Here is a 56422-nt window from a genome sequence, read left to right on the forward strand (position 1 = left end):
TAACCCAGCCTGCTCCGCACCCCCGGCCCGGCCCACCCCGGGCCCCGCGTGCCGCCGGCCGCGGGCCGCGGACGGCCGTCCGGGCCCGGCGACGGGCCGGTTACCGGGAACGCTCCCGGGGCCGGGTCAGCCGGTGTAGGCCGCGAGGACGCGGGTGTAGTCCCAGTCGGACTGGGAGACGCCGGAGCAGCTGTCGGCGGGTCCGCCGGTGCACGGGCGGTCGCGGTTGGCGGACCAGAAGGTGAGCCGGGCCAGGTGGTGCGCCTGGGCGTAGGCCAGGATGGTCCGGAAGTCGTTCACCGTGACGGTCTCGTTCTGGTCGGTGACACCGTTCATGGACGAGATGCCCATGTCCCGGTAGGCCTGGTCGTCGCTGTAGTGGTAGGCGTTCTTCAGCGCGTTCTTCAGCCCCTCGGCGGCCTGCGTGGTGAGGCTGCCCATGTTCCGGCCCGCGCCGCCGAAGTCGAACGGCATGATCGTCCAGGCGTCCACGGTCAGTCCGGACGCGGCGGCCCGGTTGATGAGGCTCGTGTCGGGTCCGCTCTGCCCGGTGCCGATGGTGACGTACACCTTCAGGCCGGGGTTGCCGGCCTTCACGGTCCTGAGCGCGTCCACGGTGCGCTGCTGCACGGTCGCGCTGGCGTACGCGTCGGCCTCGAGGTCGATGTCGATGGCCTTCAGGCCGTAGGCGCCGATCACCTTCTGGTAGGCGGCGGCGAGTTCGCCGGCGCTGCCGCAGGAGCTCTCCAGTTTGTTGCCGCTGTAGCCGCCGAACGACGGGACGACGTCGCCGCCGCCCGCGCGCACGGTGCCGATCGTCTGCTGGTCCACCCCGCCGGTCAGCGGGCGGCCGCCGTCCCACTGGGGGTCGCAGTAGCCGTTGCTGAGGACGAACGCCAGCGTGAACCACTTCACGCCGGTGGCCCGGGTGATGGCGGCCGGGCTGGGCGGACTGCCCCAGCCGTTGTAGAGGTACGGCGCGACGGCCATCGGCGCGGAGGTGCCGCCGCCGTCCGCGGCAGGGGCGTTCCACTTCTGGTTGGCGCCGCCGCCACAGCTCCAGATCTGCGCGCGGGTGCCGTTGGCCGGGTTGTCGTCGGTGACGTCCAGGCACTTGTCGGCCTGCGGGTTGACGATGTCGTGGGCGGTGGTGACGGTCCACTTCTGGTTGGCGCCGCCGGTACAGGTCCACAGTTGCGCCTTGGCGCCGTCGGCGGTCGAGTTCCCGGTGACGTCCAGGCACTTGCCGAGGGCGCGGACGGTGCCGTCGCCGCCGACCGTCCACTGCTGGGCCGCGGTGCCGTTGCAGTCGTAGATCTGCACGGGTGTGCCGTCGGCGGTGCCGGCCCCGGCGACGTCGAGGCACTTGCCGGCGAGGCCGGTGATGGTGCCGGTGGCGGCGTGGGCCGGGGCGGCGGTGAGCAGTCCGGTGGCGAGGGACAGCGCGGCGAGGGAGACGAGCGCGGGAAGTGGTCTGGCCATGGAGGGGCGGGCCTTTCACGTGGGGGGTCACCGGATGCGCCCAACACCGCTTCGAGGGAAGGGTGTTGAGCGCATTCGGTGTCTTTGATTAAGGCGTGAAGTTAAAGGTCCGGACCAGTGCCGTCAAGGGGTTGGACATCGGTCATGGATCTGGACGGCAACCGGTGGCCGGCTCCGCGCCGGGGTCCGGCCGCGTCTCCCGCGGCCGGACCCGGGCCCCGCGGCGTCCGGCCGCGGGGCGGTGGCCGTCAGACGGCCGGTACCTCGCCCTGCCGCCGGGCGAACTGGGTGCGGTGCAGCTCGGCGTACCGCCCGTCGACCGCGAGCAGTTCGTCGTGCGTGCCCCGCTCCACGATCCGGCCGGACTCCACGACCAGGATCTGGTCGGCGGCCCGCACGGTGGACAGCCGGTGGGCGATCACCACGGCGGTACGGCCCTCCAGCGCCTCGGTGAGGGCCTCCTGCACGGCCGCCTCCGAGGTGTTGTCCAGGTGGGCGGTGGCCTCGTCGAGGATGACCACGCGCTGGCGGGCCAGCAGCAGCCGGGCGATGGTCATGCGCTGGCGCTCCCCGCCGGAGAGCCGGTAGCCGCGCTCGCCGACGACCGTGTCGAGACCGTCCGGCAGGGAGCGCACGACCTCGGCGAGTCGGGCGCGGCCCAGCGCGTCCCACAGTTCCTCGTCCGTGGCCTGCGGACGGGCCAGCAGCAGGTTGGCCCGGACGGTGTCGTGGAAGAGGTGCCCGTCCTGGGTGACCATGCCGAGGGTGGCCCGCAGCGAGGCGGCGCTCAGGTCGCGCACGTCTGCGCCGCCGATCCGCACGGCGCCGGAGGTGACGTCGTACAGGCGCGGCAGCAGTTGCGCGATGGTGGACTTGCCGGCGCCGGAGGAGCCCACGAGGGCGACGGTCTGACCGGGTTCGGCGCGGAAGGAGACGCCGTGCAGGACCTCGGTGCCGCCGCGGGTGTCCAGGGCCGCGACCTCCTCCAGGGAGGCGAGGGAGACCTGGTCGGCGGACGGGTAGGCGAAGCGGACGTCGTCGAACTCGACCGCGACCGGTCCCTCCGGCACCGCGGCGGCGTCCGGCTTCTCCTCGATGAGCGGCTTCAGGTCGAGCACCTCGAAGACCCGCTCGAAGCTGACCAGGGCGGACATCACCTCGACGCGCGCCCCGGCGAGCGCGGTGAGCGGGGCGTAGAGCCGGGTGAGCAGCAGGGCGAGGGAGACGACCGCGCCCGCGTCCAGGGTGCCGTGCAGCGCGAACCAGCCGCCGAGGCCGTAGACGAGGGCCAGGGCGAGGGCGGAGACCAGGGTGAGGCTGGTGATGAACACGGACTGGGCCGTGGCCGTGCGCACCCCGATGTCACGGACCCGGCGGGCGCGGGCCGCGAACTCCGCCGACTCCTCCTCCGGGCGGCCGAACAGCTTGACCAGGGTGGCGCCGGGCGCGGAGAAGCGCTCGGTCATCCGGGTGCCCATGGCCGCGTTGAGGGCCGCGGCCTCGCGCTGCATCCGGGCCATCCGGCTGCCCATGCGGCGGGCGGGCAGCACGAACACCGGCAGCAGCACCAGCGCGAGCAGCGTGATCTGCCAGGACAGGGTGAGCATCACCGCGAGGGTGAGCAGCAGGGTCACGAGGTTGGTCACCACGCCCGAGAGGGTGTTGGCGAACGCCCGCTGGGCACCGATCACGTCGTTGTTGAGACGGCTGACCAGCGCTCCCGTACGGGTACGTGTGAAGAACGCGACGGGCATGCGCTGCACATGATCGAACACGGCCGTGCGCAGGTCGAGGATGAGCCCCTCCCCGAGCGTCGACGACAGACGCCGGCCGAGGACGCCCAGCCCGGCTTCGGCGAGCGCCACCAGCGCGATCAGCAGCGACAGCCGTACGACGGCCCTGGAGTCGTGGCCCGCCACGATCGCGTCGACGACGTGGCCGGCGAGCACCGGGGTGGCCACGGCCAGCAGCGCCGTCACCACCCCGAGCACGACGAAGCGGATGATGCCCGCGCGGTGCGGGCGGGCGAAGGCGGCGATGCGGCGCAGCGTGGCGGGGTCGAAGGGGCGGCGCTCGGCCTGTGCGTTCATGACGCTGTGCAGCTGCGTCCAGGCGGTGGTCTCCATGCTCATGAGAGAGAACGTAGGACCTCAAGCGTCGTTGAGGTCAATGTCCGCGCCTCCCCGATTCCGCCGGCTTCCCCGCGCCCGAAGGGCTCCATGACTCCTTCCGCCCATCGGCTGCCCGCCCGTAAGCCGCCGTCCGCGCCCGCGCCATCCGCCGTTGGCGCGGCGCGGCGAACCTCTTCCGGTGTGACAGCGCTCCGATTCCCCGACGTCCCCCGGGGACGCCTCCGCCGGCGCTTCCCGGTCCGGCACGCCCTGTGCGCGGTGCCGCTCGTGCTGGTCGCCGTGGCCGCGGTGCGGCACCGCTCGGTGCTCGCCGAGGGCTTCGGCCAGTTGCGCACCGCCTCCTGGCCGTGGCTGCTGGCGGCGGCTGCCGCGACCTGCCTGACCTGGGTGGCGGCCGCGTTCAGCCGGCAGGGCGCGGTGGTGCAGCCGCTGCCGAAGCGGCGGCTGCTGGCCACCCAGTTCGCGGCGGGCGCGGCCAACCATCTGCTCCCCACCGGCCTCGGCGCGAGCGCGGTGAACCTGCGCTTCATGACCGTGTGCGGGGTGCCGCCGGCCCGCTCGTCGGCGGCGCTGGCCCTGTATCTGCTGGCGGAGAGCGTGGGCCGGCTCGGTCTGCTGGCCGGGCTGCTGATCGCCTTCCCCGACGCGCTGCGGCCGGGCACGCTGCTGCCCGCCGGCTCCGCGCTGCCGCTGCTGTCCGGTGCGGGCGCGCTGGTGCTGGTGGCGGCGGCCGCGCTGGCCCTCGTACGGCGGCTGCGCACGGCCGTGTGCGCCTTCCTGCGGGACGCCCTGGGCGAGGCGCGGTCGGTGCACACGCGTCCGGCCCGGGCGCTGGCCCTGTGGGGCGGTTCGCTGGCGTTCCCGGCCTGCCAGGCGGCCGGTCTCGCCGCGGTGGGCCGGGCGCTGGAGCTGCCGGTGCCCCCGGCGCACATGGCGCTCGCCTACCTCGCGGCGACGGTCGCGGTGGCACTGGTGCCGGCACCGGGCGGGATCGGCTCGGTGGAGGGGGCGCTGATCGTGACGCTGGTCGCGGCCGGCGGACCGGCCGCGGTGGCCACGGCGGTGGTGCTGGCCTACCGGGTCATCACCGTGTGGGTGCCGCTGCTGCCGGGTGCGCTGACGCTGGGGGCGCTGGTGCGGCTGAAGGTCATCTGAGGCAGAGTGGCCCTTCGAGCCGCTGGTCGCCGCACCCCGAAGAGGAGCACCGCCGTGCCGGTCCGCGTGGAGCGCAGGGAACACGTCACCACGATCGTGCTGTCCCGCCCTGAGGCCCGCAACGCGGTCGACGGCCCGACGGCCGCCGAACTCGCCTCGGCCTTCCGGGCGTTCGAGGCCGACGACACCGCCCGCGTGGCGGTCCTGTGGGGCGAGGGCGGCACCTTCTGCGCGGGCGCCGACCTCAAGGCCGTCGGCACGGAGCGGGGCAACCGGGTCGCGGAGGACGGCGACGGGCCGATGGGGCCGACCCGGATGCGACTGTCCAAGCCGGTGATCGCGGCCGTCGCGGGGCACGCCGTCGCCGGCGGCCTCGAACTCGCCCTGTGGTGCGATCTCCGGGTCGCCGAGGAGGACGCCGTCTTCGGGGTGTTCTGCCGCCGCTGGGGCGTTCCGCTGATCGACGGCGGCACGGTCCGGCTCCCCCGCCTGATCGGCACCAGCAGGGCCATGGACATGATCCTCACCGGCCGCCCGGTCCCGGCCCGCGAGGCCCGCGACATGGGCCTCGCCAACCGAGTGGTGCCGACGGGCCGCGCCCGCGCCGAGGCGGAGGAACTCGCCGCCGCCATCGCCCGCTTCCCGCAGGCGTGCCTGCGCGGGGACCGGGCCTCGGTACTGGAGCAGGACGGCCTGACCGAGGAGACGGCGATGCGCGGTGAACTCCGGTACGGCGTCGCCGTGCTGGCGGAGGGCCTGGAGGGCGCGGCGCGGTTCGCGGGCGGCGCGGGGCGGCACGGGTCCTTCACGGAGCTGTAGGACTCCGCATCCGGGGACCGGCGGGGCCTGCCGGTCCCGTCAGGGGGCGGGCCAGGCCGCCCCCGCGAGCCAGTGCAGCACCGCGCCGGCCGCCGTCACCCCGGCGCTCGTCGCCGCGGCGGCGCGCTGTCCCGGGTGCAGGAGGCCGCCCGCGGCGAAGACGCCGGGGTGTGAGGTGTACGGGTTCGCGGCCAGGCGGATGCCGGCGGTCCGGGCGAGTTCGTTCTCGGCCACGAAGTCGCCGGTGAAGACGATCGTGTCGCAGGACAGGACCGCCGTGCGGCCGTCGCGGTGGCGCAGGCGGACACCGGACAGGCGGCCGTGGCCGAGGATTTCGTCGACCGTGGTGCGGGTCAGGAGGGGGATGCGGCGGCCCAGGCGGGCCGACTGGGCGCGCACGGGCGGTACTTGCGCGTGGTCCGCTTCGGTGACCAGGGCGGCGACCGCGACACCGGCCGCTCGCAGGGTGGCGGCCGCGGCGTAGGAGACGTATTCGGCGCCGACCACCACCGCGCGGGTGCCGATGGGCTGCCCGAACAGGTTGACCGCCTGCTGGAGTTCGCCGCCGGTGTACACACCGGCGGGCCGGGTGCCGGGGACCAGCCGGGCCGCGCGGGGGCGTTCCCGGGCGCCGGTGGCGAGGACGACCGCTCGTGCCGTGAGCGTCTCCGGTCCGCCGGGGCCGACCACCGTGAGGGTCGGGGCGGGCCGGCGGCCAGAGGCGCCTGCGGCGCTCGCGCGGGCGGCACCGGCAGGCTCCGCCACCCGGGGCGCGCCCGGTGCTGCCGCGCCCCCGGCCGCCCGGCCGCCGCCGGCCCCCGGTGAGCGGGGAACGTCCGCCGATGCCGGGCCCCCGGCCGCGCCTTCTCGTGCCGCGCCGGGGGCCCACGGGCCGTCCGCCGGGTCCGCGGCCACCGCACCGGCTGCTCCGGTGTCGGCCGCCGCGCTCTCCCCCGCCGCACCGGCGGGTACTTCCGGAGGCGGTGGCCCGGTGTCCGCCCACTCCAGGACCGTCACTCCCGTGCGCACCACGGCGCCCGCGCTCGCGGCGGCCTCGGCGAGGAGCCGGGCGTACGCGGGGCCGGTCAGCGGACGCGTCCAGGTGCCGAAGCGGCCCTGCGCGCAGTAGCGGGCCGCTCCCCCGGGTCGTTCCTCCCGCTCGATCACCTCGACCCGGCCGGCGCCGGCGGCGGCCAGGCGGGCCGCGGCGGCGAGTCCGGCGGGGCCGGCGCCGACGACGAGGACGTCGACGGAGCGCACCGGCGGGTTCGCGGTCATGGGCGCGCCTCCTCGAACAGCTCCCGTACCGCCGCCCCGCAGTGGAACCCCTGGCAGCGGCCCGCCCCGGCCCGGGTGCGGCGGCGCAGGCCCTCCAGGGCGCGGGGCGGGACCGTACTGGCGAGCGCGTCGCGGATCTCGCCGCGGGAGACCCGCTCGCAGTGGCAGACGAGCACGCCGTACTCCGGGTCGGCCGCGATCAGTTCGGGCCGCAGGCAGGGACGCGGGGAGGCCTCGCCGATGCCGGGCATCCGTACCGGCTCCGGTTCCCGCCGCGGACCGAGGTCGAGCCCGGTGCCGGCCAGCAGCCCCACGACGTGGTCGGCGATGGCCATGGACGCGGTGAGGCCGGTGGAACGGATGCCGCCGACGGTGACGTACGCCTGCTCGCAGTGCGCGGCGATCCGGTAGTCGTCGTGCTCGGTGGCGGCGCGGAGCCCGGCGTAGACGGCCGTGACCTCCTCGTCGAGCAGCGCGGGGAGGATGCGGCGGCCCTTCTCCCGCAGCAGGGCGAGGCCCTCCGCGGTGGTCCGGGTGGCCCGTCTGTCGTCCAGATCCTCGGCGGTGGGGCCGAGCAGGACGTTGCCGTGCACGGTCGGCGCGATCAGGACGCCCTTGCCGAGAGCGGTCGGGACGGGGAGGAGGATGTGCCGGACCAGGGGGCGGGCGAACCGGTCGTGGACGATGAGCTGGCCGCGGCGCGGGGTGACGGTGAAGTCGTCGTGGCCGAGCGTCCGGTCGAGGGTGTCGGCGTGCAGTCCGGCCGCGTTGACCAGGTACCGGGCGCGCAGGGTGCCCCGGGAGGTGGTCAGCAGATGGACGTCGTCCCGCCGTTCGGACCGGACCACCCGGGTGCCGAGGTGCAGGTGGACGCCCGCGCGGACCGCCTGGGTGGCGTAGGCCAGGGTCGTCGTCCAGGGGCAGATGATGCTCTCGCCGGGCACGTGCAGGGCGCCGAGCGCGCCCGGCCCGAGGTGCGGCTCGCGGGTGTAGAGCTCGTCGGCGCCGAGGAGCCGGGTGTCGGGGCAGCCGTTGCGCCCGGCCTTCTCGGCGAGCCTGGGCAGCGTGGCGAGCTGCTCCTCGTCCCAGGCGACGAGCAGGGCACCGGTCCGTTCGACGGGAATGCCGGACTCGGCGGCGTAGGCGGCGAGCCGCCGGGAGCCCTCGCGGACCAGCGTGGCCTCCAGGGAGCCCGAAGTGGCGTCGAAACCGGTGTGCAGGATGGCGGTGTTGGCCTTGGAGGTGCCCTGGCCGACGTCGTCCTGGGCCTCGACGAGGGCGACCCGCAGGGCGGGGTGGCGGGCGAGTTCGCGGGCGATGGCGCAGCCGACGACCCCGGCGCCGACGATCACGACGTCGTACGGCGGCCCGGGCAGCGGCCCCTCGGCGGTGACCGTCATGAGCCGAGCAGCGCGGCGACCGCGGTGCGGAAGCCGGCCAGGCGTTCGGCGGCCACGTCGGCCGGGACACGGGGCTCGTAGACGGCGGCCGGCCTCCAGTCGGGGAGGGCGTCGGCCACGCTCAGCGCGGGGTCGGCGCCGAGCCGGGCCAGGGCGGCGGCGCCGAGCGCGGTGGCGTCGGGCAGGGCGGAGACCTCGACGGGGCGTTGCAGGAGGTCGGCCTGGGTCTGCATGAGCAGGGCGGAGCGGGTCAGGCCGCCGTCGACGCGCAGGGTGTCCACAGGGGTGCCGAGGTCGGTGGCGGCCGCCCGGGCCAGCTCGGTGACCTGCGCCGCCAGGCCCTCGCACAGGGCGCGCACCAGGTGCCCGGGGCCGGTGTCCAGGCCGAGCCCGGTCAGCGAGCCGCGCAGGTCGCCGCGCCACCAGGGGGCGGCGAGCCCGGCGAGAGCGGGTACGAAGGTGACGCCGCCGCTGTCGGGGACCGAGCCGCCGACCGGGTCGAGGTCGGCGGCCGAGGAGATGACGCCGAGGTCGGTGAGCCAGCGCACGGCGGAGGCGGCCGTGTAGACCTGCCCGTCGAGGCAGTACCCGGTGTCGCCGGCGAGCCGCCAGGCGACGCAGCTCACCAGGCCGGAGTCGCCGCGCCGGGGTGTGCCGCCGGTGTGCGCGAGCAGGAACGCGCCGGTGCCGTAGGTGCACTTGGCGCCGCCGGGCCCGGTGATGCGCTGGGCGAGCAGGGCGGCCTGCTGGTCGACGATCAGGCCGGTGACGGGGATCTCGGGCCCGAACGCCCGTGTCGTGCCGACGGGTTGCGCGTTGTCGGTGATCTCCGGCAGCCGTTCGCCGAGCAGTCCGTACGCCTCCAGCGCCCGGGCCGACCAGTGGGCGCCGTCCAGGTCCAGCAGCTGGGTGCGGCCGGCGGTGGCCGCGTCGGTGACGAAGGCGCCGGTGAGCCGGTGCACCAGCCAGGCGTCGGAGGTGGTGACGACGCCCTCGCGGGTGAGGTGGCGGCGGATCCAGGCCATCTTGGGTGCCGCGAAGTACGGATCCAGGGGCAGTCCGGTGAGCTGCCGCAACTCGTCGGCGGCATCGCCCAGTCCGGCGCACACGGTCTCGGCGCGCCGGTCCTGCCAGACCAGTGCGGCGGTGAGCGGGCGGCCGGTCGCCGGGTCCCAGGCGAGCACGGTCTCGCCCTGGTTGGCCAGGCCCATCGCCGCGACGTCCTCGTCCGCCTCGGCGAGCGCGGCCCGGCCGGCCTCGAGCACGGAGGCGTACAGCTCCTCGGGGTCCGCCTCGACCCGTCCGCCGGGCAGCGGGCGGGGCCGCACGGCGGCGAACCCGGTGCCCAGGACGCCGCGTTCGGGGCAGACCACCAGCGCCTTGGTGCCGGAGGTGCCCTGGTCGACGGCGAGCACCGGCCCCGTCATCGCACCCTCCCGCGCGTCCGTCCCGGCCCTTCGAAGATCGGCGCGAACAGCCTGCCGCCGGGCGGTGTCCGGCGTCAAGGGCGGCCGGCCGATGATCAACTACGCATTGGGGAAGTTGAGTTGACATCGATGGCACAGCGCAAACGACACCCCTATAGTGACCGCCGACCCCGTACATGACCATCAACCACCGCCCCGAGGAGGGCTGTTGTCCGCGCACCGCGTCACCCTGCCCGTCCGCTCGCGGACCGGGGCGGGTGGCTGATGGCCAGAGAGGGAGCCCGCGCCTCCTACGATCCCGCCGGTCACGACGGTGCCCTGCGCGGTGCCCTGCAGGATCTGCGCACCGGCCGCTGGATGGCGATGCGCGCGCTGCTGGCGGACACGACGAGCTGGTGGCAGTGGACCCAGCGCACCCAGATCCTGGCGGCCGCCGCGGCCGGCACCGACGTGGTGCGGGCCTGGCTCGAGGAGGAGCCGGACAGCGTGCCGGCCGCGGTGATGCACGCCCGGGTCGGCGTGGAGCGAGCCCTGCGGGCGCGGCGCGAACGGCACCTGCGGGCACACGAGTTGTGGATCGAGGCCTGGGACGCCGCGCAGTCCGCCGCGCAGTCCGCCCCGGAGGACCCCGTGCCCTGGGTGTGCCTGCTGGCGCTGGCCCAGCTCGACCAGGAGCAGCGCTGGCCGGAGCACCGGACACCGCCGCCGGAACCCCTGCTGCCGCCAGGCCCCTGGGGGCTGCTGGCCGAGGCCGGCAAGCGCGACCCGCACAACCGCGAGGCGCACCACCGCATGCTCCAGTTCCTGTACGCGACCGCCTCCTCCGGCCGGCTCGCCGAGGCCGCCCGCTACACCCGGTGGGCCGCCGCTCCGGCTCCGCCCGGCTCCGCCCTGCACGTGCTGCCGCTGTACGTACGGGTCGAGCGCTACCGGCGGGCCGCCGGCCACGACGCGGCGCTCGACCTGCACTGGGTGGCGGAGGACGCCACCCGCGAGGCGACGCGGGCGCTGCATTCCTGGTTCGAGCACGCGGCCGGGGGCGAGCGCTCCCTGCTGGACCTCAACCACCTGGCCCACGCGCTGTGGGGTGCCCAGCGGTTCGCCGAGGCGGGCCGGGTGTTCGACACGATCGGCCCGTACTTCACGCCGCCGCCCTGGATGTACCGCGCCCCCGACCGCGGCCACGCGGTGGAGGTGTTCCTGCGGGCCAGGGACCGCTGCCGCGCGGCCGGGGAGGATCCCGGCCCCCGCCCCTAGACGCCCCCACCCTCGTTCCCCCCCTTCCCGGAGGTTCCCGCATGTCCCCCGCCCCCGATCCGTCGCCCTCCCCCGCCCGGCCGCAGCACGACGAGGAGCAGCGGCTGCGCGAGCTCGGCTACCGTCCCGTGCTGGCCCGCCGCATGGGCGGCTTCGGCAACTTCGCGATCAGCTTCTCGGTGATCTCGATCCTGTCCGGCTGCATGACCCTGTACGGCTTCGGCCTCGGCACCGGCGGGCCGGCCGTGATGCTGTGGGGCTGGGCGGGCGTCGGCCTGTTCGTGCTCTGCGTCGGTCTGGCGCTCGCCGAGGTCACCAGCGCCTACCCGACCTCCGGCGCCCTGTACTACATGGCGGACCGGCTCGGCGGCCGCCGCTGGGGCTGGTACACGGGCTGGCTGAACCTGCTGGGCCTGCTCGGCGCGATCGCCGGGATCGACTACGGGGCGGCCCTGTTCACCGGCGCGTTCGCCAACCTGCAGTGGGGCTTCGAGCCGACTCCCGGCAGAACCATGCTGATCTTCTGCGCCATCCTGCTGCTGCACGCCGTGCTGAATTTGTTCGGCGTCCGCCTGGTCAGCCTGCTCAACTCGGTCAGCGTATGGTGGCACCTGGCCGGTGTCGCGCTCATCGTCGGTGCGCTGGCGATCGTCCCCGACCACCACCAGTCGCCGTCCTTCGTGTTCACCGAGTTCGTGAACGACACCGGGTGGTCGAGCCCGCTGTACGTGGCTGCGATCGGCCTGCTGCTCGCCCAGTACACCTTCTCCGGCTACGACGCCTCCGCGCACCTTTCCGAGGAGACCTCCAACGCCTCGGTGTCCGCGGCGAAGGGCATCGTGCGGTCCATCTGGGTGTCGTGGATCGCGGGCTTCGTCCTCCTCGCCGGACTGACGTTCGCCATCCAGGACTACGACGCCACGCGTGCCACGGACACCGGGGTGCCGCCCGCGCAGATCCTGCTCGACGGCCTCGGCACCGGCGGGGCGAGCGTGCTGCTGCTCGTCGTGATCGTGGCCCAGTTGTTCTGCGGGAACGCCGAGGTGGCCGCGGCCAGCCGGATGGTGTTCGCGTTCAGCCGGGACGGCGCGCTGCCGGGCTCGCACCTGTGGCGCAAGGTCAGCAGCCGCACCCAGACGCCGGTCGCGGCGGTCTGGCTGTCGGTGATCATCGCCGGTGTGCTCGCCCTGCCGTCCCTGTACTCGGCCACGGCGTACGGCGCCGTCACCGCCATCAACGTCATCGGCATCACCCCGGCCTACGCCATTCCCGTCCTGCTGCGGCTGCGCGCCGGCGACCGGTTCCGGCCGGGTCCGTGGAACCTGGGCCGGTGGAGCCGGCCGGTCGGCTGGATCGCGGTGGTCTGGGTGGCCTGTGTGACGGTCCTGTTCTGCCTGCCGCAGTCCTCGCCGGTCACCGTCGACACGATGAACTACGCGGCCGTGGCCCTGGTGGTCGTGCTGGTGCTGGCCAGCATCTGGTGGTACGTCGCCCGCCGTTCGTACGGCACGCCCACCACCGCGGCCTACGGTGACGACCGCGACCAGGCCGAACTCGCGGAGGGCATCGTCTGATCCGCGCCGTCCCGGTGCGAACCGGGCCGCCGGATAAGGCAGGATGAGCGATCGCGCCGAGCGCCGACGAGGTCGGCGGCGGGGCGATCGCACATGTACGGACATCGAGCAGGTGACAACGTGACGAGACTTCACTCCAGGCTCCGCACCGCCCTTTCCCGCCCCGGAGGTGACCGGTGAACCGCGCCCTGACCCTGCACGACCTGGTCGTCGCCGGCATAGCCGTGGCCGCGGGGCTGCTGCTGGCCTTCCTGTCCCGCACGGTGCTGCGGTGGCTGGGCAAGCACGCCAAGCGGACCCGCTGGAGCGGTGACGACGTCATCGTGGACGCGCTGCGCTCCGTCGTCCCGTGGGCGGCGATCGCGGGCGGCGCGGCGGCGGCCGCCGCGGTACTGCCGCTGACCCGGACCGTCCAGCACCACACCGACCAGTTCCTCGAGGTGTGGCTGATCCTCGTGGTGACGGTGTCCGCGGCCCGGGTGATCGCGGGCCTGGTCCAGTCGGTGACCCAGTCCCGCTCGGGTGTGGCCGGTTCGGCCACGATCTTCGTGAACATCACCCGGGTGCTGGTGCTGGCGATCGGCTTCCTGGTGGTGCTGCAGACGCTCGGCGTGTCCATCGCGCCCCTGCTCACCGCCCTGGGCGTCGGCGGTCTGGCCGTCGCGCTGGCCCTGCAGGACACCCTCGCCAACCTCTTCGCGGGCATCCACATCCTCGCCTCCAAGACCGTGCAGCCGGGCGACTACATCCGGCTCACCAGCGGCGAGGAGGGCTATGTGGTGGACATCAACTGGCGCCAGACGACGGTCCGCCAGCTCTCCAACAACCTGGTGGTCATCCCCAACGGCCAGCTCGCGAAGACCAACATGACCAACTACACGCGTCCCGAGCAGCAGTTGACGATCCTGGTGCAGGTGGGTGTGAGCTACGACAGCGACCTGGACCACGTCGAGCGCGTCACCCACGAGGTCATCGCCGAGACGATGACCGGGGTCACGGGCGCCGTTCCCGACCACGAGCCCGCGATCCGCTTCCACACCTTCGGCGACTCGCGCATCGGCTTCACGGTGATCCTCGGGGTGGGCGAGTTCAGCGACCAGTACCGCATCAAGCACGAGTTCATCAAGAGCCTGCACCGCCGCTACCGGGCGGAGGGCATCCGTATCCCGTCCCCGACCAGGACGGTGGCCCTCCAGCAGGGCGCGGTGGTGATACCGCAGCAGCGCGGCGCCGGGGAGCACGCGCCGGCGGTGGCCGAGTAGGACCCGGGGGCGGCGGGCGGCATACCCTCGAAGGGCCATGGCCTCTCCGCCGCCGGACCCGGCCGCCCGCTTTCTCGACGAACGCCTCGACGCGATCGCGCGTCAGCCGTTCCGGGCGAAGTTCCGTCTGCGCGGGCGGGAGCTGGCCGTCGCCGGCGAGAAGGGACCGGCGGCCGTCCGGTGGCACGCCTACGACCTGGTCGCCGCGCGGCTGGCCCCGGCGCGGCCGCGCAACGACGGCAGGCAGACGCCGTACCGGGGGCATCCGGTGTTCGTCGCCCAGCACGCCACGGCGACCTGCTGCCGGAGCTGCCTCCAGCGCTGGCACGGGATCCCCCGGGGGCGGGAGCTGAGCCGCGCCGAGCACGTGTACGTCGTGGACGTGATCTGCCGGTGGATCGAGCGCGAGGTGGCGGGCGGCGCCGGACCGGACGCCGCCCGCCACCGCTGATCAGAGCGTGGCCGAGTTGTCGTGCCGGTGGCCGCCGCGCTTGCTGTGCGGGGCCGCGAAGGACGAGGCGACCGGGTTCACCGTCCAGTCGGGGTGGCCGGGCATGCGGGGCGTCCTGGTGCCGTAGAGCCAGTCGCGCAGGAAGCCGGACTGGTCCTGGCCGGAGACCTCGGAGGCGACGTCGATGTAGTCGGCGGTGGTCGCCGAGTAGTCGCGGAAGCGCTCCAGGAAGGTGCGCTCGACGGTGTTGAACACCTGCTCGCCGACGAGCTGCCGGAAGGCGTACAGGACGAGGACGCCGCCCAGGTAGCGCTGGCTGTCGAAGAGGTTCACCGCGTTCGGGGACGCCACCGGGCCGGAGTCGTGGCGCCACTGGTCGCCGCGCGCGTAGGTGTCCTTCATCCGGGCTTCCATGGTGGTCAGGCCGAGGGAGTCGGCCCAGCCGCGCTCGTAGCGGTAGAGCAGCCCGTAGTAGTCCGCGTGACCCTCGTTCAGCCACAGGTCGGCCCAGGTGGCGGGGCTGACCAGGTTGCCGAAGTAGGAGTGGACCAGCTCGTGCATCATGTGCGAGCCGATGCTCTTCTCCGGCTGGAGCAGGAAGTTCGGCTTGTACAGGGTGAGGGTCTGGGTCTCCAGGCCGGTGAAGTCGAAGGCCGCGGGGTCGTCCGAGTTGCACGGCAGCAGGCCGTACGTCTCGAACGGGTAGGCGCCCAGCCGGTCCTCCAGCCAGGTCACGAGGCCGGGGGTGAGGGCGAGGGACGGTTCCAGGGCGGCGGCGCGGGCGGCGGGCACGACGTCGCGCAGCGGCAGGCCGTGCGGGCCCTGGCGGTCCTTGACCACGTAGTCGCCGACGGTGATCTGCACGAGTTCGGTGGCCATCGGGGAGGCCGAGCGGTACGAGTACGCCGTGCGGCCGCCGCTGAGCGTCTCGGTGCCGGTGAGCAGGCCGTTCGCCACCGCGCGCAGGCCGCTGGGGACGGTGACGCGGAAGGTGAAGTCCGCCTTGTCCGAGGGGTGGTCGTTGCACGGGAAGACGGTGTGCGCGGAGTTCGGCTGCGGGCAGGTCGCGAAGCCGTCGGGGGTGGGCACCCAGGCGGTGTGGGCGAGGGCGCGGCGCGGGTCGGCGGAGTAGGCGACGGTCACGGTGGCCAGCGCGTCCGGCGGCAGGGCCTTGGCGGGCGTGATCCGCAGCTTCTCGTCCACCTGGGCGAAGGCGGCGGTGGCGCCGTCGACGGTCACGGTGCGTATGTCGAGGCCGAGGGCGTCCAGCGAGAAGCGGCTGAGCGGGCGGTCGGCGCGTATCTTCAGGGTGGCCGTCGCGTCGACCTTCCTGGCCGTGGCGTCCCAGGCCACGTCCAGGTGGTAGGACGTGGCGCGGTAGCCCTTGTTGCCGAGGGTGGGGAAGACGGGGTCGCCGAGGGTCTCGGGGCCGAGGACGGCCGCCCTGCGGGCCGCCTTGTGCGCCGTCGCGCCGGGGCCGGCGGGGCGCGCCTGGGCCGGGGAGCCCGTCGCCAGGGCCGCGGCCGTGCCGATCAGGGCGGCCGCCGGGGCCGTCACTCTGGTGCGATATCTCATGGTCCGCTTTCGGTCGGGCGGCCGGGTGGTCGGATCCGGCCGCCGGTCTGAGTGCGATCACGCGTGGTCAGTGGTGATCGTTTGTCATGACCACAAGAAGGCGGGATCGGTTGCACCGGGGCGGCACGAATTTCCGGCCGGGACCCCTGTCGAGCCCGGCCCGATCACGAGATATCTTGATGTCGAGCAATGTTGCAGACGTGGAGCGGAGCACCCGGTGACTGACTCGACCATCATCTACACCTACACAGACGAGGCCCCGGCCCTCGCGACGCACTCGTTCCTGCCGGTGATCCAGGCGTACGCCTCGCAGGCCGGGGTGCCCGTGGAGACCCGCGACATCTCGCTGGCCGGGCGCATCATCGCCGTCTTCCCGGAGTACCTGGACGAGGACCAGCGCATCCCCGACGCGCTGAGCGAGCTGGGCGAGCTGGCCAAGACGCCCGCCGCGAACATCATCAAGCTGCCGAACATCTCGGCGTCCATCCCGCAGCTCAAGGCCGCCGTCGCCGAGCTGCAGGGCAAGGGCTACGCCCTGCCGGACTACCCGGACGACCCCAAGTCCGACGAGGAGCGCGAGATCCGCGCCCGCTACGACAAGATCAAGGGCTCGGCGGTGAACCCGGTCCTGCGCGAGGGCAACTCCGACCGCCGCGCCCCCGCCTCCGTGAAGAACTACGCCAAGACCCACCCGCACCGCATGGGCGCCTGGAGCTCGGACTCCAGGACCGCCGTGGCGACGATGGGCGTGGACGACTTCCGCTCGACGGAGAAGTCCGTGGTGATCTCCGAGGCCGGTGCGCTGCGCATCGAGCTCAAGGGCGACGACGGCTCGACCACCGTCCTGCGCGAGTCGGTACCGGTCCTCGAGGGCGAGGTCGTCGACGCCTCCGTGATGCGCGTCGGCGCGCTGCGCGAGTTCCTGACCGCGCAGGTCGCCCGGGCCAAGGAGGAGGGCGTCCTGTTCTCCGTGCACCTGAAGGCCACGATGATGAAGGTCTCCGACCCGATCGTCTTCGGCCACGTGGTGCGCGCCTTCTTCCCGAAGACGTTCGCGAAGTACGGCGAGACCTTCGCCGCCGCCGGCCTGACCCCGAACGACGGCCTGGGCGGCATCCTCAAGGGCATCGAGTCGCTGCCCGAGGGCGCCGAGATCAAGGCCTCCTTCGACGCCGAGCTGGCCGAGGGCCCGGCCCTGGCCATGGTCGACTCCGACAAGGGCATCACCAACCTGCACGTGCCGTCCGACGTCATCGTCGACGCCTCGATGCCGGCCATGATCCGCACCTCCGGTCACATGTGGGGCCCGGACGGCCAGGAGGCCGACACCCTCGCGGTGCTGCCGGACTCCTCGTACGCCGGCGTCTACCAGGCCGTGATCGAGGACTGCCGCGCCAACGGCGCCTACGACCCGTCGACCATGGGCTCGGTCCCGAACGTCGGTCTGATGGCGCAGAAGGCCGAGGAGTACGGCAGCCACGACAAGACCTTCGAGATCCCGGTCACCGGCACCGTCCGCCTGGTGGACCAGGCCGGCAACGTCGTGATCGAGCAGACGGTCTCCGCCGGCGACATCTTCCGCGCCTGCCAGACCAAGGACGCGCCGATCAAGGACTGGGTGAAGCTCGCCGTCACCCGCGCCCGCGCCACCGGCGACCCGGCGGTCTTCTGGCTGGACGCCACCCGCGCCCACGACGCCAACCTGATCGCCAAGGTCGAGCAGTACCTGGCGGAGCACGACACCGAGGGCCTGGACATCCGGGTCATGTCGCCGGTCGAGGCCACCAAGCTGTCGGTGGAGCGCATCCGCCGCGGCGAGAACACCATCTCGGTCACCGGCAACGTGCTGCGTGACTACCTGACCGACCTGTTCCCGATCCTGGAGCTGGGCACCAGCGCCAAGATGCTGTCGGTCGTCCCGCTGATGGCGGGCGGCGGTCTGTTCGAGACCGGTGCCGGCGGCTCCGCGCCGAAGCACGTGCAGCAGCTCGTCAAGGAGGACTACCTGCGCTGGGACTCCCTCGGCGAGTTCTTCGCCCTGGTGCCGTCCCTCGAGCAGTACGCGGCGGCCACCGGCAACACCCGTGCCAAGGTCCTCGCCGACACCCTCGACCGCGCCACGGCGACCTTCCTCAACGAGGACAAGTCCCCGACCCGTCGCCTCGGCGGCATCGACAACCGCGGCAGCCACTTCTACCTGTCCCTGTACTGGGCGCAGGAGCTGGCCGGCCAGACCGACGACGCCGACCTGGCGAAGGCGTTCGCCCCGTTCGCCGAGTCCCTCGCGGCCGACGAGCGGAAGATCGTCGACGAGCTGATCGCCGTGCAGGGCAGCCCGGCCGACATCGGCGGCTACTTCCAGCCCGAGAAGGCCAAGGCGGACGCGGTGATGCGCCCGTCGGCCACCTGGAACTCCGCCCTCGCCTCGCTGAGCTGAGGTACGCGGCGGTTCAGCCGCCGCCGTGAGTGAGCCTCCGCCCCGGCCGGTACCCCCGGCCGGGGCGGAGCCGTGCCGGGGGTGCCAGCAGGACGTCAGTCAGTGCCCGGGTCACGACCGCCGGAACCCGAGTATCAGCATCAATGTCAGTGCCGTGTGGCACCTTGAGCGTGCCCCGTCCGTCCGACGCCCGTGGAGCTGCCCGTGTCCCCGTACACCCCCGCGTTCGAACTCCTGCCCGGAGCCGCCGAGTCGCCCGTGCTGCTGCACGTGCCGCACTCGTCGCGGGCGATACCGGGTGACGTCCGCGAGGGGATCGTGCTGGACGACGCCGCGCTCGAACGGGAACTGGACCACATCACGGACGCGCACACCGCCCGGATCGCCGAGCGGGCGGCGGCCCTCGCCGGGACCGCCCCCTGGCGGTTCGTCAACCGGCTGTCCCGGCTGGTCGTGGACCCGGAGCGGTTCCCGGACGAGCGGGAGGAGATGCTCGCCGTGGGCATGGGAGCCGTGTACACCGGGACCACGCACCGCGGTGTGCTGCGGGCCGCGGACACCGACCCCGGACCGCTCGTCGAGCGGTACTTCGGGCCGTACGCGCGCGCGATGACCGACGCGGTGGCCGGACGGCTGGCGGCGACCGGGCGAGCGATCGTGATCGACGTGCACTCCTATCCGCGCGAGGCCCTGCCGTACGAGCTGCACGGTGCGGGACCGCGGCCGCCCGTCTGCCTGGGCACGGACGCCTTCCACACGCCCTCGGGGCTGCGCGAGGCGGCCCTGAAGGCGTTCGCCGGGTGCGGGGAGACGGGACTCGACAGCCCGTTCAGCGGGACCTACGTACCGCTGGAGTACTACGGGCGCGAGGCGCGGGTGAGCGCGCTGATGGTGGAGATCCGCCGGGACACCTACATGACCGAGCCCGGCGGCCCCGCCGGACCGGGCCTCGAGGACCTCGCCGGGGCGCTGGCCGCGCTCGTGGACGCCGTGTAGCGGCGGGTCCGTCGCCGCCGCGGGCCGGGGCCCTCCGGCTGGAGCACTCCCGCAGGACAGCGGGCGGGGCGCGTACGAAGGTGGTGGGCATGACGGAGGAGATCACGCTCACCGGCCGAGCCGCGCCGCCCGAGCGGGACTGGCCGCCGCCGGTGCGCGACTGGCTGCCGCTCGACCTTGACGGGACGGACTTCGACCCGGTCCTCACCGGCCTGATGCGCGAGGGCCCGCTGACCCGTATCCGGCTGCCGTTCGGCGAGGGGTGGGCGTGGCTCGCCACCCGCTACGAGGACGTGAAGCTGGTCACCAACGATCCGCGCTTCAGCCGTGCCGAGGTGGCGCGCCGTCAGGTGACCCGGCTGGCACCGGACTTCGCGCCCCGGCCGGGCTCGCTGGCCTGGGCCGACCAGCCCGAGCACAACCGGCTGCGCAAGCCGGTCGCCGGCGCCTTCACGGTGAGCGCCATGAAGCGGCTGCGGCCCCGCGCTCAGCGGATCCTGGACGAGCTGATGGACGGCGTCGTACGCGACGGGCCGCCCGCCGACCTGGTCGAGCGGGTGCTGGAGCCGTTCCCGATCACGGTCGTCAGCGAGGTGATGGGCGTGCCGCCCGCCGACCGCGAGCAGGTGCACGCGTGGACCCGGCAGATCATCTCCACCTCCGGCGGCGCCGAGGCCGCCCGGACGGCGAAGACCGGCCTGTACGGCTGGATCACCACGGCCGTCCGGTCCCGCGCGCACAGCACGGACGAGGACGTCTACTCGCTCCTGGGGGCCGCCGTGTCCCGGGGCGAGATCAGCGAGGAGGAGGCCGTCGGCCTCGCCGGGCCGCTGCAGATCGGCGGGGAGGCGGTCACCCACAACTGCGGCCAGATGCTGTTCCTGATGCTGACCCGCCCGGAGCTGATGGAACGCGTGCGCACGCGCCCCGAGGAGCGGGGTCCCGTGCTCGACGAACTGCTGCGCCACATCCCGCACCGCAGCACGGTCGGACTCGCCCGGATCGCCCTGGAGGACGTCGAGGTCGGCGGACACCGGATCGCGGCGGGCGAACCGGTGTACGTCTCCTACCTCGCCGCCAACCGCGATCCGGCCGTCTTCCCCGACCCCGACCTCATCGACCCGGACCGGCGCCCCAACCCGCACCTGGCCTTCGGCAACGGACCGCACTACTGCACCGGCGCCGTCCTGGCCCGGCTCCAGACCGAACTGCTCGTCGACACACTCCTGGCCCGCCTGCCCGCCCTGCGCCTCGCCGTCCCGCCGGACCAGGTCCGATGGCGGCACAAGACGATGATCCGCGGTCCCCGGACCCTGCCCGTCACCTGGTGACCCCGGGCGTCGCGGACCCACGAAGATCGGGGAGACGCCCCCTAGGCCCGGAGCCACTCCGTCACGACCACCTGGCCGTCGGTGCGCAGCCGTAGTGCGAACGGGCCGGTGGGCGGGGTGTCGCTGGTGAAGCGGCCGAGGGTGTCGACCGTGACGGGGCGGGCCGCCCGGGGGCCGCCCAGGACCTCGACGCGGGCCGGGCCCGGAGGCAGTACCTGGCCGATCAGGCCCTCCCCGGTGACCTCGATGTCGACGGTCACACCGCCCGCGCGGAAGGTCAGCATCCGCGGCGCGTCCGGTACGCCCCGGACCGGCAGCGCGTCCACCAGCGAGTCGAAGGTCAGCTCGGCGATGTCGGCGTCCAGGTCGTGCAGCGCGTAGGCGCCCAGGGCGATCTGGCGCAGCTCGGCCGGGACCGGGTCCAGCACGGCGGCCGCCTGGCGCAGCTCCTCCTCCAGCGGGGCCTCGTCGAATCCGGCGTCGTCCAAGCCCTCCACGGGGAAGGCGTCGTCGTCGTGGCTGCCGATCATGCCGCCTCCCGGGCGTCCATCCGGGCCCGCAGCCGGCGCAGACAGCGCTGGCGCAGCGGACCGATGCTGCCGACCGCGATGCCGAGGGCGGCCGACACCTCCAGATAGCTCGGCGGCGGCGAGGCCATCAGCACCCGCAGCAACTGCCGGCACCGCTCGCCGAGCGCCTCGAACTCCTGCCAGAGCCGGCGGATCCGCTCGGCCTGCGCGGCCTCCTCCTCGGAGTCGATCAGCGACTGCTCCGGCGTCCGCTCCTCGCTGGCCCGGTCCAGCACCTGCGGATCGTCCGTCAGCGTCAGCCGGGTGAGCCCCTTGAGCACCTTCAGGCACTCGTTACGGGCGGTGCTGGCCAGCCAGGAACCCGCCTTGTCCGGTTCCCGCAGGCGATGGAGGTGCTGGGCGAAACGGAACCACACGGTCTGGTAGACCTCGTGCGCGTCGGCGTCGGAGAGCCGGTGCGCGCGCACCACCGACCACACCAGCGGACTCATTCCCTCCACCAGCGCCTTCCAGGCCGCCGCGTCGCCGTCGACCGCGGACCGGACCAGCGCGCCGACCTCTGTTCGGTCCACGGCTCCACCCCTCGTGTACGGCACGTCATCGTACGCCGTGGAGAGGAGCGTTCCGGCCCTCATACCGGCCGGACCGGGATCGCGACGGGGGTCGGCCGCCAGGTGGACGGACGGAGCACCGGCACGTGCGCCCCCCGCACCTCGGCGGACTCGGTGACCGAGCCGAGCAGTTGGGCCCGCGCCAGGCGCGGATCACGCTCCTTGTGCGCCGTCATGTGGGCGGCGACGAGCCCGGCGACGACCGGGGTGGCGAAGGACGTGCCGCTCCACTGCGCCAGCCCGTCGAACATCACCTGGTCGGGTTTGCCCGCGGTGCTCTCCCGCGCCTCGCTCAACACGCCCGTGTGCCGCGGGTACTGGCATGTGCAGAGGTACCCGGAACCGTACCGGCAGGTGTCGTAGGTGGAGTGCTGGTAGACGTACGGCACGGGTGTGCGGAAGCCGGTGAGGGCGCTGGTGAGGCGCTCGCCGGGGGCGTAGACCCGCACCCAGGGGCCGTGGTTGCTGAAGCAGGCGCCGGACTCGCCGTCACCGCGCAGCGCGCCGACCGACAGCACGCAGTCCTCGTACTCGGGCAGGGCGGCGTAGGCGGCCGGCCAGAACGGGTTGCCGCTGGCGTTGTTGCCGGCGGCGGCGACCAACAGGGTTCCCTGTTCGCGCAGTTCCCGCATGAACCCGTCGAGGCCGAGCAGACCGTCGGTGCGGCCGTTGGACGTGCCGGCCGAGAGGCTGATGATGTCGGGCCAGCCGCCCTGGTCGACGGCGTCGAAGAGCTTGGCGCCGAACTCGGACTCCAGGACGGCGCCCGCGTCGGCGAGCGTGCCGCGCACGGTGACGTCGGTGTTGGGGGCGACGGCGGCGACGATCCCGGCGATGAAGGTGCCGTGCCCGACGTACTGCCGCAGCACGCCGTCGGGGCCGGTCTCGCTGTCCTGCGGGTCGCCGGTGGTGTGGGCGAGCAGCGGGTAGGAGCCGTGGTCGTGCACCAGGCCGGTGTCGATGACGAGGACGCCGACGGCGGTGTCCGGGTCGTACGGGGCGTCCACCGGGGCCGGGTTGGGCGGCTCGCTGCGCGGCGCGGGGACCGGCTCGTCGCCGGGGCAGGCGTTGACCGCGATGTGCACGACGTGGTTGCGGCTGACCAGGCGGCGGCCCTGGCGGCCCTCGGCCTCCCGCAGGGCGCCCAGGGCGTGCGGGACGACGTCCTCGCCCAGGGTGGGGTCGCCGACCCGGATCCGGGTGACGCCGGTGCGGTTGGCCGCCGGGCCCGTCCGGCGCACGTGGTCCGGGACCAGGCCCCGGGTCTCGGTGAAGTGTCCGCGCACGGTGTCCTCGACCAGCCGGGCCTCCTCGCCGTCGCGGGCGAGGACGACGCCCTTCTCGTAGAGGAACTCCGCGGCGTCGTCCGGCCCCATCGCGAGGGCGATGCCCGGCATCGCGCCCTGGATGTGGTCGAACTGTTCGTGGAATCGCTGAGGTGCCATGCTGTGTCCTCCCCCTGAGACGGTGTCCGACAGTCAGAGTCGGCCGACGACCGATTGATACAGCCTGACGCCGCCGCCGCGTGCGGCGGGTACGGCCGCACGTGACGACGGCGCACCCGTGGGGCGGGTTCGCGCAGGCCACTACCATGCGAGGGGTGACAGCGGGAACGGAGTCGGTGCTCGAACTGCTGCCCATGGTGTTCGCCGATCCGGGCGAGGCCCGGGCGCGCGCGGAACACGTGCTGCACACCGGCCCGCCGCCGCTGCACGCCAGCGTCGCGCACCAGGTGCTCGGAATCTGGCAGCGGGACTTCGGCGATCTCCGGATCGCCCTCAGGCATCTGCGCCGGGCCCGGGACCTGGCCGCGCGCGCCGAGTCGGCGGAGCGGGAGGCGGACGTGCTGGCGACCCTGGGGGTCGCACTGGTGCACGCGGGGCGCACCCGGCAGGGGCTGGCGTCGTTCGAGCAGGGGGTCGCACGGGGCAGCGGACACACCAGGGCACGCGTGCGGTACCGGCGGGCCTACGTGTGGTGGGTGCTGGGGCACCACCGGGAGGCGCTGGAGGACGTACGGCGGGCCCTTCCCGCACTGCGTCAGGCCGGTGACGGGATCTGGACGGCGCGGGCGCTGACCCTGCGGGCGACGGTGCATCTGGCGCTGGGCGCGGTGGACCGGGCGGTCGCCGACTTCACGGCGGCGGAGCGGTTGTGGGACACCACCGGCCAGGAGCACGACAAGGCGGACGCGGTGGAGAGCAGGGGCCTGGCCGCGTTCCGCTCCGGGGACATCCCGGCCGCGCTGCGGCTGCTGGACGAGGCGGAGGAGCGGTACGCCAAACTCGGCACGCCCACCTTCATGCTGTCCGTGCGGCGCTGCGAGGTGCTGATGGCCGCCGGTCTCGCCCCCGAGGCGCTCGCCGAGGCGGACACCGCGATCGCGCTGCTGGACCGGATCGGCGGCCAGTCCACCCGTAAGGCGGAGCTGCTGCTGGCCGCCGCGCGTGCCGCCCGCTCGGCCGGCAAGGCGGACGTCGCGACCGATCGCGCCGCCCACGCCGTACGGCTGTTCGCCAGGCAGCGGCGGACCTGGTGGGAGACGCACGCCCGGCTGGTGCTGACCGAGGCGCGGGCGGCCGCGGGGCCCGGGTCGGGGCGGCTGGTCGCGGACGCGGCACGGGTCGCCGGGCGGCTGGCCTCCTTCGGCTCGCCGGCCGCGCCGGAGGCCTCGCTGCTCGCCGGACGGATCGCGCTGACGCTGGGCCGGACGGCGGACGCGGAGCGGCATCTGGCGGCCGCCGCGCGCAGCCGGCACACCGGTCCGCCGCCGGCCAGGGTGACGGGCTGGGTGGCGCAGGCGCTGCGCGCCCGGGCGGCCGGATCCGGGCGCGGTGTGCTGCACGCCTGCCGGCGGGGGCTGGCCGAGCTCGACGACCATCAAATGACTCTCGGTGCTTCCGAGTTGCGCGCCCGGGCCACCGCGCAGGGCGCGGAACTGGCCGCGCTGGCCCAGGAGGTCAGCCTGGCGCACGGCGGCCCGCGGCGGCTCCTGGAGTGGAGCGAGCGCTGGCGGGCGACCGTGCTGGCCGCGCCGCCCGCCCGGCCGCCCGCCGATCCGGCGCTGCTCGGTGGCATCACCGCCTACCGCGAGATAGCGGCCCGCGCGGAGGAGGCGCGGATGGAGGGTCGCGCGGTGCCCGCCCTGGAGCGCGAACAGCGGCGGCTGGAACGGGAGATCCGCTCCCGCACCCACCACATCCGCGGTGACTCGCCCGGCGACGGCGACCGCTTCGACACGACCCGGCTGCTGGACCGTCTCGGGGAGGCGCGACTGGTCGAACTCGCCGTGGTGGACGGCCGGGTGCACATCCTGCTGTGCGGACAGGGCCGGGTCCGGCGGTTCGCGGGCGGGGTGCTCGCGGAGGCTGTGGCCGAGGCGGAGCACGTGCAGGCCGGGCTGCGCAGGCTCGCGCATCCGGGCGGCGAGGCGCGGCTGCCGCTGGTGGAGGCGGCGGGTCTGCGCCTGGAGGAGCTGCTGCTGGGCGGCGCGGCGGCGCATCTCGGGTCCGGCCCCGTGGTGATCGTGCCGCCGGGCGCGCTGCACCGGGTGCCGTGGGCGCTGCTGCCCTCGTTGCGGGAGCGGGTGCTCAGTGTGTCGCCGTCGGCGGGCAGTTGGCTGCGGGCCCGGGAGACCGCCCCGCCGCGCGGCGGCCGGCATCTGCTGGTCCGCGGCCCGGGACTGGCGACGGGCGGCGCGGAGGTGTCCGAGCTGGCCGGCCGGTACGGCGCGGCGACGGTGCTGGAGGGACGGGCGGCGCAGGTGCCCCGGGTGCTGGAGCACCTGGACGGCGCGGCCCTCGCCCATATCGCCGCGCACGGCACGTTCCGCGCGGACAGCCCGCTGTTCTCCGCGCTGCGGATGGCCGACGGGCCGCTGATCGTGCACGACTTCGAACGCCTGGCCCGCAGCCCCTACCGGATCATCCTGTCGAGCTGCGACACCGCCCGGCTCGCCTCGGTCGGCGCGGACGAACTGCTCGGCCTCGTCACCGCGTTGCTCCCGCTGGGCACGGCCGGGGTGGTGGCGAGCAGCGCGCCCGTCAACGACGCGGCCGTGGTGCCGCTGATGCTGGCCCTGCACAAGGGCCTGGACGCGGGCCTCTCCCTCGCCGAGTCCCTCCGCGACGCCCGCGCCACCCAGCCGGCCGACGCGGTGCACCAGGCGACGGGGTGGGCTTTCGCGGCGTTCGGCGCGGCGTGAGACGGGGCCGAAGGCGCTGCGCGGTCGGACGGGTCCACCATCGGAGGCACGGCGCGTGACAGATGCGCGCGTGCGCACCTCGCGGCCGGGCGGCAGGGTCCGCCGGGCGTCCGGAACGGCGTTCACGACCGCACGAGCCAAGGCCCGCTCGTGGTGAACGGTGTCAGGGTTGCGCTGGCCGCGCACGCCAGGCCGGCATGAGGCGGAGTCAACACGCCACACAGGTCCTCGACCGCCGACGAGTCCTCCGTCGACGGGTCAGCGGGTCGGCAGACCCGCGAGCCACAGCGGCACGCCCCGGCCACACGCACCGCAGCGCGCGCACGCGCCACCCGGGCGAGGCGACACATGCCCCGAATTGCGCGACCAGCGGCCCTGGACGGCGTGACACGGAGCCCGCACGCCGTCCGGGCCACGGCCATCAGGCGGGTTCCGCCGCCGGCAGGTCCGGGAGGGCCGGCAGTGCGCCGCGGTCGTTCGCGCCGAGGCGGGCGTAGGCGCCGTACAGGTGGTTGCCGACGGTCCGCACGGAGAGCGTGAGCCGCTCGGCGATCTGCCGGTTGCTGAGACCGGAGGCCGCGAGGGCGACGATCTGCCGTTGCCGGGCGGTGAGTTCGCCGAGGACGAGTCCGGAGAGCGCCGGGGTCCGGGCACCCTGGCAGCGGCGGGCCAGGGCGAGCGCCCGGGTGCGGGAGAGGCGGGCGGCGCGCGGGTCGCGGTGGACCGGTACGGCCTGCGCGTGCGCCTCGGCCGCGAACAGCAGGAAGCCGCGCTCCGCCAGCGCCTCGGCGGCCCGGTCCAGGGCGGGGCCGTCGCCGCGGGCGAGCGCGTCGGCGTGCCGGGCGAACACCCCCTCGCCCGGCAGCCGCCCGGCGACCCGCTCCGGCGCCCCCAGCCGTACGGCGTCGTAGAGCGCCGACGCCTCGTCCCCGGCGATCTGGTCCAGGGCGGCCCCGATGTCGCCCCGTGCCGCCGCCGCCCACACCCCCGTTCCCGCGATGTCGCCGAATTGACATACCGCTAAGTCGAGTTCGGCACCGCATACGCCGTCCTCCGGTTCGGCGCGCAGGCCCTCGCGTGCCCAGGCGGCCGCCTCACGCAGCTCACCTCGCAGCCGGGCGTACCGGGCGCGCACGGCGGCATAGCCGCCCGGGACCGCCAGCCCCTCGGACAGCAGCCAGTCGCCGACCGGGGTCGGCACGGCCCGTACGTCGTGCCGCTCCAGCCGGCGTTCCAGCGCGGCCCGTTCGGCCGAGAGCGCGGGCCCGCACCGGTTCGGGGTGCGGGCCAGCCGGCGCGCCCGCAGCGGGCCCGCGGTGGCGCGCAGGGCCGGGCCGTGCAGGGGGTGGGCGAGGGTGACCGAGCCGTGGTCGTCGACGTCGATCAGCCCGTCCTGCTCCAGGCGTTCGAGGACGTCCAGGTCGAGTCCGTCCAGGTCGAGCGGCAGGGGCTCGGCGAAGGCGAGCCGGTGCAGTGTCTCGCGCTCGTCGGCGTCGGACCGGTCGAGGACGGCGGCCAGGCGCTCACGGACGGTCGCGGTGACCGGGAGCGGCCCGCGCCAGGCCCGTCCGCCGCCGCCCGGGGCGGCGATCAGGGCGCCGGAGCGGTGCAGCGCCGCCAACAGGTCGCGCAGGAGCCTGAGATCGCCCTGGCACAGCAGGTGCAGCCGGCCCATGGTGAGCGGCTCGAGTCCGGCCGTCGCGAGGAGCCGGTCGGTGTCCTCGCGGGGCAGCGGCGGCAGGGCCAGGCGGGGCAGCAGCTCCCCCGTCCAGAGTCTGGAGACGGCGGCGGGCGCGGCGGCGCCATCGGTGGCGGTCACCGCCAGCCGGGTGCCGCCGTGGGCGGCGAGCTGGTGCACGAGCGCCGCGGAGGCCTCGTCGAGCAGGTGGGCGTCGTCGACGACGAGGAGGCGCACTCCGGACAGGAGCCGTACCGCTCCGTGCAGCGAGACGGCGTCGGGCAGCAGGTGCGCGAAGGCGGCGAAGCGCAGGCCCATGGTCTCGGGGGTGCCGGTCACCCGGGCGCAGTCCAGGCCCCGGACCGCCTCCGTCACCAGCCGGGTCTTGCCCCGCCCGGCCGGCCCGGTCACCACGATGCCCGGCCGTCCGGCCGTCAGCGCCCGGCGGACCAGGTCCAGTTCGTCCTCCCGCCCGGTGAACGGCCAGGGCAGTTCCAGCGTCTTCGCGTCCTGTTCGTGAGTCGTCACACGAACAGGAGCGCGCCTACTCAGTTCTGATACAGGGCGACTTGAGTACCCCTCGACTCAGGCGCCCGGCCGGCCGGGTACGGCACCCTGGCGGCCCAGGCCGCATTCGGGCACGGGGGGAGCGCGGTCGGGGGACGTCACCTTCGGGGGAGGGAGACGTCCTCCGGCCCCGCCGTCGCGTCCCCGGCGAGAGCCCGCTTGCCGCGACCGTCCCGATGGCCCCGCTGTCGAGGCGGCGGCACGGTTCACTCGGCCGAGGACACGAACCCGTCGAGGTGTGCGGCGAAGGCGGGGCGGGCGGTCAGCCGCCGGACGTGCCCCCAGAGCACCGGGTGGGCGGCGACACGTCGTACGGCCGAGGCGTCGAGACGACGGCCGTGCACGGTGTCCAACTGGACCAGTGACACCCACAGTTCGACGTCGGCGGCGGTCAGCCGTCCGGCGACCAGGTACTCCTCCCCCGCCAGGTACCGCTCCAGCCGGCCCAGCGTGCCCAGCAGCTGTTCCAGCGCGGCGGCCCGGACGGCCGGATCGGCGCCGGCTTCCACCGCGCGCCGCGCCGCCCGCTGGATGTCCTCGGCACAGAGCCGCTCCACGGCCTCGATCTGGCTCTCCGCGCCGCTCGGGTACAGCGAGGCACGTCCGGCCGGCCGGAAGCGGTCCAGGTCGCGGAGGATCTCCGGGGCGTGCGTGCTGACGATGCGGCCGGACCAGTCGTCGCTGAGCACCGGAGCGAGCGCGGGCCCGGTGTAGTGGTGCGCGCTCGCCTCGTACAGCGGGCGCAACGCCGAGTGGCCGCCGTCGGGTTGGTCCGGTACGGCCGGCAGGACGGTCACCGGACAGCTGTCGTCGAGGCCGAGCAGGCGGTGGCCGATGGCGAGCCGCAGCCCCTCGGGGGACGCGGTCGACAGATGGAGCCGGTAGCGGTGCGGCACGGCGTAGTGGCCGCTGCGCGCGTCCTGGCCGATGCGGCCTCGGAAGACGGGGGCGGAGCGGCGGAGCGACGGGACGGCGGCGAGCGGAGCGATGGACATGCGTCTCCCCTGGTGCGGGCGCGCGGAGGCGGGCGCGGCGAATGCGGCGTGGGTGCGACGAGGGACGAGGGCGGGGGCGGACCGGCCCGGCGTGAGGAGGCGGGCCTGCATACACCGGTCTGCGTCCGCGGACGGGCAGCGGGCGGCGACCGGAGGCCTGCTGCCGTCCGAGGGGTAGCGCGGCGGCTCGCGGCGACCGGCTGTCAGCGGTGCAGGCCGATCGCGCTGCAGACGCGCAGCAGGTCGATGTGCAGGCGGGAGGTGAGAAGGGGTGCGGGGGGCGGCGTGCGGCCCGCTCGGCCGGCCACCGTCTCGACGCGCACCATATTCCCTACCCGTTCGCTGGGATTCCCTTCCCTGGAGTGTCGATCGGGCGTACCGCGGCGTCAAGGGGACGTCCATACGGCGGACGGCCCGGGGTCACCCGAACGCCGCACTGCGCTCGTCGGCCGGCCGGGCCGGTGCTGATGTGGAGGGACGTACCGCGCTCTGAGGAGGCCGCCGCGATGGACCGTCCGTCCCGCCCCGCACGTGTTCTCGCCTCGGCGCTGGCGACGGGGGCACTGCTGGTCACCGCCGCCTGCGCGGGCGACACCGGGTCGCCGGAGGCCGCGCCCGCCTCCCCGGCGGCGAAGCAGTCCCCGTCCTCCCCCTCGCTGTCCTCGCTGTCCCCGTCGTCTCCGTCGCCGTCCCCCTCCTCGCCGTCCGCGTCGGCCTCGCGGGCGCTGACCACGAACGGGGCGAAGGCCGCGCTGATCACCGAGGCCGACATCGAGGACGCGTGGACGCAGGCGAACAACGCGTCGAGCTGGCGCGACAAGCTGCTGGTCGGCAAGGTCGACGTCGCCTCGTTCCTGAACGGCAAGACCAGCTCGCAGGACTGCCAGAAGCTGCTGGACGGCCTGTACTCGGACACGCTGCTGGGCCGCCCGGTGGGAGCGTCGGCGCTCACCGGCTTCACCCAGGGCGACGCCCGGCTGCTGTACCAGGTGGGCGACTACGGCAAGGGCTCGCTGGAGAAGTCCCTGGACTGGATGAAGAGCCTGTCGGACACCTGCGACCAGTTCACGGTGACCGGTTCGGACGGCGGCAAGCGGACCGTGCAGGTCGTGAGCAGTCCGCTGCCCGCCGTGGGAGACGGCAGGCAGGGCCTCACCCTGACGGTGCAGGGCACCTCGAACGGAGAGCCCGTCACGCTCAAGCTGGACGTGGCCGCCGTCCGGGTCGGCTCCTCGGGGATCCTGGTCACCAACGGCGGCCCGTCCGGCGTCGATCACGACAGCACGGAGACGGCGGTCCAGCAGGGCACCCAGCGCCTGCAGCAGGTGCTGGCGGGCAAGACGCCTTCCCCGACCCCGACCACACTGGACTGACGCCCCGCGACGGGATCGCGTACGCGCCGGGGCCTGTTCCCGACGGTGCGTCATGTGACATATTACTGGCGTGGCGATGCGACCGACCTGTGACGTCGTGGTCGTCGGGGCCGGTGCGGTGGGTGCGGCCTGCGCGCTGTACGCCGCGCGGGCGGGTCTCGACGTGAGCGTGGTGGACCGTGGCCCGGTCGCCGGGGGCACCACGGGCGCCGGCGAGGGCAACCTGCTGGTCTCCGACAAGGACCCGGGCCCCGAACTCGAACTGGCCCTGTTCTCCGCCGGACTGTGGGCGCGTCTTGCGGACGAGTTCGGCCCGGCGATCGAGTACGAGCCCAAGGGCGGCCTCGTCGTCGCCAAGACGCCGGCCGAACTCGCCGCACTGCGCGGCCTCGCCGAGCGCCAACGGGCCGCGGGGGTCGACGCCGTGCGAGCCGACACCCGGGAACTTGCTTCACTGGAGCCGCACTTGACCCCCGATACCGCGGGTGGGCTGTTCTATCCGCAGGACGCCCAGGTCATGCCCGCCCTCGCCGCCGCCCACCTGATCCGCGCCTCGGGGGCGCGGCTGCACACGGGCCTGTCCGTGACCGGCGTGCTGCGCGGGCGGGACGGAGCGGTCCGCGGGGTCCGTACCGCCCAGGGCGACATCCACGCCCCGGCCGTGGTGAACGCCGCCGGTACCTGGTGCGGCGAACTCGCCGCCCTGGCGGGCGTTCACCTCCCGGTACTCCCCCGGCGCGGCTTCGTACTGGTCACCGAGCCACTTCCGCGGCTGGTCCGGCACAAGGTGTACGCGGCCGACTACGTGGCGGACGTGGCGAGCGATTCGGCGGCGCTCCGGACCTCGCCGGTCGTCGAGGGCACCGCCGCCGGGCCGGTCCTGATCGGGGCGACCCGTGAACGGGTGGGCTTCGACCGCTCCCTGTCCCTGCCGGCCGTACGGGCGCTCGCGGCAGGCGCGATCGGCCTGTTCCCCTTCCTGGAGCGGGTGCGCGCACTGCGGACGTACGCGGGCTTGCGGCCGTACCTGCCCGACCACCTCCCGGCGATCGGCCCCGACCCGCGCGTACCCGGTCTGCTGCACGCCTGCGGACACGAGGGCGCGGGCATCGGACTGGCCACCGGCACCGGGCAGTTGATCGCGCAGGCGCTGACCGGGAAGGCGACGGAACTGGATCTCGGCCCGTTCCGCCCGGACCGGTTCGGCGCGGCCGGGACTGCCCCGAGGGCGAGTGGAGGCGAGACGCCGTGACCGCTTCGCAGCCGCCCGGGGCGCGTCCGGCCGCCGCGTTCACCGTGACCTTCGACGGCCGGCCCGTGGCGGCGCTGCCCGGCCAGACGGTCGCGGCGGCGCTGTGGGCGGCGGGCGTGACCTCCTGGCGCGTCACGCGCGGCGGGGGCCGGCCACGCGGGGTGTTCTGCGGGATCGGGGTGTGCTTCGACTGCCTGGTGACCGTCAACGGGCGCCCGAACCAACGGGCCTGCCTGGCCCCGCTCGCACCGGGCGATGTGATCCGCACACAGGAGGGAACGGGACACGAGGATGGCTGAGCGACCGCATCTCGTCGTGGTCGGGGCGGGCCCGGCGGGGCTGGCCGGCGCTCTCGCCGCTGTCGCACGCGGGGTGCGGGTGACCCTGGTCGACGCGGCCGAGCAGGCGGGCGGCCAGATCCACCGGCGGCCCGCGGTCGCGCCGGCGGCGCGCCGCCGGCCCGCACCGCGCCCTCGGGCAGGCACCTGGGAACGGCTGCGGGACGCGCTGGACCGGCACCGGGCCACCGGATACATCGCTCACCTGACGGATCATCACGTCTGGTGCGTGGAGCGATATCCCGCGTCCGGGGAGTTCGCGGTGCACGCGCTGCGCGGCCCGGCGCAGGAGGAGGGGGTCACCGTACGCGCCGACGCGGTGCTGCTCGCCACCGGCGGCTACGAGCGGGTGCTGCCCTTCCCCGGCTGGACGCTCCCCGGAGTCGTCACCGCGGGCGGCGCGCAGGCCATGCTCAAGGGCCAACTGGTGCCGCCCGGAAGGACGGTCGTCGTAGCCGGCACCGGCCCGTTGCTGCTCCCGGTGGCCGCCGGACTCGCCGAGGCGGGCGTCCGGGTGGCCGCGCTGGTGGAGTCCGCCGGTCCGAGGGCGCTGCTGCGGCGGGCTCCGGCGCTTGCCGGGCAGCCCGGCAAGCTCGCCGAAGGCGCCGGGTACGCGGCCCGGTTGCTGCGGCACGGGGTACGGCCCCTGGTCCGGCACACCGTGGTCGAGGCGCACGGCGCCGACCGGCTGGAGGCGGTCACCGTCGCCGCGCTGGGCCGGGACGGGCGGCTCGTACCCGGCACCGCCCGGCGTATTCCGTGCGACGCCCTCGCGGTCGGGCACGGATTGCTGCCCCACACCGACCTGGCCGAGGCACTCGGCTGCACCCTGTCCGGGAACGGCGTCCGCGTCGACACCGAGCAGCGCACCGATGTGCCGGGCGTCTGGGCGGCCGGGGAGGCCACCGGCATCGGCGGCGCGGACCTCGCGCTCGCCGAGGGACACGTCGCCGGCCGTTCGATCGCCGCCCGCCTGCACGGTACCGCCCCGGACCCGCACGCATGGGCCGCGGCAGCCCGGGCCCGTACCCGGCTGCGGGCCTTCGCCGCCGCGCTGGACGCGGTGTACGCGCCGCCCGTGGACTGGGCCGACCGGCTGCCGGACGACACGACGGTGTGCCGCTGCGAGGAGGTCTCCGCCGGGCAGGTCCGCGAGGCGGCCGGAGACCTCGGAGCCGGGGACGCGCGCACCGTGAAGCTGCTGACGCGCGCCGGGATGGGCTGGTGCCAGGGCCGGATGTGCGGCCCCGCGGTGGCCGGACTGACCGGTTGCCCGTTCACTCCAGGACGCCGGCCGTTCGCCCGGCCGGTACCCCTCGGCGTACTGGCCACCCTGCCGGAGTCGCAGCCGGACTGACCTGCCCGCACCCGCACCCGCACCCGCACCCGCACCCGCACCCGCACCCGCACCGATCACGACATCGGCTCGGGACGGGCAAACAGTAAAATGTCACACCCTATGGGAATGGGGACCACACATGACCCTCCAGCAGAGCCGCCCCTGGCGCGGCATCCTCGTGGCCACCGCACTCCCGCTCCGCGCGGACCTGTCGGTGGACCACGACCGGTACGCCGAACACTGCTCCTGGCTGGTGGAGAACGGCTGCGACGGCGTCGTGCCGAACGGCTCCCTCGGCGAGTACCAGGTACTCACTCCCGGGGAGCGGGCCGAGGTCGTGAGGACGGCCGTCGCCGCGATCGGCGGGGCACGGGTCATGCCGGGCGTCGCGGCGTACGGCTCGGCCGAGGCGCGGCGGTGGGCCGAGCAGGCGGCCGAGGCCGGCTGTGCGGCCGTGATGCTGCTGCCGCCCAACGCCTACCGCGCCGACGAGCGGTCCGTGCTGGCGCACTACGCCGAGGTCGCGCGGGCGGGCCTGCCGGTGGTGGCGTACAACAACCCGGTCGACACCAAGGTCGACCTCGTGCCCGAACTCCTCGCCCGGCTGCACGGCGAGGGTCACGTCCACGGTGTCAAGGAGTTCTCCGGTGACGTCCGCCGCGCCTACCGCATCGCCGAACTCGCTCCCGAGCTCGATCTGCTGATCGGCGCCGACGACGTCCTGCTGGAGCTCGCCGTGGCCGGCGCCAAGGGCTGGGTGGCCGGCTACCCCAACGCGCTCCCCCGGGCCTCGGCCGAGCTGTACCGCGCCGCCACGGCCGGGGACCTGGCCACCGCGCTCCCGCTGTACCGGCAGTTGCACCCGCTGCTGCGCTGGGACTCACGGGTCGAGTTCGTGCAGGCGATCAAACTGTCCATGGACGTGGTCGGCCGGTACGGCGGCCCGGTGCGCCCGCCACGCGTTCCGCTGCTGCCCGGACAGGAGGCGGCCGTCCGCGCCGCCACCGAGAAGGCCCTGGCCGCCGGTCTCGCCTGACGCGTACGCCGCGGCGGGTGGTCCGACCAGCCCGACGCCCCCCACAGAGAGGCCGGAGCATGCGCAGCAAGCTCGTCCTGCACGCCGTCGACTCGCACACCGAGGGCATGCCGACCCGGGTGATCACCGGCGGGATCGGCACCGTGCCCGGTGCGACGATGAACGAGCGGCGGCTGTACTTCCGGGAGCACCGCGATCACATCAAGCGGCTGCTGATGAACGAGCCGCGCGGGCACTCCGCGATGAGCGGCGCGATCCTGCAGCCGCCGACCCGGCCCGACTGCGACTGGGGCGTCATCTACATCGAGGTCTCCGGCTACCTGCCGATGTGCGGGCACGGCACCATCGGCGTGGCGACCGTGCTGGTGGAGACCGGCATGGTGGAGGTGACGGAACCGGTGACGACGATCCGCCTGGACACCCCCGCGGGGGTCGTGGTCGCCGAGGTGGCGGTGGAGGACGGAGCGGCGCGCGACGTGACGCTGCGGAACGTGCCCTCCTTCGCGGTGGACCTGGACCGCGAGGCCACGCTCCCCGACGGCCGCACCGTCACCTACGACCTCGCCTACGGCGGCAACTTCTACGCCATCCTCCCGCTCGACGCCTTCGGTCTGCCCTTCGACCGCGCCCGCAAGGACGACATCATGACGGCCGGCCTCGCGCTGATGCGGGCGATCAACGCGGAGTCGGAACCGGTGCACCCTGAGGACCCGTCGATCCGCGGCTGCCACCACGTGCATCTCCACGCGCCGGACGCCACCGCCCGCCACTCGCGGCACGCGATGGTCATCCACCCGGGCTGGTTCGACCGTTCCCCCTGCGGCACGGGGACGAGCGCGCGCATGGCGCAGTTGCACGCGCGGGGCGAACTCCCGCTGCACACCGAGTTCGTCAACGAGTCCTTCATCGGCACCCGCTTCACGGGCCGGCTGCTCGGCACCTCCCGGGTCGGCCGGCTCCCCGCCGTGCTGCCGAGTTTCACCGGCCGCGCCTGGATCACCGGCACCGCCCAGTACCTGCTCGATCCGTCCGACCCCTTCCCGGAGGGGTTCGTCCTCTAGACTTCGATGATGCGTGACATGGCACAGAGACCGCAGGAAGCGGACGCACCCGCGCTCCCCCGACTGGGCGGCCGGCGGAGCAGCTACCGCGAGCGGGTCGCCGACGCGCTGCGGGCCGCGCTGATCGCGGGCGAACTGCGGCCGGGGCAGGTCTACTCGGCGCCCTCGCTGGCGGCCCGCTTCGGGGTGTCGGCGACGCCGGTGCGCGAGGCCATGCTGGACCTGGCGAAGGAGGGCCTGGTCGACACGGTGCCGAACAAGGGCTTCCGGGTCACCGCCGTCTCCGAGCGGCAGCTCGACGAGTACACGCACGTCCGCGCCCTGATCGAGACACCCACCGTGGTGGACCTGGCCCGTACGGCCGACCGGGTCTGTCTGGAGGCGTTGCGCCCGGCCGCGAGGGAGATCGTCGCCGCCGCGGCGGCCGGCGACCTGATCGCCTACGTCGAGGCGGACACCCGTTTCCACCTCGGCCTGCTCGCCCTGGCGGGCAACGCCCACCTGGTGGAGGTGGTCGCCGACCTGCGCGGCCGCTCCCGGCTCTACGGTCTGACGTCCCTGGTCGAGGCGGGCCGGCTGCTCGCCTCCGCCGAGGAACACCTGGAACTGCTGGACGCACTGCTGGAACGGGACGAGAAGGCCGTGCGGGAGATCATGACCCGGCACCTCGGCCATGTCCGAGGCCTGTGGGCGGCCGCCGGGGACTGAACCCCCGGGCCGCGAAAGGGGACCCCGCCGTCTCCGAGACGCCGTGCCGGCCCCGGGGCCCCACGCGGTTGCCCGGCCCCAGCTGCGGTGATCTACTCGAATCAGTGGGTCCGGCCGTATGGAGCAACCCGCCCGACATCCGACGAGGCACGGCGAACGACGCAGCCCGTCGGCCCGCAGGAGGAGCCGGGACCGCTTGCCGACGGTCGTCTGCCGTACGGCCGGCCGATGTGGGGCGCCGTGCCGGAAAGGAACACGGTTATGCCCTCCGAAGCCACGATCAACAGCACCGGGGAACGGCTGCGGCAGCAGGTCACGGGAGTGGCGTCGACCATCGGCAGGGCCGCGGTCGCGACGGGCAGGGCCACCGCGGACGCCGTACGCCACCCGAAGGCGACGGCCGGGCACGCCCGCAGGACGTCGCACGCGCTGCCCCTGATGTGGCAGTCGGTCAAGCCGGTGCTGACCGGCCACGTGACCGACTGGCGCCGTGAGTACGCCTACACGCTCGGGGAGCAGGCCTTCGTCTACGGCTTCCCGTACATCTACAACGCGGGCCTCCGCCACCGGTGGGTGGCCCGGCAGCCGGACGACGAGATGACGCCGTACGCGCCCGTGAACCACTTCTGGCACGCCCGGAAGCTCTTCGACGCCTCCGACCGGCAGGGCCTCTCCCCGAACAACGACACCCTGTACTCCTTCGCCTGGGTCGACCTGAGCGAGGAACCCGTCGTCCTGTCGCACCCGGACATGGGAGACCGGTACTTCACCTTCGAACTGGTCGGCATCACCTCCGACAACTACGACTACGTGGGCGGTCGCGCCACCGGTCCGCACGCCGGCGACTTCGCCCTCATCGGGCCGGGATGGACCGGGAACCTCCCCGACGGCGTGCGTCGCACGGCGACCGCCCCGAGCCCCTGGATCGTCATCGTCGGACGGACCCTCGTCACGGGTGAGCAGGACCTCCCGAACGTCCATGCCCTCCAGGACCGGTACCGGCTGGTCCCGCTCCACCTGTTCGGCAAGGACGCGGCACCGCTTCCGGCCCGGCGTGACGTGCTGGAACCGATCGACGCGGCCGAAGATCCCCTCGGGCCGTGGAAGACGCTGAACGCGATGCTGGCCGAGAATCCGCCGCCGCAGCACCACGAGGTCCTGCTGCGGCAGTTCGCGGAGATCGGCATCGGGCCCGGGCTGGATGTCGAGGCTCAGCCGGAGTCCGTCAGGCAGAGCCTGGTCCGGGCGGCGGCCACCGGTGTGCCCATGCTGGAACAGCAACTGCTCAGCGGTGAATGGGCCCGCGTCGTCAACGGCTGGCGGTACCCGCCGCCGCAGTTGGGGCGGTTCGGTGACGACTTCCTGCGGCGGGCCGCGGAGCAGTCCCTGGTCGGCATCGCCGTCAACGATCCCGAGGAGTCGTGCTACCTGGCGGCCTTCCACGACGCGGACGGCGCGAAGCTGTCCACGGGCCGCTACGAACTGCGCTTCGAGCCGGGAAGTCTCCCTCCGGTGGACGCCTTCTGGTCCCTCACCGTCTACGGCGAGGACCGGAACCTGGTCCCCAACCCGCTCGGCCGCTACTCCATCGGCGACCGGACCCCGGGACTGGTGACCGGCACGGACGGCAGCCTGACCATTCACCTGCGGCCGGATTCCCCGGGCGCCGCCGAGGAGTCCAACTGGCTGGCCACCCCGGACCACGGCACGTGGTACGCCGCCCTGCGCATGTACCTGCCGCATCCGGCGGTCGTCGACGCGCTCTGGGAGTGCCCTCCGATCAAGCGCCTGACCTGACGAGCGGGAGCGCCCCACCGGGTCCTGGGGGGCGTCTCCCCGATCTTCGTGGATCAGGCCGCGGCGTCCGGTGCGGTGCCTCGGCGTGCGGTCGAGTCGCCCTCGTACCGGGCGTACGTGGGCGGTTCGGGCGTGCGGCGAGGTGCCGTGCCGGGCGTCGCGGACCCGCGAAGACCGGGGAGACGCCCCCTAATCCCGGGGCTTCCCGCGGCGGGGCATCAGCAGCCAGGCCAGGGTGGCCACGACGAGCGGAAGGACGCTCACCGTCAGCATCGTCAGGCGCAGTCCGTCGGTGAAGTCCAGGCCGATGTCCAGCCCGGAAGCCTGCCGGAGCAGGTTCGGGTCGTAGACGCTGCCACCCGGGTTCTGCGCCATCCCGCTGCGCACCGCGTCCACGGCCTGTTCGGCGTTGTGCGCCGACAGGCCGCGCGACTTCGCGTCCGCCAGCCACCGTCGCTGGAAGAAGAGGTCGAAGAGCAGGATGTAGACGGTGGGCCCGAAGGCGGCCCCGGTCATCGCGAAGGCCATCTGGACGGAGGCCACGGTGCCGGAGTGCCCGGGCGGCGCCTCGGAGAGCACCGTCTCGGAGACCGAGGTGGAGGTGACGAGCGACCCCAGGTTGCACATCCAGACGGCCGGCACGAGCAGCCACACCGCCATGGCGGGACCCGCGGTGCCCGCCAGCAGCAGTCCGCTCGCCGCCATCACCAGCAGGCCGGTGACCATCACCGGCCGCGGGGTGTACTTCCCCACCAGGCGTCCGGCCAGGATCACGACACCCGCGGTCAGCAGGGTGCCGGGCAGGAAGAGCAGGCCGATGTCCTCGGGGGACAGCGACAGGACCGCGCTGCCGAACTGGCCGAGCACGATGCCGAGTCCGGCGACGAGGAGGTTCAGGGTGAGCGTCGCCGAGAGGGCCACGCTGAACGGTGCCCTGCGGAACAGCGTGAGGTTCAGGGCGGGTTCGCGAGCGTGGCGTTCATGCCGCACGAACAGCACGGCGACGATCACGCTGATCGCCAGCGGCACCCAGGTCTGGGGCCGGGAGACTCCGTTCTGCGCCGCCGCGAGGCCGACGACGAGGGTCAGCAGAGTGGTCCCGATCAAGGTCACGCCGAGCACGTCGAAGCGGCGTCCCGGATGGCGCGGCGGCTCGGGGACGTACCGGGCCGTCAGCCAGAGCGAGACCATGCACAGCACGGGGGCGATCAGGAACAGGAACCGCCAGCCGAGGGCCCCCACCGCCCAGCCCGTGAAGGCGGGAAGCACCCCGCACAGGACCATGTTCACGGCCATCAGCACACCGATGGCCACCGGCCGCCGCTCCGGCTCCACCGACACCTTCAGCAGGGCCAGCGGCATGCCCAGCAGCGCGGTCATTCCCAGCCCGACCAGGAAGCGCATCGTCAGCAGGAAGCCGTAGCCGGGCGACAGCATCGAGAGCAGGTCGACGACGGTGACGACCACGAGTCCCAGCATCAGCAGCCGCTTGAGCCCGAAGACGTCTCCGAGGCTGCCCGCGGCGAGGACCGCGGCGGCCATCACCAGTGTCGCCGCACCGCTCAGCAGACCCAGGATCTGCGTCGGTACGTGAAGGGACCGGCTCACCTGCGGCAGGTTGAGGCTGAGCACCAGGGGGTCGATGGCCGTGACGGCGAAGGCGAGGGAGAGGCCGAGGACGATCGGCAGGTTCGTCGCCCTGGTGCGTGCCCCGACCGTCGACACCGCGCTGCCTTCCGTAGTCCCGCGTCACATGCCGGTCGACGCTAACCCGCGGAACGCGTACCTCCGGACCGGCCCGGGCCGACACGCACGGAAGTCCGGCGTTCGGATCATCGAGGGCCGGGAGCTCCCGGGAAATGATCGAGGGGCCGTGCCGGATCACTCCGACACGGCCCCTGACCCGCGTGCTCACAAGTCGGGACGACAGGATTTGAACCTGCGACCCCTTGACCCCCAGTCAAGTGCGCTACCAAGCTGCGCCACGTCCCGTTGCCCACTCACGCGGCCCCGCCGCGTGATCACGCAGGTCAACCCTACCGCACCCGGGCGGGTGCCCTCACCGCCGTCATCGCGCGCGGGGCGGTGGCGGCCGCGGCCGGCGCGACGAAGTGTCCGCCCGCCGGGCCCGATGCCGCACACACTGTCGACGGCCGTGCGGCGGCGCCGCTGGATAGGGTCGCCGCATGACGCACAGCTTCGCTCTCCACGTCCCCGACGCCGAACTCGAACCCGAGCCGCTCGACCCGGAGCAGATCGTCTCCGGGAACCCCGAGGTGACGGGCAAGGTGGTGTGGGAGTCCGCGGACGGCCGGCAGCTCCGCGGGGTCTGGCAGATCACGCCGGGCGTGGTCACCGACACCGAGGCGGACGAGCTGTTCGTGGTGATCAGCGGGTCCGCGACGATCGAGGTCGAGGGCGGCGCCACGCTGCGGGTGGGGCCCGGCGATCTGGCCGTGCTGCGCGCGGGCGACCGTACGACGTGGACCGTGCACGAGACGCTGCGCAAGGCCTACGCGATCAATCTGTGAGGGGCACCGCGCGGGAGCCGGCCGGCCGCATCCTGATTGACACGCCCACCATGTCCGCACAAAGGTGACCTCGACAGGGGTTGAACCGGTCCAGGCATGAGCAGAGGTGCTGTCATGGTGGATGCGCTCGGTGTCGCCGTCGTCGGTTTCGGCTGGATGGGCCGGGTGCACACCCAGGCGTACGCCCGCGTGGGGCACCACTATCCGCAACTGCCGCTGCGCCCCGAGCTCCTGACGGTCGCCGAGGAGGTGCCGGGCCGGGCCGGGGAGGCGGCCGAGCGGTTCGGCTTCGCGCACGCCACCCGCGACTGGCGCGAGGTGGCCGCCGACCCGCGGGTGCGGGCCGTGAGCGTCACCGTGCCGAACTTCCTGCACCGGGAGGTCGGGGTGGCGATGGCCGAGGCGGGCAAGCATCTGTGGATCGAGAAGCCGGTGGGGCTGACCGGCGCGGACACCCGTGCGGTCGCCGATGCGGTCGCGAGGGCCGGCGTCCAGGGCACGGTCGGCTTCAACTACCGCAACGCGCCCGCCGTGGAGGCCGCCCGCGACCTGATCGCCGAGGGAGAGATCGGCACCGTCACCCATGCCCGCATCCGTCTGTTCAGCGACTACGCCGCCCATCCCGACTCCGCTCTGACCTGGCGTTACGAGCGTGCGCGCGGCGGCAGCGGAGTACTCGGCGACCTGGCCTCGCACGGCGCGGACCTGGCCCGCTTCCTGGCCGGCGACATCGCCTCGCTCATCGCGGACACGGCCGTCTTCGTGCCCGAGCGGGCCCGTCCGGCGGGTGCCACCGCCGGACACGCGCGGGCCCTCGGCGGCGAGCCGGGTCCGGTCGAGAACGAGGACTGGGTCGGCTGTCTGCTGCGCTTCGCCTCCGGCGCCCGCGGGGTGCTGGAGGCCTGCCGGGTCTCGGTCGGCGAGCAGAACAGCTACGGCTTCGAGGTGCACGGCACGCGGGGCGCGGTCTTCTGGGACTTCCGCAGGATGAACGAACTGGCGGTGAGCCGCGGCACGGCGTACCAGGACCAGCCGGTGAGCACGGTGTTCGTCGGGCCCGGCGACGGTGAGTACGCCGCGTTCCAGCCGGGCGCGGCCAACGCGATGGGCTACGACGACCTGAAGGTCATCGAGGCGTACCGCTTCCTGCGCTCCGTCGCCGAGGGCAGACCGTACGGCACCACCCTCGCGGACGCGGTGCGCGCGGCCGCGGTGCTGGACGCCATGGTGGCCTCGGCCGAGAGCCGGACGTGGGTCGACCTGCCGCCCGGGCCGGTGAGCGGCTGAGACCGGGACCGAACGCACCGGGGCGGCCTCGACCGGCACGCCCCTCCCGTACCACCGCACTCAAGGAGCTGCCGCCTCATGCGCATCGGAATCCTCGGCCTCGGCCGTATCGGCGCCTTCCACGCCGAGACCCTCTCGGGGCTGGACGCCGTCGAATCCCTCGTCGTCGCCGACCCGTTCGCCGACGCGGCGAAGGCCGCCGCCGAGCGGTTCGGTGCCCGGATCGCGGACTCGCCGGAGGCGCTGCTCGCGGCCGGGGTGGACGGGCTGGTCGTCGCGGCGGCGACGGACGCCCATCCGGCGCTGATCCGGGCCGGGGTGGAGGCAGGCGTGCCGGTCTTCTGCGAGAAGCCGGTCGCCCGCACCATGGCGGAGGGTCTGGAGGTGCTCAAGGCCGTCCGGGGCGGCGGGGTTCCGGTGCAGATCGGATTCAACCGCCGCTTCGACGCGGGTTTCACGGCCGCCCGGGCGGCGGTGCGCGGCGGTGAGCTGGGCAGGCTGCACTCGGTCCGCTGCACGACCCTGGACCCCGCGCCGCCGCCCGCCGCGTACGTCGCCGCCTCCGGCGGCATCTTCCGCGACTGCTCCGTCCACGACTTCGACGTCATCCGCTGGGTGACCGGCCGCGAGGTCACCGAGGTGTACGCGGCCGGCGGCAACCGGGGTGCCGGGCACATCCGGGAGGCGGGCGACGCGGACACCGTCGGCGCGGTCCTCACCCTGGACGACGGCACGCTCGCGACGGTCTCCAACTCCCGTCACAACGGCCGTGGTTACGACGTCCGCATGGAGCTGCTCGGTTTCGAGGACTCCGTGGCGGTCGGCCTGGAGGACAAGCTGCCGCTGCGCTCGGCCGAGCCCGGGGCGACCTTCCCGTCCGGCGTCCCGCACGACTTCTTCATGGACCGCTTCGCCGCCGCCTACCGCGCCGAACTCGCCGCGTTCACCGAGCTGGTGGCGGGTGCCCGGCCCTCCCCCTGCACGGTCGAGGACGCCCTGGAGGCGGGCTGGATCGCCGAGGCGTGCACCCTGTCCCTCCGCGAGCACCGCCCGGTGACGGTCGCGGAGGTACGGGCCGGCTGACCGCGCGGGGTCCGCTCCCGCCCGCCGGCGCGCCTCCCGCGACTCAGAGGCAGTAGCGGACCAGCCACTCGTCGGGGTCGTAGGCGTCGCGTGCCGGGTCCCTCGGCGCGGCGGGGCGTGTCTCCACCGTGTCCTCGGGCCGGACCCGCTCCGGCAGGGTGCCGAACCGGGCACGGCGCGCGGTCGCGGCGCTGTCCGGCGCCGGCTCCCGTGCCGCCGTCCGCCGCTCCCGGCCGTCGTTCGGCTCGTTCGGCTCGTACGCCTCGTCCGGCCTGTCCGGCTGTCGCGCCTCGTTCGTCAACTCGGCCTCCCCGTGCCTCGTACGGACTCGTACACCCTTGTGAACGCACGGGACCGGTCGTCCGGTTCCCCGTGCCGGTATCCTCAGCCGTTCCGGTCCGGCGCGCCGGCCGCCGGTGCGGTGAGGTCCCCCTCCTCCGGCAGTCCGTCGACGTCCACACCGCGCACCTGGGCCAGTTCGTGCCTGAGCGCGGCGAGTTCGGCGCCGCCCGCCATGTGGTTGGTCAGTTCCTCGAGGGTGATCCCGGCGCGTTCGGCGCTGAGTTCGAGGGTGCCGAGGCGCAGCACGCCGAAGTGGTCGCCGACCATGTAGGCGTGGTGCGGGTTGTGGGTGATGAAGACGACGCCGAGGCCGCGGTCGCGGGCCGCGGCGATGTACCTCAGGACCACACCCGACTGTCTGACGCCGAGGGCGGCCGTGGGTTCGTCCAGGATCAGCACACGGGCGCCGAAGTGCACGGCCCGGGCGATGGCCACGCACTGGCGCTGGCCGCCGGACAGGGTGCCGACGGGCTGCTCCAGGTCGTCCAGCGCGATGCCCATGTCGCGCAGTTCCCGGTCGCAGGTCGCCTTCATGCGGGCGATGTCCAGGCGCCGCACCGGCCACGGGCCCCTGGTCAGCTCGGAGCCCAGGAAGAAGTTCCGCCACACCGGCATGAGGGGGACGGTGGCGAGGTCCTGGTAGACGGCGGCGATGCCGCGGTCGAGGGCCTCGCGCGGGGTACTGAAGCGTACCGCCCTGCCGTCCACCAGGAACTCGCCCTCGGTGTGCCGGTGCAGGCCGGAGATGATCTTGATGAGGGTGGACTTTCCGGCGCCGTTGTCACCGAGGACGCAGGTCACCCGCCCCGCACCAACTTCGAGGTCCACGCCGTGCAGGGCCCGGACGTTGCCGTAGGACTTGCCCGCGCCGCGCAGTTCGACGAGCGGGCCGTCCGTGGCGGGCGGGGTGTCCTTCCGGTCCGCACCGTGGGTTCCGGTTCCGTTCGTGGTCATCGAAGGTCACCTCCGGGTTGCCGTGCGCCGGACCCACAAGTTGATCAGGACGGCGCCGAGGAGCATCACGCCGAGGAAGGCCTTGAACCAGTCCGGGTTCCAGCCGGCGAAGACGATGCCCTGGTTCACCATGCCGAACATGAAGGCACCGAAGAGCGGTCCGATCGCGGAGCCGTGGCCGCCGGTGAGCAGACAGCCGCCGATGACCGCGGCGGAGATGTAGATCAGCTCCTGGCCGACGCCCTCGCCGGACTGCACGGTGTTGAAGGAGAACAGGTTGTGCATGCCGATGAACCAGGCACCGAGGCCGACCAGCATGAACAGGGTGATCTTGGTGAAGGTGACCGGGACGCCGACGGCGCGGGCGCTCTCCTGGCTGCCGCCGACGGCGAAGACCCAGTTGCCGTACTTGGTGCGCAGCAGTACCCAGGTGGCGAGGGCGGTGAAGGCGAGCCAGTAGAAGACGGTGATCTTCACCTGGACGCCGCCGACGCCGACGGAGGAGGCGAAGATCCGCTTGGCCTGGCCGAAGCCGTCCATGTCGCTGATGTCGTCGGTGGCCACGTTGTCGGTGACCAGTTTGGTGACGGCGAGGTTGACGCCCTGGAGGATGAGGAAGGTGCCGAGGGTGACCAGGAAGCTGGGCAGCCCCGTTCTGATCACCATCCAGCCATTGAAGGCCCCGACGCCCAGGGACAGGGCGAGGGCGAGGACGACTCCGGTCCACACGTTCACCGTCAGCTGGTAGCTGAGCATGCTCGCGGTGAGCGCGGAGGTGATCACGGCGACGCCCGAGGACAGGTCGAACTCGCCGCCGATCATCAGCAGGGCCACCGGGAGGGCCATGATGCCGATCGTCGAGGACTGGTAGAGGACCGTGGCCATCGAGCCGCCCTGGCGGACGGCGGGCGCCGCGATCAGGAAGAAGACCAGTACGGCCAGGGCGCCCAGGAGGACGCCCACTTCCGGACGGGCCAGCAGCCGCAGCGGCAGCGGACGCCGCGCGGTGCGGCCGTCGGCGGCCCCGGCGGCGGGCGCGGGAGGCGCGCCCTCCGCCGGCCCGGCGGGCCGGGTCACGCTCATCAGCGGGTGCCCTTCGCGGCGAACTCGGCGATCCTGTCGACGTTGGACTTGTCGACGAAGGCCGGGCCGGTCAGCACCGGCTGCTCGCCACCGCCGCTGTAGTTGCCGTTGTTCCTGTACAGCCACAGCGAGTCGATCGCCAAGTAGCCCTGCAGATAGGGCTGCTGGTCCACGGCGAACTGGATGGTGCCCTTCTTGACGGCGCCGGTCAGGTTCTTGTTGAGGTCGAAGGTGGCGATCCTCGCCCTGCTGCCCGCGTCGTCCACCGACTGCACGGCGGTCAGCGCGAAGGGGGCGCCCAGCGTGACCACGTGGTCGATCGCCTTGTCCTGCTTCAGCTTGGCCGTGATCGTCGACTTCACGGACGGCATGTCGGCGCCGTTCACGTACAGCGTCTCGGTCGTGCCGTCGAACGTCTTCCTCACCCCGTCGCAGCGCTGGGTGAGGCCCACGTTGCCCTGCTCCTGGATCACGCACACGGCCTTCTTGGCCCCGACCTCGTTCAGCTTCTTGCCGAACGCCTCGCCGGCGACCGTCTCGTCCTGCCCGAAGAACTGCAGCAGGCCGAGCCGTTTCCAGTCGCTGAGGCCCGAGTTCAGGCCCACGACGGGTATGCCGGCCGCCTTCGCCTTGCCGACGACGTCTTTCATGGCGTCCGGCTTCGCCAGCGTGACGGCGATGCCGTCGACCTTCCGGTCCACGGCGTTCTGGACGAGGCCGGCCTGCTGGCCGGCGTCGGGGTCGTGGGTGTAGACCAGCTTGATGTTGTCCTTGGCGGCGGCCGCCTGCGCGCCCTTGCGGACGATGTCCCAGAAGGTGTCGCCCGCCGACTGGTGGGTGACCAGGGCGACGGTCATCCGGGGGGTGTCCGCCCTGCCCGCGGAGGCGTTCGCACCACCCTCCTCGGCCTTCTTCCCTCCGGAGCCGCTGGAGCAGCCGGCGAGGGTGAGGGCTGTCGCGGCGGCCAGGGCGACGACAAGGGCCGGCCGGCGGGAACGGAAGTGAGCAGAGCGGTCCATCGTTCGTGCACCTCACTGTGCTACGGGGCAAGGACGCTGTTGCGTTGGCACGCGATCCAACCCCCTGCGAAGGCCGCTGTCAATCCTTTGTCAAGACATCATTTCAAAAAGCCGTTCGGCGGCGATTACGTTTCGGGCAAGAGACCGGCCGGCGCGAGCGGGACCTATTGACGCTCGGCGTACGTGGGGCTGTTATTACGCCCACGCTGTTCGGTCGAGTTGGTTTCTGATCGGTTTCGAGGACCTTTCGGTGATCGACTCATCCCCTTGGCCGGACCCCGCAATCCTCAGGAGCCGCCATGCGCCTCTCCCCCTCCGGTCTTTCCCTCCCCGGGCCCAGCCGTCGCTCGCTGCTGCGCGGAGCGGGCGGTGCCGCGCTCCTCGCCGGCGCGGGCATACCCATGCTGTCCGCGTGCGGCGGCAGCGGTTCCGCCGCCGACCCGAAGACCGTCACCCTCGGCTCCAACGCCTCCGACGCCGTGCCGAAGAAGGCCTTCGCGGAGATCTACGCGACGTTCAGGAAGCGGTCGGGCATCACGGTCGACGTGAACACCAAGGACCACAACACCTTCCAGGAGCAGATCAACTCCTACCTGCAGGGCACCCCGGACGACGTGTTCAACTGGTTCGCCGGCTACCGCATGCAGTTCTTCGCGGCGAAGAAGCTGGCGACGCCGATCGACGACGTGTGGTCGAAGATCGAGGGCAACTTCCCCGAGGCCATGAGGAAGCTCAGCAAGGGCGAGGACGGCAAGTACTACTTCGTGCCGCTGTACACCTACCCGTGGGCGCTCTTCTACCGCAGAAGCGTCTTCCAGCGACATGGATACGAAGTCCCCACCACCTGGGACCAGTTGATCGCCCTGTGCAAGCGGATGAAGAAGGACGGCCTGGTCCCGATCGCCTTCGGCGACAAGGACGCGTGGCCCGCGATGGGCACCTTCGACCAGATCAACTTCCGGCTCAACGGCTACGACTTCCACGTCGAACTGATGGCCGGCAAAGCCTCCTGGACCGACGCGAAGGTGAAGTCCGTCTTCGACCACTGGAGCGAGCTGCTCCCCTACCACCAGGACGGCGCCATGGGCCGCACCTGGCAGGACGCCGCGCAGACCCTGGTGGCCAAGAAGGCGGGCATGTACCTCCTCGGCTCGTTCGTGGCGCAGCAGTTCACGGACAAGGCCGACCTCGACGACCTCGACTTCTTCGCCTTCCCGGAGATGAACCCCGCCCACGGCCAGGACACCGTCGAGGCACCGACCGACGGCTTCATGGTCAGCAAGGCCCCGAAGAACCACGCGGGTGTGGTGAAGCTGCTGGAGTACCTCGGCACCCCGGAGGCCGAGGCGGTCTACCTCAAGGCCGACTCCAGCGTGGTGGCCGCCTCCGGCAAGGCGGACACCTCCTCGTACACCGCGCTGCAGAAGAAGGCGTACACGATGATCAGCGGCGCCAAGAGCCTGACCCAGTTCATGGACCGCGACAGCCGGCCCGACTTCACCTCCACGGTGATGCAGCCCGCGCTGCAGAAGTTCATCCAGAACCCCAAGGGCGTGGACGGCCTGCTGTCGTCGATCGAACGCCAGAAGAAGACCATCTTCGCGTCCTCGTGAGCGCCCCGATGACGACGGACACGACGACGAAGACGCCGGAGGCGGCCCCGGTGCCGCCTCCGGGCGCCGCGCCCGGGACGACGCGGACCGCACGGGGCCACCGGCGCCTGCTGACCCGCCGCGACCGGATCACGCTCGCCCTCATGGCGGGCGTCCCCACGGTCCTGCACGTGGCCCTGGTCTGGGTCACCGCCCTCGCCTCGATCCTCCTCGCCTTCACCACCTGGGACGGCATCGGGTTCGACTCGATCCAGTGGGTGGGACTGGAGAACTTCAAGCAGCTCTTCGACGACAACCCGCAGTTCTGGCCCGCCGTCCAGCACAACGTCATCTGGTTCGCGGCCCTGATCCTCGTCCCGACGCCGTTCGGGCTGTTCCTAGCCGTACAGCTGGACAAGCGCATCCGGTTCAGCCGGGTCTACCAGACCGCGTTCTTCCTGCCGGTCGTCATCTCGATGGCGTGCATCGGCTTCGTCTGGCAGCTCGTCTACAACCCGGACACCGGCCTGATCAACAGCATCGTCGGGGCCAACCGACCCGGTCACTACATCGACTGGATCGGCGACCCCGACCTCAACCTGTGGGCGGTGCTGGTCGCCGCGTCCTGGCGGCACACCGGCTACATGATGATCCTGTACCTGGCCGGCCTGAAGAGCGTCGACCCGTCCCTGCGGGAGGCGTCCGCGCTGGACGGGGCCAACGAGTGGCAGTCGTTCCGGCACGTGGTGTTCCCGACGCTGCGCCCGACCAACACGGTCGTCCTCGTCGTCACCATCATCGAGGCGCTGCGCGCCTTCGACCTGGTCTTCGTCTTCAACAAGGGCGCGCAGGGCACCGAGTTGCTGTCGATCCTGGTGACGAACAACATCATCGGCGAGTCCAGCCGCATCGGCTACGGCTCCGCCATCGCGGTGGTCCTCCTGGTGATATCGCTCGCGGTGATCATCCCGTACCTGGTGGCCACCTTCCGGAAGGAGCGGCGATCGTGAGCGCCCCCACCGCCGCACTCAGGCGGCGCGCCCCCGTGCGCCCGGCCCGGGTCCTGCTGCACGTCTTCCTGGCGGTCACCGCCCTGGCGTGGCTCGCGCCGCTGCTGTGGGCGGTCTTCTCGGCCCTGCGGCCCTACAGCGAGACCAGCGCCAAGGGGTACGTGTCCTGGCCGGACAAGCTCGGCCTGGACAACTTCACCCACGCGTACCAGCAGTCGGACATGACGCACTACTTCGTCAACACGCTGGTCATCGCCGTGCCGGCCGTGCTGCTGACGCTGCTGCTGTCCTCGTGCGTCGCCTTCTACGTCAGCCGCTTCGACTTCCGGGTGAACCTGGCGCTGCTGCTGGTCTTCACGGCGGGCAACCTGCTCCCGCAGCAGGTCATCATCACGCCGCTGTACCGGATGTACCTGCTGACGGACCTGCCGGGCGTCACGGCGAGCGGGAAACTGTACGACTCCGCGCTCGGCCTGGTCCTCATCCACGTGGCGTTCCAGTCCGGGTTCTGCGCGTTCGTGCTGAGCAACTACATGCGCTCGCTGCCGCACGAGCTGACCGAGGCCGCGCTGGTCGACGGCGCCTCGGTGTGGCGGCTGTACTGGCAGATCACGCTGCCGCTGTGCAAGCCGGCGATGGCCGCCCTGGCGACGCTGCTGTCGATCTGGATCTACAACGACTTCTTCTGGGCCCTGGTCCTGATCTCCACCGGTGAGAACATGCCGATCACCTCGGCCCTGAACAACCTGTCCGGCCAGTACTTCACCGACCCCAACCTGGTCGCCGCCGGCGCCCTGCTCACCGCGATACCGACCCTGATCGTCTACTTCGCGCTGCAGCGCCAGTTCGTCAGCGGCCTGACCCTGGGCTCCAACAAGGGCTGACGGACGTCTCACGGCGCACAGGCCTCGTACGAGCAGTTCTTTCGTCATCGAACGGGTGCAACGGGACAATAAACGGCGATTTTGCGCCAGGTCGGGGCATCACCGACCATGGCCTGGTCCCGGCGATCCCGGGAACACCCGTTCGATGAGAGGCACACCCACCCATGCACGTCACCGGGACCGCCGAGCGGCCGGCTCCGGCGCCCTCGGGAACCCACCCCGTTCCCGCCGAGGACCCGAACGGCGACACCGGACGGCACGCCCGCCGCTTCGGGCTGCCCGTAGCCACCGCCCTGGTCATGGGGAACATCATCGGCGGGGGCATCTTCCTGCTCCCCGCCTCCGTCGCCCCCTACGGCACCGTCAGCCTGGTCGCCTTCGCCGTCCTGACGGTGGGCGCCATCGCGCTCGCCCTGGTCTTCGGCCGGCTCGCCCATCGCGACCCGCGCACCGGCGGCCCCTACGTCTACGCCCGCGAGGCCTTCGGCGACTTCGCCGGCTTCCTCGCCGCCTGGGCGTACTGGATCACCACCTGGGTCTCGAACGCCGCGCTCGCCGTGGCCGCCGTCGGCTACCTCGACGTGCTGATCCCGGTGGCCGGCCACCGCTGGAGCGCGTGTCTCGCCGCCCTCGTTCTCCAGTGGCTGCCCGCCCTCGCCAACTTCGCCGGCACCCGCTACGTGGGCGCCGTACAGATCGTCTCCACGGTGCTGAAGTTCGTCCCGCTGCTGCTCGTGGCGGTCGGCGGACTGTTCTTCTTCGACCCGGCGAAGCTCGGGCCGTTCAACGCCACCGGCGGCGGGGCCGGCGGCGCGGTGTCCGCGTGCGCCGCCCTGCTGCTCTTCTCCTACCTCGGCGTGGAGTCCGCCGCCGTCAGCGCGGGCGAGGTCAGGGACGCCCGGCGCAACGTGGGGCGCGCCACCGTCATCGGCACCGCCGGCGCCGCCCTCGTGTACCTGCTGGGCACCCTGTCGGTCTTCGGCACGGTCGGGCACGGGCGTCTGGTGACGTCCACCGCGCCGTTCTCGGACGCCGTGAACGCCATGTTCGGCGGAAGCTGGGGCGGCTGGGCCGTGGCCCTCGCCGCCCTGGTGTCGATGACCGGCTGCCTCAACGGCTGGACGCTGCTGAGCGCCCAGACGCCGTACGCCGCCGCGCGCGACGGCCTGTTCCCCGCCGCCTTCACGCGCCGCCGCCGGGGCGTGCCGACCTTCGGCGTCGGCGTCACCGTGGTCCTCGCCTCGCTGCTCACCGTCTACAACTACACGGCGGGCTCCGCGAAGGTCTTCGACATGCTGGTGCTGGTCACCACCTTCACCGCGACCGTGCCGTACCTGCTGGCCACCGCGGCCCAGGTGTTCCACCTGGTGTCCGGCCGGCGCGAGTCGGTCGACCGGGCGCGGCTGGTCAGGGACGCCGTCGTCACGGCGGTGGCGGCCGCCTTCTCGATGTGGCTCGTGGCGGGCGCCGGCTACGCGGCGGTCTACCAGGGCGTGCTGTTCCTGTTCGCGGGGATCGTCGTCTACGCGGTGATGGCGGCCCGCCGGCAGCGGACGGCCTGACCGGGGACGCGGACGTGTCCGCGTCCCGGGCATGGCGAAGGGGTCGGCCGAGATTGCTCTCGAACGACCCCTGACCTGCTGTTCAGCAAGTCGGGACGACAGGATTTGAACCTGCGACCCCTTGACCCCCAGTCAAGTGCGCTACCAAGCTGCGCCACGTCCCGATGCGCTCACTCGCGGTGACCCGCGTGATCGCGCGAACAGCACTTTACCCCACGTGCGGGGGTGCGCCGAAGCGCCCCGGGGCGGGGCCGGGACAATGGGCCGTATGACGGACACGGGCACGACGCCGGGAGGCCCCGCGGGCGGCCGGGACCGGGACACCGACGGACGGGCGCGCAACGCCCGGCCCCGGGACGGCCTGGGGCGGCCGCTGCCGTACGGGGCCGACGGGGTCGAGCGGCAGCCGGAGGGGGTCGTGCGGGCCGCGCGGGAGACGGTCGCCGAGGCGCAGACGCTGCTGGACGCGGGCCGGCCCTTCCACGCCCACGAGGTGTTCGAGGACGCCTGGAAGTCGGGGCCCGAGGACGAGCGCACGCTGTGGCGCGGGCTCGCGCAGCTCGCCGTGGGGCTCACGCACGCGGCCCGGGGCAACGCCACCGGCGGCGCGCGGCTGCTGCGGCGCGGGGCGGGCGCGGTCGAGGAGTGGCAGATCGAGCGGGGCGAGGACCGGCCCCACGGGATCGACCTGGCCGGGCTCGCGGTGTGGGCGCGGGAGCTGGCCGGGCGGGTGGAGCGAGGGCCGGGGCCCGTCGACGCGGCGGCCGAGGCGCCGAGGCTGGTCTCCTGACCGCCTCCCCCGCGGCCGTCCCGGAGGCGGTGGGATCACTGTCAGTGGCATGCGGCAGACTCTGGGCGTGCGAAAGATTCATGTCATCGGTATCGGTGCGGGCGACCCCGACCAGCTGACCCTCCAGGCGGTCAAGGCGCTGCGGGGCACGGACGTGTTCTTCCTGCTCGACAAGGGCGAGGTGAAGAGCGACCTCACCCGGCTCCGCGAGGACATGCTCGACACGCATCGGCCCGAGGGCGGGTTCCGGGTGGTGACGGCCCGTGACCCGGAGCGGGACCGCACGGCGGGCGGGAGTTCGTACTCCCCGGCCGTGGAGGACTGGCGCGTCGCGCGCGCGGGCATCTACGAGCGGCTGATCGCCGGGGAACTGGGCGAGGACGGCACCGGCGCGTTCCTGGTGTGGGGCGACCCGTCGCTGTACGACAGCACGCTCGGCATCCTCCAGGAGGTGCTGGCCCGGGGCACGGTGGAGTTCGAGTACGACGTGGTGCCCGGCGTCAGCAGTGTGTCCTCCCTGGTGGCCCGGCACCGCACGGGGCTGAACCGGGTGGCCCGGCCGGTGCAGATCACCACCGGGCGGCGGCTGGCCGAGGGGTTCCCGGAGGGGGTGGACGACGTCGTGGTGATGCTGGACGCGCACCAGGCCTTCCGGCGGTACGCGGAGCAGGACATCGACATCTACTGGGGGGCGTACCTGGGCACCCCGGACGAGATCCTGGTCTCCGGCCCGCTCGCCGAGGCCGGGCCCCGCATCGAGCGGGTCCGCGCCGAGGCCCGGGAGCGCAAGGGCTGGATCATGGACACGTATCTGCTGCGCCGGAACCCCGGGGAGCGCTGAGGCCCAGCCGTTCCAGCACACCGGCCACGTCGGGCACCACCGTGACGCCGGCCGGCGGTTCGGGACGGCGTACGACGACCACGGGCAGCCCCAGGTCCCGGGCGGCCGTCAGTTTCGCGGCCGTGGCCGCGCCTCCGCTGTCCTTGGTGACCAGGACGTCGATCCGGTGGGTACGCAGGAGCCGCGTCTCGTCGGTCACCGTGAACGGGCCGCGGGCGAGCAGCACCCGGGTGTCCGGGGGCAGCGGCGGCTCGGGCGGGTCCACCGACCTCACGACGAAACTCAGGTCCGTCAGGTGACGGAAGGCGGCGAGCCCCAGGCGGCCGGTGCTGAGGAAGACCCGTCGGCCCAGGCGGGGCAGCGCCTCGGCGGCCGCGTCGAGCGAGTCGACGAGGTGCCAGTCGTCCCCGGCCACCCGCCGCCAGCCGGGGCGGCGCAGCATCAGGGCGCGGACTCCGGTCACCGCCGCCGCGCGGGCCGCGTTGGCCGTGATCGACGCGGCGAAGGGATGGGTGGCGTCGACCAGGACGTCCACCCGGTGCGTCCGCAGCCAGTCGGCGAGGCCCTCCGGCCCGCCGAAACCGCCGGTCCGCGTCTCGCCCGCCACCGGCGCCGGACTGGCGACCCGGCCCGCGAGCGAGGTGGTGACCCGGACAGCGGGGCGGGCGGCGAGGTCCGCGGCGAGACGGCGGGCCTCGGTGGTGCCGCCGAGGATCAGCACGTGCGGGGACATGGGGTGAGCCTACCGAGGCCGTTCGGGCCGGCCTGCGGCGTGGAGGGCTACCGTCGGGCCATGGAATCCGTGCGTGCCGTCCTGATCGACATCGACGGTGTCCTCACCGTCTCCTGGAAGCCTCTGCCGGGTGCGGTGGAGGCGCTGGCGAGGATCCGCGCCGCCGGTCTCGGCGTGGTCCTGGTGACCAACACGACGTCCCGGTCGCGGGCGTCGATCGCGCGGACGCTGTCGGAGGCCGGCTTCGAGGTGGACGTCGCGGACGTGCTGACCGCGCCCGCCGCCACGGCCGTCCACCTCGCCGAGCACTACCCGGGCGCCCGCTGCGCCCTGCTCAACAGCGGAGACGTGGCGGCGGATCTGGGTGACATCAGCCTGGCCGACGACGACCGTGCGGACGTGGTCGTGGTGGGCGGCGCGGGGCCGGAGTTCGACTACGCGGCGCTGAACCGGGCGTTCGGGCAGTTGCAGCGCGGGGCGCGGCTGGTCGCGATGCACCGCAATCTGTACTGGCGGACCGACTCCGGGCTGCAACTGGACTCCGGTGCCTTCCTGCTCGGGCTGGAGCGGGCGGCGCGGGTCGAGGCGGAGGTCACGGGCAAGCCGTCCCGGGCGTTCTTCGAGGCCGCGCTGTCCCGGCTCGGCGCGCGTGCGGACGAGGCGCTGATGGTGGGGGACGACGTCGAGTCGGACGTCCTCGCGGCGCAGCGGGCCGGGCTCACCGGGGTCCTGGTACGGACGGGGAAGTACCGGCCCGAGACGCACGAGAACGCGAGCGGCACTCCCGACCACGTCGTGGACTCGTTCGCGGACGTCCCGGCGCTGCTGGGCCTACCGCAGCAGTAGCTGCACACCGCCGACGACCGTCGCGGCGATCACGAGCTGCTCGAAGAGCCGTTGGTCGATCCTGTTCACAGCCCACTTCCCGATCAACGCGCCGGGCACGACGAACAGTACGAGCGCGGCGTCGAGGAGCAGGGAGCGGCCGTCGATGAGTCCGAGTCCGGCGCTGAAGGGCACCTTGGACACGTTCACGATGAGGAAGAAGAAGGCCGACGTACCGAGGAAACCGAGCTTGCGGAAGCCGGCCGAAAGGAGATACATCGACATCACCGGGCCGCCCGCGTTCGCGACCATCGTGGTGAACCCGCCGAGGACGCCGTACGAGCGCGCCTTCATCCGGCCCGCCCGGGTGGTGACCTCGTCCGGCTCGGCCTCCGCCCCGGCCCGGCGCCGCCGCCACAGCGTGACGCCGGCCATCAGCAGCAGGATCGCGCCGATCGAGGTCCGGACGACCGCGTCGTCGGCCCACAGCAGGAACAGGGTGCCGGCCACGACGCCGGCGGCGACGGCCGGGAACAGCCGCCACAGCGTGGGCCAGTGGGCGTGCCGCCGGTAGGTGAGCACGGCCAGGACGTCACCGGCGATCAGGACCGGCAGCAGCACTCCGGTGGAGGCGCGGGCGGGCAGGACCGCGGCGAAGACCGCGAGACTGACCGTGTTGGCCCCGCTGACGGCGGTCTTGGAGAAACCCACCAGCAGGGCCGCGAAGGCGAGGGCGGCGAACCCCCAGCCGGATATGTGCCAGAGCGTCATCGTGTTCATACGGCGACCGATGCTATGTGCACGCGTCCGGCGGAGCCGGACCAGGTCCGAGGGGTGGCCCGCGCGGCCGGCGGCCAGGGGCCCCCGGTTGCCCCTAGGGGGCGTCTCCCCGATCTTCGTGGATCAGGCCGCGGCGTCCGGTGCGGTGCCTCGGCGTGCGGTCGAGTCGCCCTCGTACCGGGCGTACGTGGACGGTTCGGCCGTGCGGCGAGGTGCCGTGCCGGCGTCGCGGACCCGCGAAGATCGGGGAGACGCCCCCTAGTGCCTCTCGACCAGCACGGCGCTGCCCTGCCCGACGCCCACGCACATGGTCGCGAGCCCGCGCTCGGCGCCCGTGCGCCGCATCCGGTGCAGCAGGGTGGTGAGGATGCGGGCGCCGGAGCAGCCGAGCGGGTGGCCGAGGGCGATCGCGCCGCCGGTGGGGTTCACCAGGTCGGGGTCGATGCCCAGTTCGTCGACGCAGGCGAGGGCCTGGGCGGCGAACGCCTCGTTGAACTCGGCCTCGCCGAGGTCGCCGACGGTCCAGCCGGCCCGGGCCAGCGCCTTGCGGGTGGCGGGGACCGGGCCGATGCCCATCACGTCGGGGTGGACACCCGCCGAGGCACCGGCGACGTACCGGCCGAGGGACTCGAGGCCCAGCTCGTTCAAGGCCTCCTCACTGACCAGCAGGAGTCCGGCCGCGCCGTCGTTCATCGGTGAGGCGTTGCCCGCCGTGACCGTGCCGCCCGCGCGGAACGCCGGCTTGAGCCGGGCGAGTTTCTCCAGTGAGGTGTCCTCGCGCACGCACTCGTCCTGCTCGACGGTGATGCCGTCGGGGCGCTCCACGGAGAGGAGTTCGTCGTCGAAGTGGCCGTTCTTCCGGGCGGCGGCGGCCAGTTGGTGGCTGCGCAGGGCGAACTCGTCCTGGCGGGCGCGGGAGACGCCGTAGCGCTCGGCGACCTCCTCCGCCGTCTCGCCCATGGCAAGCAGGCCGTGCAGGTCCTTCATGGCGGGGTTGACCAGCCGCCAGCCCAGCCGGGTGTCATGGGTCTCGATGCGGTG

The 56422-nt window shown here is 73.4% G+C and carries 48 protein-coding genes and 2 tRNA genes (1 of these 50 cut by a window edge); 28 read left to right on the forward strand and 22 right to left on the reverse strand.

Features of this window, described 5'->3' with window-relative positions:
- Positions 1 to 126: 126 nt before the first annotated feature.
- Together ACWCPN_RS29755 and ACWCPN_RS29760 are read right to left on the reverse strand one after the other, a co-directional pair.
- Entirely contained in the window at positions 127 to 1482 is a 1356-nt protein-coding gene (locus tag ACWCPN_RS29755) for a lectin (protein WP_451212271.1), read from the reverse strand.
- 248 nt (positions 1483 to 1730) lie between these two features.
- Positions 1731 to 3614 carry an ABC transporter ATP-binding protein gene (locus ACWCPN_RS29760; protein ID WP_451212274.1) on the reverse strand — a complete coding sequence of 628 codons (1884 nt, stop codon included), beginning with the start codon at positions 3612 to 3614 and terminating at the stop codon, positions 1731 to 1733.
- Between the two features lie 87 nt (positions 3615 to 3701).
- Here ACWCPN_RS29760 and ACWCPN_RS29765 point away from each other — a divergent pair, with 87 nt between their 5' ends.
- Entirely contained in the window at positions 3702 to 4769 is a 1068-nt protein-coding gene (locus tag ACWCPN_RS29765; RefSeq protein ID WP_451212277.1) for a lysylphosphatidylglycerol synthase transmembrane domain-containing protein, read from the forward strand.
- A 54-nt stretch (positions 4770 to 4823) separates the two neighbouring features.
- Entirely contained in the window at positions 4824 to 5588 is a 765-nt protein-coding gene (locus ACWCPN_RS29770; RefSeq protein ID WP_451212280.1) for a crotonase/enoyl-CoA hydratase family protein, read from the forward strand.
- A gap of 39 nt (positions 5589 to 5627) precedes the next feature.
- On the opposite strand, the gene ACWCPN_RS29775 is transcribed toward ACWCPN_RS29770, so the two are convergent.
- The 3 genes from ACWCPN_RS29775 to ACWCPN_RS29785 are packed head-to-tail and all read right to left on the reverse strand — an operon-like array spanning position 5628 to position 9693.
- On the reverse strand, positions 5628 to 6866 hold the full coding sequence (locus ACWCPN_RS29775; RefSeq protein WP_451212283.1) for an FAD-dependent oxidoreductase: 1239 nt from the start codon (positions 6864 to 6866) through the stop codon (positions 5628 to 5630).
- On the reverse strand, positions 6863 to 8266 hold the full coding sequence (locus ACWCPN_RS29780) for an FAD-dependent oxidoreductase (RefSeq protein WP_451212286.1): 1404 nt from the start codon (positions 8264 to 8266) through the stop codon (positions 6863 to 6865). The genes ACWCPN_RS29775 and ACWCPN_RS29780 overlap by 4 nt, the downstream gene beginning before the upstream one ends.
- Entirely contained in the window at positions 8263 to 9693 is a 1431-nt protein-coding gene (locus ACWCPN_RS29785) for an FGGY family carbohydrate kinase (RefSeq protein ID WP_451212289.1), read from the reverse strand. The genes ACWCPN_RS29780 and ACWCPN_RS29785 overlap by 4 nt, the downstream gene beginning before the upstream one ends.
- 264 nt (positions 9694 to 9957) lie before the next feature.
- Between ACWCPN_RS29785 and ACWCPN_RS29790 the strand changes: the two genes are divergently transcribed.
- The 4 genes from ACWCPN_RS29790 to ACWCPN_RS29805 all read left to right on the forward strand — a co-directional run bounded on the left by ACWCPN_RS29790 (position 9958) and on the right by ACWCPN_RS29805 (position 14237).
- Entirely contained in the window at positions 9958 to 10950 is a 993-nt protein-coding gene (locus tag ACWCPN_RS29790; protein ID WP_451212292.1) for a hypothetical protein, read from the forward strand.
- Between the two features lie 41 nt (positions 10951 to 10991).
- Positions 10992 to 12524 (forward strand): amino acid permease, encoded by a 1533-nt coding sequence (locus ACWCPN_RS29795; protein ID WP_451212295.1) that lies wholly within the window; start codon positions 10992 to 10994, stop codon positions 12522 to 12524.
- A gap of 176 nt (positions 12525 to 12700) precedes the next feature.
- The gene (locus tag ACWCPN_RS29800) at positions 12701 to 13786 is read left to right on the forward strand and encodes a mechanosensitive ion channel family protein (RefSeq protein ID WP_199212885.1); all 1086 of its coding nucleotides are present in this window, start codon (positions 12701 to 12703) and stop codon (positions 13784 to 13786) included.
- A gap of 37 nt (positions 13787 to 13823) precedes the next feature.
- The gene (locus tag ACWCPN_RS29805; RefSeq protein ID WP_451212298.1) at positions 13824 to 14237 is read left to right on the forward strand and encodes a DUF4186 domain-containing protein; all 414 of its coding nucleotides are present in this window, start codon (positions 13824 to 13826) and stop codon (positions 14235 to 14237) included.
- Here the strand turns inward: ACWCPN_RS29805 and ACWCPN_RS29810 are convergent, their stop codons facing one another.
- The gene (locus tag ACWCPN_RS29810; RefSeq protein ID WP_451212301.1) at positions 14238 to 15794 is read right to left on the reverse strand and encodes a M1 family metallopeptidase; all 1557 of its coding nucleotides are present in this window, start codon (positions 15792 to 15794) and stop codon (positions 14238 to 14240) included. It lies immediately after the preceding gene.
- 235 nt (positions 15795 to 16029) lie between these two features.
- On the opposite strand from ACWCPN_RS29810, the gene ACWCPN_RS29815 reads away from it, so the two are divergent.
- The 3 genes from ACWCPN_RS29815 to ACWCPN_RS29825 all read left to right on the forward strand — a co-directional run bounded on the left by ACWCPN_RS29815 (position 16030) and on the right by ACWCPN_RS29825 (position 20576).
- A complete protein-coding gene (locus ACWCPN_RS29815) occupies positions 16030 to 18249 on the forward strand; it encodes an NADP-dependent isocitrate dehydrogenase (RefSeq protein WP_451212304.1) in 2220 nt (739 codons plus the stop codon).
- A 204-nt stretch (positions 18250 to 18453) separates the two neighbouring features.
- Entirely contained in the window at positions 18454 to 19245 is a 792-nt protein-coding gene (locus tag ACWCPN_RS29820) for an N-formylglutamate amidohydrolase (RefSeq protein ID WP_451212307.1), read from the forward strand.
- An 89-nt stretch (positions 19246 to 19334) separates the two neighbouring features.
- On the forward strand, positions 19335 to 20576 hold the full coding sequence (locus ACWCPN_RS29825) for a cytochrome P450 (protein ID WP_451212311.1): 1242 nt from the start codon (positions 19335 to 19337) through the stop codon (positions 20574 to 20576).
- Positions 20577 to 20617: 41 nt separating this feature from the next.
- Here the strand turns inward: ACWCPN_RS29825 and ACWCPN_RS29830 are convergent, their stop codons facing one another.
- From ACWCPN_RS29830 to ACWCPN_RS29840, 3 genes are read right to left on the reverse strand one after another with little or no spacing between them, the layout of a single operon-like run.
- On the reverse strand, positions 20618 to 21106 hold the full coding sequence (locus tag ACWCPN_RS29830; protein WP_451212314.1) for a hypothetical protein: 489 nt from the start codon (positions 21104 to 21106) through the stop codon (positions 20618 to 20620).
- On the reverse strand, positions 21103 to 21741 hold the full coding sequence (locus tag ACWCPN_RS29835) for an RNA polymerase sigma factor (RefSeq protein ID WP_199212880.1): 639 nt from the start codon (positions 21739 to 21741) through the stop codon (positions 21103 to 21105). Before ACWCPN_RS29835 ends, ACWCPN_RS29830 begins: the two co-directional genes overlap by 4 nt.
- Positions 21738 to 23162, reverse strand: coding sequence for a S8/S53 family peptidase (locus ACWCPN_RS29840; protein WP_451212317.1), 1425 nt, complete (start codon positions 23160 to 23162; stop codon positions 21738 to 21740). Before ACWCPN_RS29840 ends, ACWCPN_RS29835 begins: the two co-directional genes overlap by 4 nt.
- A 155-nt stretch (positions 23163 to 23317) precedes the next feature.
- Between ACWCPN_RS29840 and ACWCPN_RS29845 the strand changes: the two genes are divergently transcribed.
- The gene (locus ACWCPN_RS29845) at positions 23318 to 25921 is read left to right on the forward strand and encodes a CHAT domain-containing protein (protein ID WP_451212320.1); all 2604 of its coding nucleotides are present in this window, start codon (positions 23318 to 23320) and stop codon (positions 25919 to 25921) included.
- A 421-nt stretch (positions 25922 to 26342) separates the two neighbouring features.
- Here the strand turns inward: ACWCPN_RS29845 and ACWCPN_RS29850 are convergent, their stop codons facing one another.
- The 3 genes from ACWCPN_RS29850 to ACWCPN_RS29860 form a co-directional block, all read right to left on the reverse strand.
- Positions 26343 to 28127: a LuxR family transcriptional regulator AbsR2 gene (locus ACWCPN_RS29850; RefSeq protein WP_451212323.1), complete on the reverse strand. Its 1785-nt coding sequence runs from the start codon at positions 28125 to 28127 to the stop codon at positions 26343 to 26345.
- 245 nt (positions 28128 to 28372) lie between these two features.
- Entirely contained in the window at positions 28373 to 29161 is a 789-nt protein-coding gene (locus tag ACWCPN_RS29855) for a glutathione S-transferase C-terminal domain-containing protein (protein ID WP_451212326.1), read from the reverse strand.
- 203 nt (positions 29162 to 29364) lie between these two features.
- Positions 29365 to 29487, reverse strand: a complete 123-nt coding sequence (locus ACWCPN_RS29860) for a putative leader peptide (RefSeq protein WP_451212328.1) — start codon at positions 29485 to 29487, stop codon at positions 29365 to 29367.
- A 180-nt stretch (positions 29488 to 29667) separates the two neighbouring features.
- Here ACWCPN_RS29860 and ACWCPN_RS29865 point away from each other — a divergent pair, with 180 nt between their 5' ends.
- The 8 genes from ACWCPN_RS29865 to ACWCPN_RS29900 all read left to right on the forward strand — a co-directional run bounded on the left by ACWCPN_RS29865 (position 29668) and on the right by ACWCPN_RS29900 (position 38065).
- Positions 29668 to 30534 carry a hypothetical protein gene (locus ACWCPN_RS29865; RefSeq protein ID WP_451212331.1) on the forward strand — a complete coding sequence of 289 codons (867 nt, stop codon included), beginning with the start codon at positions 29668 to 29670 and terminating at the stop codon, positions 30532 to 30534.
- A gap of 70 nt (positions 30535 to 30604) precedes the next feature.
- Positions 30605 to 31786: an NAD(P)/FAD-dependent oxidoreductase gene (locus ACWCPN_RS29870; protein WP_451212334.1), complete on the forward strand. Its 1182-nt coding sequence runs from the start codon at positions 30605 to 30607 to the stop codon at positions 31784 to 31786.
- Positions 31783 to 32085 carry a (2Fe-2S)-binding protein gene (locus tag ACWCPN_RS29875; RefSeq protein ID WP_451212337.1) on the forward strand — a complete coding sequence of 101 codons (303 nt, stop codon included), beginning with the start codon at positions 31783 to 31785 and terminating at the stop codon, positions 32083 to 32085. The genes ACWCPN_RS29870 and ACWCPN_RS29875 overlap by 4 nt, the downstream gene beginning before the upstream one ends.
- A complete protein-coding gene (locus tag ACWCPN_RS29880) occupies positions 32078 to 33481 on the forward strand; it encodes an FAD-dependent oxidoreductase (protein WP_451212340.1) in 1404 nt (467 codons plus the stop codon). The genes ACWCPN_RS29875 and ACWCPN_RS29880 overlap by 8 nt, the downstream gene beginning before the upstream one ends.
- A 121-nt stretch (positions 33482 to 33602) precedes the next feature.
- Positions 33603 to 34499 carry a dihydrodipicolinate synthase family protein gene (locus tag ACWCPN_RS29885; RefSeq protein WP_451212343.1) on the forward strand — a complete coding sequence of 299 codons (897 nt, stop codon included), beginning with the start codon at positions 33603 to 33605 and terminating at the stop codon, positions 34497 to 34499.
- Positions 34500 to 34558: 59 nt separating this feature from the next.
- On the forward strand, positions 34559 to 35560 hold the full coding sequence (locus ACWCPN_RS29890) for a proline racemase family protein (protein WP_365128871.1): 1002 nt from the start codon (positions 34559 to 34561) through the stop codon (positions 35558 to 35560).
- A 6-nt stretch (positions 35561 to 35566) separates the two neighbouring features.
- Positions 35567 to 36268, forward strand: coding sequence for a GntR family transcriptional regulator (locus ACWCPN_RS29895; RefSeq protein WP_451212347.1), 702 nt, complete (start codon positions 35567 to 35569; stop codon positions 36266 to 36268).
- A gap of 261 nt (positions 36269 to 36529) precedes the next feature.
- Positions 36530 to 38065, forward strand: coding sequence for a DUF1254 domain-containing protein (locus tag ACWCPN_RS29900; RefSeq protein ID WP_451212350.1), 1536 nt, complete (start codon positions 36530 to 36532; stop codon positions 38063 to 38065).
- Between the two features lie 189 nt (positions 38066 to 38254).
- Here the strand turns inward: ACWCPN_RS29900 and ACWCPN_RS29905 are convergent, their stop codons facing one another.
- Positions 38255 to 39790, reverse strand: a complete 1536-nt coding sequence (locus ACWCPN_RS29905; protein ID WP_451212353.1) for an MFS transporter — start codon at positions 39788 to 39790, stop codon at positions 38255 to 38257.
- A gap of 193 nt (positions 39791 to 39983) precedes the next feature.
- A tRNA-Pro gene (locus ACWCPN_RS29910) sits at positions 39984 to 40057 on the reverse strand.
- Positions 40058 to 40251: 194 nt separating this feature from the next.
- On the opposite strand from ACWCPN_RS29910, the gene ACWCPN_RS29915 reads away from it, so the two are divergent.
- From ACWCPN_RS29915 to ACWCPN_RS29925, 3 genes are all read left to right on the forward strand, one after another.
- The gene (locus ACWCPN_RS29915; RefSeq protein WP_199212867.1) at positions 40252 to 40596 is read left to right on the forward strand and encodes a cupin domain-containing protein; all 345 of its coding nucleotides are present in this window, start codon (positions 40252 to 40254) and stop codon (positions 40594 to 40596) included.
- A gap of 114 nt (positions 40597 to 40710) precedes the next feature.
- Positions 40711 to 41883, forward strand: a complete 1173-nt coding sequence (locus tag ACWCPN_RS29920; RefSeq protein WP_451212356.1) for a Gfo/Idh/MocA family protein — start codon at positions 40711 to 40713, stop codon at positions 41881 to 41883.
- Positions 41884 to 41961: 78 nt separating this feature from the next.
- Positions 41962 to 42966, forward strand: coding sequence for a Gfo/Idh/MocA family protein (locus ACWCPN_RS29925; protein WP_451212359.1), 1005 nt, complete (start codon positions 41962 to 41964; stop codon positions 42964 to 42966).
- 43 nt (positions 42967 to 43009) lie between these two features.
- On the opposite strand, the gene ACWCPN_RS29930 is transcribed toward ACWCPN_RS29925, so the two are convergent.
- From ACWCPN_RS29930 to ACWCPN_RS29945, 4 genes are all read right to left on the reverse strand, one after another.
- Positions 43010 to 43267 (reverse strand): hypothetical protein, encoded by a 258-nt coding sequence (locus ACWCPN_RS29930; RefSeq protein WP_451212626.1) that lies wholly within the window; start codon positions 43265 to 43267, stop codon positions 43010 to 43012.
- Positions 43268 to 43350: 83 nt separating this feature from the next.
- Positions 43351 to 44262 (reverse strand): ATP-binding cassette domain-containing protein, encoded by a 912-nt coding sequence (locus tag ACWCPN_RS29935; RefSeq protein ID WP_451212362.1) that lies wholly within the window; start codon positions 44260 to 44262, stop codon positions 43351 to 43353.
- Positions 44263 to 44268: 6 nt separating this feature from the next.
- Positions 44269 to 45345 carry an ABC transporter permease gene (locus ACWCPN_RS29940; RefSeq protein ID WP_451212365.1) on the reverse strand — a complete coding sequence of 359 codons (1077 nt, stop codon included), beginning with the start codon at positions 45343 to 45345 and terminating at the stop codon, positions 44269 to 44271.
- Entirely contained in the window at positions 45345 to 46364 is a 1020-nt protein-coding gene (locus ACWCPN_RS29945; RefSeq protein ID WP_451212368.1) for a sugar ABC transporter substrate-binding protein, read from the reverse strand. The genes ACWCPN_RS29940 and ACWCPN_RS29945 overlap by 1 nt, the downstream gene beginning before the upstream one ends.
- A gap of 299 nt (positions 46365 to 46663) precedes the next feature.
- Here ACWCPN_RS29945 and ACWCPN_RS29950 point away from each other — a divergent pair, with 299 nt between their 5' ends.
- The 4 genes from ACWCPN_RS29950 to ACWCPN_RS29965 all read left to right on the forward strand — a co-directional run bounded on the left by ACWCPN_RS29950 (position 46664) and on the right by ACWCPN_RS29965 (position 51412).
- Positions 46664 to 47977 (forward strand): ABC transporter substrate-binding protein, encoded by a 1314-nt coding sequence (locus ACWCPN_RS29950; RefSeq protein WP_451212371.1) that lies wholly within the window; start codon positions 46664 to 46666, stop codon positions 47975 to 47977.
- 8 nt (positions 47978 to 47985) lie between these two features.
- Positions 47986 to 48966 carry a carbohydrate ABC transporter permease gene (locus tag ACWCPN_RS29955; RefSeq protein ID WP_451212374.1) on the forward strand — a complete coding sequence of 327 codons (981 nt, stop codon included), beginning with the start codon at positions 47986 to 47988 and terminating at the stop codon, positions 48964 to 48966.
- Positions 48963 to 49850 (forward strand): carbohydrate ABC transporter permease, encoded by an 888-nt coding sequence (locus ACWCPN_RS29960; RefSeq protein ID WP_365128858.1) that lies wholly within the window; start codon positions 48963 to 48965, stop codon positions 49848 to 49850. The genes ACWCPN_RS29955 and ACWCPN_RS29960 overlap by 4 nt, the downstream gene beginning before the upstream one ends.
- Before the next feature lie 164 nt (positions 49851 to 50014).
- Positions 50015 to 51412, forward strand: a complete 1398-nt coding sequence (locus ACWCPN_RS29965) for an amino acid permease (protein ID WP_451212377.1) — start codon at positions 50015 to 50017, stop codon at positions 51410 to 51412.
- Between the two features lie 90 nt (positions 51413 to 51502).
- Here ACWCPN_RS29965 and ACWCPN_RS29970 read toward each other — a convergent pair.
- Positions 51503 to 51576, reverse strand: a tRNA-Pro gene (locus tag ACWCPN_RS29970).
- A 95-nt stretch (positions 51577 to 51671) separates the two neighbouring features.
- On the opposite strand from ACWCPN_RS29970, the gene ACWCPN_RS29975 reads away from it, so the two are divergent.
- Both ACWCPN_RS29975 and cobF read left to right on the forward strand, forming a co-directional pair.
- Positions 51672 to 52202: a DUF309 domain-containing protein gene (locus ACWCPN_RS29975; protein WP_451212380.1), complete on the forward strand. Its 531-nt coding sequence runs from the start codon at positions 51672 to 51674 to the stop codon at positions 52200 to 52202.
- A gap of 67 nt (positions 52203 to 52269) precedes the next feature.
- Complete coding sequence (cobF, locus tag ACWCPN_RS29980; protein ID WP_451212383.1) at positions 52270 to 53043, forward strand: precorrin-6A synthase (deacetylating); 774 nt, start codon at positions 52270 to 52272, stop codon at positions 53041 to 53043.
- Here the strand turns inward: cobF and ACWCPN_RS29985 are convergent.
- Positions 53000 to 53776 (reverse strand): cobalt-precorrin-6A reductase, encoded by a 777-nt coding sequence (locus tag ACWCPN_RS29985; RefSeq protein WP_451212386.1) that lies wholly within the window; start codon positions 53774 to 53776, stop codon positions 53000 to 53002. The genes cobF and ACWCPN_RS29985 overlap by 44 nt on opposite strands.
- Before the next feature lie 60 nt (positions 53777 to 53836).
- On the opposite strand from ACWCPN_RS29985, the gene ACWCPN_RS29990 reads away from it, so the two are divergent.
- Positions 53837 to 54622 (forward strand): TIGR01458 family HAD-type hydrolase, encoded by a 786-nt coding sequence (locus ACWCPN_RS29990; RefSeq protein ID WP_451212389.1) that lies wholly within the window; start codon positions 53837 to 53839, stop codon positions 54620 to 54622.
- Here ACWCPN_RS29990 and ACWCPN_RS29995 read toward each other — a convergent pair.
- Together ACWCPN_RS29995 and ACWCPN_RS30000 are read right to left on the reverse strand one after the other, a co-directional pair.
- Positions 54608 to 55381 (reverse strand): sulfite exporter TauE/SafE family protein, encoded by a 774-nt coding sequence (locus tag ACWCPN_RS29995; RefSeq protein WP_451212392.1) that lies wholly within the window; start codon positions 55379 to 55381, stop codon positions 54608 to 54610. The two genes, ACWCPN_RS29990 and ACWCPN_RS29995, sit on opposite strands and share 15 nt — an antisense overlap.
- Before the next feature lie 258 nt (positions 55382 to 55639).
- A protein-coding gene (locus ACWCPN_RS30000; RefSeq protein ID WP_451212395.1) for a thiolase family protein crosses the window boundary here: on the reverse strand, positions 55640 to 56422 show its 3' portion. Its footprint extends 405 nt past the window's final position; 783 of the gene's 1188 nt are visible here — the last part of the coding sequence; its start codon lies off the right edge, out of view; it ends in the stop codon at positions 55640 to 55642.

The organism is Streptomyces sp. NPDC002386, assembly GCF_053593175.1.

Excerpts from the sequence above, each read along its gene's own strand:
- ACWCPN_RS29755 (WP_451212271.1), bottom strand. The coding sequence starts at position 1,482 with ATGGCCAGACCACTTCCCGCGCTCGTCTCCCTCGCCGCGCTGTCCCTC.
- ACWCPN_RS29760 (WP_451212274.1), bottom strand. The coding sequence starts at position 3,614 with ATGAGCATGGAGACCACCGCCTGGACGCAGCTGCACAGCGTCATGAAC.
- ACWCPN_RS29765 (WP_451212277.1), top strand. The coding sequence starts at position 3,702 with ATGACTCCTTCCGCCCATCGGCTGCCCGCCCGTAAGCCGCCGTCCGCG.
- ACWCPN_RS29775 (WP_451212283.1), bottom strand. The coding sequence starts at position 6,866 with ATGACCGCGAACCCGCCGGTGCGCTCCGTCGACGTCCTCGTCGTCGGC.
- ACWCPN_RS29780 (WP_451212286.1), bottom strand. The coding sequence starts at position 8,266 with ATGACGGTCACCGCCGAGGGGCCGCTGCCCGGGCCGCCGTACGACGTC.
- ACWCPN_RS29785 (WP_451212289.1), bottom strand. The coding sequence starts at position 9,693 with ATGACGGGGCCGGTGCTCGCCGTCGACCAGGGCACCTCCGGCACCAAG.
- ACWCPN_RS29790 (WP_451212292.1), top strand. The coding sequence starts at position 9,958 with ATGGCCAGAGAGGGAGCCCGCGCCTCCTACGATCCCGCCGGTCACGAC.
- ACWCPN_RS29795 (WP_451212295.1), top strand. The coding sequence starts at position 10,992 with ATGTCCCCCGCCCCCGATCCGTCGCCCTCCCCCGCCCGGCCGCAGCAC.
- ACWCPN_RS29805 (WP_451212298.1), top strand. The coding sequence starts at position 13,824 with ATGGCCTCTCCGCCGCCGGACCCGGCCGCCCGCTTTCTCGACGAACGC.
- ACWCPN_RS29825 (WP_451212311.1), top strand. The coding sequence starts at position 19,335 with ATGACGGAGGAGATCACGCTCACCGGCCGAGCCGCGCCGCCCGAGCGG.
- ACWCPN_RS29830 (WP_451212314.1), bottom strand. The coding sequence starts at position 21,106 with ATGATCGGCAGCCACGACGACGACGCCTTCCCCGTGGAGGGCTTGGAC.
- ACWCPN_RS29835 (WP_199212880.1), bottom strand. The coding sequence starts at position 21,741 with ATGAGGGCCGGAACGCTCCTCTCCACGGCGTACGATGACGTGCCGTAC.
- ACWCPN_RS29840 (WP_451212317.1), bottom strand. The coding sequence starts at position 23,162 with ATGGCACCTCAGCGATTCCACGAACAGTTCGACCACATCCAGGGCGCG.
- ACWCPN_RS29855 (WP_451212326.1), bottom strand. The coding sequence starts at position 29,161 with ATGTCCATCGCTCCGCTCGCCGCCGTCCCGTCGCTCCGCCGCTCCGCC.
- ACWCPN_RS29860 (WP_451212328.1), bottom strand. The coding sequence starts at position 29,487 with ATGGTGCGCGTCGAGACGGTGGCCGGCCGAGCGGGCCGCACGCCGCCC.
- ACWCPN_RS29865 (WP_451212331.1), top strand. The coding sequence starts at position 29,668 with ATGGACCGTCCGTCCCGCCCCGCACGTGTTCTCGCCTCGGCGCTGGCG.
- ACWCPN_RS29880 (WP_451212340.1), top strand. The coding sequence starts at position 32,078 with ATGGCTGAGCGACCGCATCTCGTCGTGGTCGGGGCGGGCCCGGCGGGG.
- ACWCPN_RS29885 (WP_451212343.1), top strand. The coding sequence starts at position 33,603 with ATGACCCTCCAGCAGAGCCGCCCCTGGCGCGGCATCCTCGTGGCCACC.
- ACWCPN_RS29890 (WP_365128871.1), top strand. The coding sequence starts at position 34,559 with ATGCGCAGCAAGCTCGTCCTGCACGCCGTCGACTCGCACACCGAGGGC.
- ACWCPN_RS29895 (WP_451212347.1), top strand. The coding sequence starts at position 35,567 with ATGATGCGTGACATGGCACAGAGACCGCAGGAAGCGGACGCACCCGCG.
- ACWCPN_RS29900 (WP_451212350.1), top strand. The coding sequence starts at position 36,530 with ATGCCCTCCGAAGCCACGATCAACAGCACCGGGGAACGGCTGCGGCAG.
- ACWCPN_RS29915 (WP_199212867.1), top strand. The coding sequence starts at position 40,252 with ATGACGCACAGCTTCGCTCTCCACGTCCCCGACGCCGAACTCGAACCC.
- ACWCPN_RS29920 (WP_451212356.1), top strand. The coding sequence starts at position 40,711 with ATGGTGGATGCGCTCGGTGTCGCCGTCGTCGGTTTCGGCTGGATGGGC.
- ACWCPN_RS29925 (WP_451212359.1), top strand. The coding sequence starts at position 41,962 with ATGCGCATCGGAATCCTCGGCCTCGGCCGTATCGGCGCCTTCCACGCC.
- ACWCPN_RS29935 (WP_451212362.1), bottom strand. The coding sequence starts at position 44,262 with ATGACCACGAACGGAACCGGAACCCACGGTGCGGACCGGAAGGACACC.
- ACWCPN_RS29940 (WP_451212365.1), bottom strand. The coding sequence starts at position 45,345 with ATGAGCGTGACCCGGCCCGCCGGGCCGGCGGAGGGCGCGCCTCCCGCG.
- ACWCPN_RS29945 (WP_451212368.1), bottom strand. The coding sequence starts at position 46,364 with ATGGACCGCTCTGCTCACTTCCGTTCCCGCCGGCCGGCCCTTGTCGTC.
- ACWCPN_RS29950 (WP_451212371.1), top strand. The coding sequence starts at position 46,664 with ATGCGCCTCTCCCCCTCCGGTCTTTCCCTCCCCGGGCCCAGCCGTCGC.
- ACWCPN_RS29955 (WP_451212374.1), top strand. The coding sequence starts at position 47,986 with ATGACGACGGACACGACGACGAAGACGCCGGAGGCGGCCCCGGTGCCG.
- ACWCPN_RS29965 (WP_451212377.1), top strand. The coding sequence starts at position 50,015 with ATGCACGTCACCGGGACCGCCGAGCGGCCGGCTCCGGCGCCCTCGGGA.
- ACWCPN_RS29975 (WP_451212380.1), top strand. The coding sequence starts at position 51,672 with ATGGGCCGTATGACGGACACGGGCACGACGCCGGGAGGCCCCGCGGGC.
- ACWCPN_RS29985 (WP_451212386.1), bottom strand. The coding sequence starts at position 53,776 with ATGTCCCCGCACGTGCTGATCCTCGGCGGCACCACCGAGGCCCGCCGT.
- ACWCPN_RS29990 (WP_451212389.1), top strand. The coding sequence starts at position 53,837 with ATGGAATCCGTGCGTGCCGTCCTGATCGACATCGACGGTGTCCTCACC.
- ACWCPN_RS29995 (WP_451212392.1), bottom strand. The coding sequence starts at position 55,381 with ATGAACACGATGACGCTCTGGCACATATCCGGCTGGGGGTTCGCCGCC.